This is a genomic window from Rhodococcus sp. NPDC059179 (genome assembly GCF_042754885.1).
Lineage (GTDB): Bacteria > Actinomycetota > Actinomycetes > Mycobacteriales > Mycobacteriaceae > Rhodococcus_G.
Genome location: NZ_JBHZBV010000020.1, coordinates 1 through 47,921 on the forward strand (window position 1 = coordinate 1; position 47,921 = coordinate 47,921).

The window sequence follows — 47,921 nt, forward strand, 5'->3', positions numbered from 1 at the left end:
CCCACGCCGACGGCATGCACGTCACCGACGCCACCGGCGTCGATGCCACCCACTACCCCCTCGCCATCGCCGCCTCCGCCGACACCCGACTCCACATGAAGTTCGAGTACGTTCCCGAGATCTTCGGACGCGCCGAGGTGGAGTCGATCGCCCGCCGTCTTGCGCTCGTGCTCGGTGCCATCGCCGCGAATCCCGATGTCCCACTGGCGCATCTGCCCCTGCTCTCCGAATCCGAGTACTCAGAACTCGCTCCGGTCACCGCGGGACCAGGCGGCGCGGTCCGCACCCTGTCGCAGATCCTCACCGGTACCGCCGCCGCACACCCCGACACCACCGCCGTGATCGACGGGGACCGCACCATCAGCTACCGCGAACTCGACCAACGCTCCAACCAACTCGCCCGCGCCCTGATCGAACGCGGCGCAGCACCGGAAACGTTCACCGCGCTCGCCATCCCCCGCTCCACCGAATCCATCCTCGCGCTCTGGGCCATCACCAAGACCGGAGCCGCCTTCGTCCCCATCGACCCCGCCTACCCCACCGACCGCATCGAACACATGCTCAACGACTCCGGCGCCACCCTCGGCCTCACCCTTGCAAACCACCGCGGCGGCCTCTACGACGCCATACCGTGGCTGGTCCTCGACGACAGCGGATCCGGGGATGATGCTTCCGGCTATTCGCCTGCGCCCCTGGCCGACGACGAACTGCTCGCACCGATTTCCCCGGACAATGCCGCGTACGTGATCTACACGTCCGGCTCCACCGGCGCGCCGAAGGGTGTGGTGGTGTCGCATCGAGGTTTGGCCGACCTCGCGGCCGATCAGCGCGAACGCTTCGCTGCCACAACGGCATCGAGGGTGCTGCACTTCTCGTCACCGAGCTTCGACGGGTCTGTGTTCGAGTACCTCCAGGCGTTCGGGGTAGGCGCGACGATGGTGATCGCCGCGCCGACGGTCTTCGGCGGGGCAGAACTGGCCGAGGTGATCAGAACCGAGCAGGTCACGCACGCCTTCATCACCACCGCCGCCCTCGCGACCCTCGACCCGGCGGGACTCGAGGAGATGCAGGACGTGGTGTTCGGCGGCGAAGTGTGCCCCCCGGAGGTGGTGAAGCGGTGGGCGCCGGGCAGGCGGCTGTCCAACGCGTACGGTCCTACCGAGACCACAGTCATGTCCAACATCTGCGACCCGATGACCGCCGGGGAACCGATCACGATCGGCGGCCCGATCCGCGGCCTCGCCGAAGTCGTCCTCGACTCCCGCCTGCAGCCCGTCCCGGTGGGCGCCGCCGGTGAGCTCTACATCGCGGGCGCCGGCCTCGCCCGCGGATACCATCGCAAACCTGCGCTGACCGCGACCCGATTCGTCGCCGACCCCTTCGGCCCGCCCGGCGAGCGGATGTACCGCACCGGGGACCTCGTCCGCTGGAGCGTGCACCCAGACACGGGCACCCACACACTCGAGTACCTGGGCCGCAGCGACTTCCAGGTCAAGATCCGCGGTTTCCGCATCGAACCGGGCGAGATCGACGCCGCCCTTACAAGCAACCCCGACGTCGCGTTTGCCGCCACCGTCGCCCGCACCGCGCCCTCCGGCGACACCGTGTTGGTCTCCTACGTGCGCGCGGCGGCGGGATCGACCGTCGATCCCCGCGAGCTGACCGGCCGGCTCGCCGCGCACCTGCCCGCCCACATGATCCCCGCCGCCATCGTGCCGATCACCGAGATCCCGCTGACGCGGTCGGGGAAGCTCGATCGCAGCGCGCTGCCACCCCCGCGGCTCGGCACCGGCATCGGCCAATCCCGCACCGCCGCAACACCCGTCCAGGAGACCATTGCCGACGCGTTCGCCTCCGTGCTCGGGGTCGACCGTCTCGCCGTGGACACCGACTTCTTCGACGCGGGCGGCAACTCCCTCACCGCGACCCGCGCGGTCGCCCGCCTCAACGCCGCCCTGCACACCGACATCGGTGTCCGGGTCCTCTTCGAGGCGCCCACCCCACGCCACCTTGCCGCGCGGCTCGCGCTCGCGGGCCTCGGCCACCCGCGGCGACCCGACCTCACCGCCACCGACCGCCCCGAACGGCTTCCGCTCTCCCCCGCCCAACAGCGGATGTTGTTCCTCAACCAGTACGACACCGCGTCGCCCGCCTACAACATTCCGCTTGCCGTCCGGCTGACCGGCGCGCTCGACACGGTGGCGCTCCTGACCGCCGTCGCCGACGTGGTGCGGCGTCACGAATCACTGCGCACCCGGTTCTCGATCCGGGACGGCGAACCGACGCAGGTCATCCTCGCGTCCACAGAGGCCGATCTCGACATCGCCACCGTGTCGATCCCCGAGGACGAGGTGCCGCAGCGGATCGCCCACTTCGCCGCGAGCGGATTCGACGTGACCACCGAACTGCCGGTCCGCGCCCGCCTGTTCGAACTCGCTCCCGACGACCACATCCTCGCCGTCGTGGTCCACCACATCAGCGCCGACGGCTTCTCCATCGCCCCCCTCGTCCGGGACGTCATCGCCGCCTACACCGCGCACATCCGGGGCCACCCTCCCGACTGGCCACCGCTGCCCGTCCAGTACGCCGATTACACGCTCTGGCAACGCAAGACCCTCGGCGACGTCCACGACGCGGGCAGTCCGATCTCCGCCCAACTCGGTTACTGGACCCGCACGCTCGCGGGCCTGCCCGAACTGCTGCCGCTGCCTGCCGACAGGCCGCGCCCCGCCCAGCGGTCTCGTCGCGGCGGCCACGTCGGTTTCCGCATCGACGCCGACCTGCACCGTGCGCTTCGATCGACCGCCCGACGCGGCAGCGCCACGGTCTTCATGACGATCCACGCGGCCCTCGTCGTGCTGCTGGCGCGGCTGACCGGCACCGACGACATCGCCGTCGGCACCCCCACCGCCGGCCGCACCGATCCCGCTCTCGACGACCTGGTCGGCATGTTCGTCGGCACCCTCGTGTTGCGCACGAAGGTCGACCTGGCAGAGCCGTTCACCGGCCTTCTCGCCCGCACCCGCGAGGCCGACCTCGACGCGTTCACCCACGCGGACGTCCCGTTCGAGCGGCTGGTCGAGTTGCTGGCCCCCGCCCGCTCCACGGCACACTCCCCGCTGTTCCAGGTATCGCTCGAGTTCAACGGCCCGGCGTCACCGGACACCGTGAGCACCCTCCTCGAACTGCCCGGACTCGAGGCCACCGCCGTCGCCGTCGAGTTCGACGGCGCGAAGGTCGACCTGGAGGCGGTCCTGTCCGAGGAGTTCGATGCCGATGGCCGCGCAGCGGGGATCGCTGCGGGCTTCACCTTCGCCACCGATCTGTTCGACCCCACCACGGTGGCCGGTTTCGCGGAGCGGTTCGTCCGGATCCTCGAATCCATCACCGCCGATCCAGAGCTGCCGGTCGGTGACATCGAGATCGCCGACGACCGCGGGCCCGAGGTGGGCGCCCCGGGAGCGAGCCCCCGGTTGTGGCCGCAGTTGCTGTCGTCCGCGGCGCGGACCGACGGCGATGCGGTCGCGGTGTCCTCCGCGGGCCGCGAGATCACCTACCGCGACCTCGACGAACGCTCCAACCGGCTCGCCCGGGCCTTGATCGAGCGCGGCGCCGGACCGGAAACCTTTGTCGCGCTGGCACTCCCCCGGTCGATCGAGTATGTCCTCGCCATGTGGGCGGTCACCAAGGCAGGCGCCGCCTTCGTGCCGGTCGATCCCACCCATCCGGCCACCCGGATCACCCACATGCTCCGCGATTCCGGCTCGACGGTGGGGGTCACGCTGTCCGCGTATCGCGCCCGGTTGCCCGGCATCACGACGTGGCTGGCCATCGACGATTCCGGCGTCGACAGGATCGCGGGTTCGTATTCCGCGGCCGCCCTATCCGATTCGGACCGCACCGCGCCGCTGCGCCTCGACCACCCCGCCTACCTGATCTACACATCCGGATCGACCGGGACGCCGAAGGGTGTCGTGCTCACCCACCGCGGCCTGGCGAATCTCGCCGAGCAGGAGCGGGAACACCTCAGCGTGACCTCCGACGCGCGGGTGTCACACCTCGCGTCGCCGAGCTTCGACGCCTCGGTCTTCGAACTGATGATGGCGTTCGGGGCCGCCGCGCGGGTCGTGATCGTCCCGCCGACGACGTACGGGGGCCACGCGCTGGCCGAGCTCCTCGATTCCGAGCGGGTCACGCACACCTTCATCACGCCCACCGCGCTGGCCTCCATCGATCGGGGCGGGCTCGACAGCGTGCGGGTGCTGACCGTCGCCGGTGAGCCGTGCCCTTCGGAACTCCTCAGCCGGTGGGCGCCGGGGCGCCGCATGTTCAACGCCTACGGCCCCACCGAGACCACGATCATGTCCCACGTCAGCGAGCCGCTGGCGGCGGACGGTCCGGCGTCGATCGGCCGTCCCACCCGCGGATTCACGGCGACGGTCCTCGACGGCCGCCTGCATCCCGTACCGACGGGCACCAGCGGGGAGCTGTACCTGGCCGGGCCCGGACTCGCCCGCGGCTACCACGGGCGAGCGGCCCTGACCGCCCAATACTTCGTGGCGAACCCGTTCGGAGGCCCGGGCGAGAGAATGTACCGAACCGGTGATCTGGTCCGATCGCTGCCCGATCACACGCTAGAGCACCTCGGCCGCAGCGACTTCCAGATCAAGATCCGCGGCTTCCGCGTCGAGCCCGGCGAGATCGATGCCGCCCTCACTGCCCACCCCGACGTCGCGTTCGCGGCCACGCTCGCGCGGCCGGGTCCCGCAGGCGACGCGGTGCTCGTCGGTTACGTGTTGCCCACCGCCGGGACCGCGCTCGACACCGGCCCGCTCACCGAACATCTGGGCCGGCTGCTTCCGGCCCACATGATCCCCAGCGCCATCGTGGCGCTCGACTCGATCCCACTCACGCCGGCAGGCAAACTGGACCGCGCCGCCCTACCGGAGCCCGAGTTCGGCTCGCGCACTCCCGAATTCCGCGCGGCGGGCACGCCCGCCGAACACACCGCCGTCGACGCCTTCGCCGGTGTTCTCGGCATCGGCCCGGTCGGCATGGACGACAATTTCTTCGCACTCGGCGGAACGTCCCTCACCGCGATACGAGTCGTGTCGGAGGTGGGCGACCGCCTCGGACGGGCGATCCCGCTGCAGGCGCTGTTCCTGGCCCCGACTCCGGCGGGACTCGCCGAGTACATCGAGGGAGCACCCGCGACGCCCGTCGAGGATTTCCTCCAGGCGGTCATCCCGCTGCGACTCGACGGCACGCTCCCCGCGCTGTTCTGCATCCATGCCGGAATCGGTCTGGCGTGGGCGTACGCCGGACTGCCGCGCCACCTCAACCCACACCGGCCGGTCTACGGCCTCCAGCTGCCGAGCATCAGCGGCGGCGCTGTCTTCGACACGATCGAGCAGTTGGCGCACCGCTACGTCCTGGAGATCCGGGCCGCGCAGCCGGACGGCCCCTACCATCTCCTCGGCTGGTCACTGGGCGGGTTGATCGCGCACGCCATCGCCACCGAACTGGCCTCGGACGGCGATCGGGTCGCGACGCTCGCGCTCATGGACAGCCAGCTCCCGAGCCCGGATGACCCTTCGGCGGAGGAGCTTTCGGTCCCGCAGTTGCTGCGTGGCCTCGGCGTCGAGGTGCAGGCCGGCGACGGTGGCGGGGCCATGTCCTACTCGCGCGCGGCCGAGTTGCTCAGCCGCGCGTACGGACTCGACACCGGCCTCACGCCCGACCAACTGCGGCAGATCAACAAGGGATACGCGAACTCGACCCGGATCTCGCGCCGGTACGCCCCACGGGTCTTCGACGGAGACATGCTCTTCTTCACCGCCACGGAGTCGACGGACGGCGGAGCCGCTCTCCAAGCCGGGGCATGGCGGCCCACGGTCACCGGGCGGGTCCGTGAACACCGGGTGGCCTGCGGGCACAACGAGATGACACTGCCGGTGCCACTCGCGGAAATCGGTGCGGTTCTCGAGCGCTACCTCGACGACGGGTAGAGCCGCTCGAGGGTTTCACAGATTTCCCGAATGCTGGGGCGCAGGTAGAGCTCCCGCATCGGCAGCACCGGCAGACCGAGCCTGCGCATCATGCTGTCGGCCTTGATCGCGCACAGCGAGTTTCCGCCGAGCTCGAACAGGTTGTCCTCCAGGGCGACCGGCACACCCAGCAGTGACTCCCAGATGTCGGTCAGCGTCTCGGCGATCGAATCCCCTGTGCCCGAGCCCTGCCCGGAGGTGGGCGCACTCGGCAGGGGCCGCAGGCTCGGTGGCGGCGGCAACCGGGCGGTATCCAGCTTCCCGTTGATCGTCAACGGGAGGGATTCGAGCACCGTGACCGTCCGGGGCAGCATGTAGTCCGGAAGAAACGTGGCGGCACGAGCCCTGACGGATGATGCGGTGCCGGAGGCGCTGTCGTCGCCCGCGAGCACCACATACGCGTCGATGCCCGGGCCTGCCGGAGTGTCGGCCGGTTCGTCGGAGATCACGGCGGCCGCAGCGACCGCGGGATCGCGCAGCAGGACGGCACGCACCTCGTCGAGTTCGATACGGAACCCGCGGATCTGCACCTGGTTGTCCAGCCGGCCGAGATGCTCGAGTGTCCCGTCGCGCCGCAGTCGACCCCGATCGCCGGTTCGGTACATCCTGCGGTTGCCGCGGGCCGGAACGCAGACGAAACGCTGGTCGGTCAGGTCCGGCCGATTCAGGTAACCGAGCGCCACCCCCGCACCACCTACGTAGATCTCGCCGACCAGCCCACTGGGGAGGCGGCGGCCTCGCGCGTCCAGCACGTCGACCAGCCAGCCCCGCAGCGGATGCCCCACCGACCTGGCACCGGCAATGACCAGCCGCCGCGTGACCGTCTGGGCGGTGACGTGAACGGTCGTCTCGGTGGTGCCGTACATGTTCACCAACCTGCACCGCGACTCCGGATACCTGTCCAGCCAGGGTAGGAGCGTTCGGGTGTCCAAGGACTCACCGCCGAACACGACCAGGCGGAGCGCATCGAGCCGGTCGAGGTCCTGATCGGCAGCCGCGAGTTGGGTGAACGCCGTCGGGGTCTGGCTCAGCACGCTCACCCCCTGCTCGGCCAACAGCGTGTGAAACTCCACCGGTGAGCGGGATATCCAGTAGGGCACCACGATCAGACGTCCACCCGTTAGCAGCGCACCCCAGATCTCCCACACCGAGAAGTCGAATGCGGACGAATGAAACAGTGACCAGGCGTCATCCGGGCCCAGGTCGAACTCGGCGACAGCCGCGTCCAGCAGCGCGTGCACGTTCCGATGCGGGACCACCACGCCTTTCGGTCGCCCCGTCGATCCCGAGGTGTAGATGACGTAAGCGGCGGCGTCCGCATCGGATTCGGCCTTCGCCTCGGGCGTCCCCGCGGCCGCACACTCCTCCAGCTCCGCCGTCGACACCGCCCGTTTCCCCGTGCCCCACTCGATGTCACGGAGCCCCGTGACGACCAGCCGGACCCCGGCGTCGCCTGCCGTATAGACGAGTCGATCGGCCGGGTGCCGGACGTCCATCGGGACGAATGCCGCGCCCGCCTCGAGCACCGCCAGCATGGTCACGATCAACTCGACGGACCGGTCCAGGCAGATCCCGATGCGATCGCCTGGCGCGACACCACACGCACGGAGCCCCCTCGCGAGCCGCGCGGACTGCTCGTCGAGCTCCGCATAGGTGAGCTGACGGTGGCCGAGGACCACCGCCGTCGCGTGCGGCCGTTCGCAGGCCCGCTCGCGAAACAGGTCGTCGATGCGTCGTGGATTGCCCTGGAGACCTGCGGCCGCATCTGGCTGCATGTCATGGTTCGACTGCGCGGAGTAGTCCAGATCGGCGTGCCGCACCGTCGGGTCCGACCGGCGCAGCCGCTCCACCGCCATCGCCACATGACGCCCGAACTGCCTCGCCCCGCACGTGTCGACCGCATCGAGCCGGTGGCGGATCCGGAGCGCCGCCTCGCCGACCTCGTCGATCACGGGGATGAACGTGAGCGGGAACGGCGGAGACTGGCACGGCACATAGTGCGACGCAGAGACATTCGCGACGTCGAGAACACCCACTGCGACCTCACCGACTCCGTCGCGCCGGGATGCGGCACCGGAGGCGAGGGCGCACCGCCGGTCAGGGTGTTGCAGCGCACTGGCCGACTGTTGCAGAACATCCTGCAGCACAGCGGAATCCGAAGCGTCAATGGCCAGGATGGCGCACTGTTCGTAGCCGCCGAGAGCCTGAGCCGAACGGCCGGGATCCATACTCCAGACCGCCACTGGAACCGTCTCGAGGCCCTCGTACCTGCCCATGACCAGACCCGCAGCCACTGCGACCATCGTGGTGACGTCTCCGCCCCCCGCGCCGAGCGGCACGTCCACCGACCCGCCGCGAGGCGGCCCGGACGAGCCACCGACTGCCCACTCGAAGCCGGTCACGCCGCCCGGCGCCGAGCCCGGCGGCCGCACCTCCGGCACCCTGCGGTCCCCATGCCCGGACAGCGCAGGCGCCGAGAGTGCTCGAGCCACCAGTGATCGAGCCACCAGTGATCGGGGCTCGACCTTGCCCAGAAGGACCTCGGCCACGGCGGCCAGCGACGGGGGATCCAGGTCTCGACGGTCCGCCACCAGCACGAGGTCGGTCACGTCGTCCGAGTACTCGAGCAGAAGCACACGCAGTAGCGGACCCCCGCTGCCCATCGGTCGGTTCAGCTCCCTGTCGAGGTGTCGGCGCGCATCGGCACTCGTCGAAGCGGAGTCCACCCGTTCGATCCACAGTTGCGGATGCGCGGCCGTCGTTCCCCACCATCCATCGCAGGCCTCGTCCAGTGCCCTTTCGAGCTCCGCAGGCTCGATCCCCACCGTCATGCGCACCGACACCGCGTGGCCGTACGCCGCACGCGCCAGCCCAGCCCGACCCCAATGGGATTGGTGCATGGCCCGATTTTACCATCTGCGCTGGTCGAGAAGGGTTTTCAGTGGGCCGAGAAACCGCCGTCCACCGTCATCACCGTGCCCGTGACGTGCCGTGATTCGTCAGACCCGAGCCAGAGCGCCGCCGACGCGACGTCCTCGGGTTCGACGAGCGCGTTGTTCGGCTGCGCCTGCACGAAGATCGACTCGTGTTCGTCCACCCGGATGCCGAGCGAACGGGCGATCTCGGACAGCATCCGGCCCTCGAATTCCGGGCTGTCGCGCACGGAGCCCGGGCACAGGGCGTTCACCCGGACCCGGCTCGGCGCGTAGTCAAGCGCTGCGGCCTTGGTCAGCCCGATGAGACCGTGCTTGGCCGCGACGTAGCCGGCAAAACGGCTGTAGCCGACGATTCCCGCGGTCGAGGCGATATTGATGATGCTGCCGCTGCGCTGGGACATCATGATGCGTCCCGTCGCCCGAATCGTCCGCCATGCCCCGGACAGATCGATATCGATCATCAGCTGCCACTCGTCCTCGTCGATCTCGTGCACGAGTTTTCCCGACGGGGCGGCGATCCCGGCGTTGTTCACCACGACATCGAGGTGACCGAACCGCTCGTGCGCCGCCCCGATCGCGGCCGTGACCTCGCCGAGTTCGCGCACGTCGACCGCTCGAGTCAACACCGAGACGCCGCTGTCGCGGCACAGCTCGGCGGTGTAGTCGAGCTGGCTCACGGAGCCGAGCGGATAGGGAACCTCCGGCAGGTCCCGCGAGATGTCGATCAGCATCAGGTCCGCGCCCTCGGCGGCAAAGGCGACCGCGCAGGCTCGTCCGATTCCCCTTGCCGCCCCGGTGATGACGGCGGTCCTGTCCGCCAGCCGCCCGGTCATCGATGATCGGGTCCGTCGAGGCGAGTCGCGATGAGCCGCAACAGCGCGTGTGGGTGGTCGGTCAGGTACATGTGACCGCCGTCGAGTTCCAGAACCGAGGTGTCGGCGGTGGTGGCCTCGCGCCATTCCCCGGACTGCCTGGCACTGACCAGCCGATCGTCACGGCCGCGCAGAGCCGTGATCGGAACGCTCAGCGGACCACGCCGCGGTGGCCGGTAGTTCTCGTGCATCTCGACGTCGGCGCGTAGGACCGGGAGCAGCAGCTCGCGCAGCTCGGGGTGGTCCAACGCCGGGTGCGAGTATCCGGCCAGCTCGTTGACCTGGGCGACGAACTGGTCGTCGTCGAGCATCGACGCCCGGATCTCACGGACCGTCGACGGCCCGGGCGACCCGCTGACGAACAGCCGCGACAGCGTCACCCCGCCCTCGTCCCCGAGCCGGTGGGCCAGCTCGAAGGCCAGGATCGCGCCGAGGCTGTGCCCGAACAGCGCGACCCTCTCCGCGTCCCGGCCGACGCGCAGCAGGCCCGGAAGCAGGTCATCCACCGCCGCCTCGACGGTGGTCAGGGGCGGCTCGACGAAGCGCTCCTCGCGACCGGGCAGCTGCACGGGCACGATCGTCAGGCCCGTCGGTGCCACCGTCCGCCAGCCCCGGAAGAACGACGCGCCGGAACCGGCGTACGGGAGGCAGATCAGTACGGTGCCGTCCATGGGGCGCGTCTCCGATCCGGCTCGATGAGATAGCCCGACCATTCGACCCTAGGCGTCCGACACACCACGTGCGTGCGAAACCGCCCGTGACATGCGGCGGCCCTGCGCTCACAATGAGGAAAGAACAATCCGACGGCATGCCGGAACCGCGCGGTGCGCCACAGCAGCCAGCAGGAGGAACACCATGACCAGGAACTCACTCCGTTCGGCGCTGGTAGCCGCGGCCACGGTGCCGGTGATCGCGTTCGGCCCGGCGATCGCCGCCGCCGGTCCGGCATCGCCGGTCCCCGCCCCCGTCTCGCCCGCGATGCTCAATCCACAGCAGGGCCCATTGGGTGCCGCACTGACCTGCGCGCCCTTGGCCGTGATTCCGTTCGCCGGGGCCATCGCCATCATGTGTTGGGCCTGAGGCGGCCGCTACCCTCGCTTGCGCGCGACCGTCACCGCCCAGGTCGCGTCGGCTCGCCAGGGGCGCAGGTCCCAGGTCGCGAAACGCTGTTCAAGTATCAGGCCGGCCGCCTCCAGGTCCGCGTCGAACTCCCGGACCGAGTACCGATAGTCGGTCGCGAATCCGGTGACGAGCACACCACCGTCGACCAGGTGCGCGGCAAGACGTTGCAGCACAAGCCGTTCCGTTCCGGGCTCGAGGAAGATCAGCACATTCCCCGCCGCGACGATCGCGTCGAACGCCTCGCCCGGCAGGTCCAGTTCGGCCAGATCCGCGCGGTGGACGGTGAGTTCCGGATGTGCCCGGGCGGCCTCCACCAACACCGGATCCAGGTCAACCGCCGTCACCAGGTGCCCGCGCCGGGCCAATTCGATGCCGACACGCCCGGTGCCGCAACCGGCGTCGAGCACCCTCGAACCCGGCGAGATGACGGCGTCGAGCATCCTGGCCTCACCGTGCAGATCCACACCCTCCGCGGCCAACTCGTCGAAATGCCGAATATAGGCGCGCGACTGTTCCTCGTTACGTTCGTTCTCCCACCGCGTCACACCGTTCAGACTATGTTCAGATGCCCCGTCAGTCCCAGCGAAACTCTTTCGCGCCGCGTACGCTCTGTGAGGTCTCCGAGGGCCGGATCATGCGGCCCCCGTGCGGATCAAGCACTACAAGCGCTTCACCGACGATCACCTCTGAAAGGGGAACAAACGTGGCGGACACCTTGCAGGCCGGTTCGAGCCTCACGGCCGGACAGTCGATCACCTCCAACAACGGCGCGTACGCGCTGACGCTGCAGGACGACGGCAACCTCGTGCTCAGTGAGGGCGGGAACGCGGTCTGGGCCAGCAAGACCAACGGCAAGAGCGCGGTCAAGGCCGACCTGCAGGACGACGGCAACTTCGTGCTGTACACCGAGGGCAACGACGCCGTGTGGGCCTCCCAGACCTCCGGCAACTCCGGCGTCAAGCTGGTCGTTCAGGACGACCGCAACGCGGTCCTGTACGCAGGCGACAAGGCCGTCTGGTCGACCGGCACCGCCGTCGAGGCCCCTGCCGCCCCCGAGCCCGAGGCCGCCCCGGTCGTCGAGGCTCCCCCGGCTCCCCCGGCGCCGCCGGCCCCGCGCACCCACACCGTCGCGCCCGGCGACACCCTCTGGGACCTCGCCACGCACTTCTACGGCGACGGCAACCAGTTCCAGAAGATCGCCGATGCCAACGGCATCCCGAACCCGGACGCCATCAACGTCGGCCAGGTTCTGACCATCCCCGCGTAGTACACCCGCACTGACCGACACGGCGGTCCCGGATTCATTTCCGGGGCCGCCGTGTCGTTTTCGGCCCTCCCCCGACCTCCCCAATGTCACATTCATTTCGCTGAGCTGAACCACTGTGACATTGGGGAGGTCGGCAGCGCCCGTAGGATCGGCGGCACCGACGAACCCTGTAACGCATGTCTCGAGAGGGAGTTCACCGTGGTGAGATGGCTGATCGTGGCTGGGGTGTGGATGGCCGGACTGGCGGCGCTGGCGCTCGCCCTCGGCGTGGGATCCGGCTGGTGGATTCCCGCGGTGATCCTGCTCGCGCTCGCCTGCGTCGGCACCCGGGATCTCCTCCAACGGCGCCACAGCATCCTGCGCAACTACCCCATCCTCGGCCACGCCCGGTTCATCCTGGAGAAGGTCCGGCCCGAGATCCAGCAGTACTTCATCGAATCATCCACCGACGGAACGCCGTTCGATCGAGAGACGCGCGACCTCGTGTACGAGCGGGCCAAGGGCACCAAGGACGACGAGCCCTTCGGTACCGAACGGGACGTGCACGCACCCGGATACGAGTTCATGGCGCATTCGCTGCGGGCCCGGCACGCACCCGAGCCGACGCCGACGGTTCGGCTCGGCGGCCCGGACTGCACGCAGCCCTACGACATCGCGCTGCTCAACGTGTCCGCCATGAGCTTCGGCTCGCTGTCCGCCAACGCCGTCGAGGCGATGAACGCGGGCGCCGCACGCGGCGGATTCGCGCACGACACCGGCGAGGGCGGGATCAGCCCCTACCACCGCAAGCACGGCGGCGACCTGATCTGGGAGATCGGCTCCGGATACTTCGGATGCCGCACCGCGGAAGGTCATTTCGACCCGGAGGGTTTCGCCACGAAGGCCGTCGACCCCCAGGTCAAGGCGATCTCGATCAAGCTCTCCCAGGGCGCCAAGCCGGGCCTCGGCGGGGTGCTACCGGGCGCGAAGGTCAGCCAGGAGATCGCCGAGACGCGCGGTGTCCCGGTCGGCGTGACGGTGGTCTCGCCACCCGCGCACAGCGCCTTCGACACGCCCACCGGTCTCATCGAGTTCGTCGCCACCCTGCGCGCCCTCTCCGGTGGAAAGCCGGTCGGGTTCAAGCTCTGCATCGGTTCGCGGGCCGAGTTCCTCGGGATCTGCAAGGCCATGCTGGAAACATCGATCACGCCGGACTTCATCATCGTGGACGGATCTGAGGGCGGAACCGGCGCGGCCCCGGTCGAATTCGAGGACCACATGGGCATGCCACTGACCGAGGGCCTGATGCTCGTGCACAACGCGCTGACGGGTGCCGGCCTGCGGGACCGGATCAGGATCGGCGCCTCCGGCAAGATCGCCAGCGGCAGTGACATCGTCAAGCGCATCATCCAGGGCGCCGATTTCACCATGGCGGCCCGCGCGATGATGTTCGCGGTCGGCTGCATCCAGGCCCAGGCCTGCCACACCAACCACTGCCCGGTCGGCGTCGCGACACAGGACCGCGCCCGCTCCAAGTCGATCGACGTGCCGGACAAGTCGGCGCGGGTCTATCGGTTCCAGAAGTCGACGGTGGCCAGCGCGAAGCAGCTCGTCGCCTCGATGGGCCTGGACAGCTTCGCCGAGCTGCGGCCGTCTATGCTGAACCGGCGCGTCGACGCCTTCACCACGAAAACCTATGCGGACCTTTACGAATGGCTGCAACGAGGCGAGCTGCTCGAGGACCCGCCCGCGAGCTGGCGCAGCGACTGGATCGACGCGGACGCCACCAGGTTCTGACACCCCGGCCGCGCCCCGCGGTCAGCCGAAGTTCCGGTCGATCCAGTCGATGGTCTGCATGCCGAACAGGTCGGTGCCCCACCCGTACGGGTCGGAGAACAGCCGGTTGACGTCGCAGTCGCTCGGCGCGTAGGTGACGTCGGTTCCGCCTGCCCGGTAGCGGGCCGCGAGGTCGCGTGAATCCTGCGCGGGCACAAGGGACATGGGAGAGTCGTCCCTGCCGCACGAGGCGATCAGCACCTTGGACTTCGGCGCCTGGTTGCCGAGCCGGTTGTCGTCGTAGACGTGCTGGAACTCGGGAATGTCGGCCGGGCTCTGACCATTCGTGAACAGCAGCCTGAGCGGGACGTACGGGGCCAGGAAGTAGGCGGGCGTTTGGCACTGCACGCGGAACTCGTCGGCCAGCGCCCTGCCCGCCGGGTTGAGTTTGTCGTTGATCCGCATCTCCGGGTACCAGGGCTCGAGTCCGAGCAGGGTCGCGAAGGCGAACCCCGAGCCGACCGAGCCGTCGGCGGTCCGCATGAAGTTGCGCTGATCGATGACCATGCCTTCGAGGACAGTGGATTTGACGTTCAGCTCGGGCGCGTACTGGGCCTGCATCTCCGCGGCCGAGGCCGCCCCGACACCGCCGCCCGCGACGCCGAACAGCGCGATGGGGGCATGGGGGGCCAGTCCCGTGCCACCGCCCGAGGTTGCCGCTCGCAGCGCGTCGAGCTGCGCGTGACCGGCGAACTTGGCCGCGAAGACGCCGTGCGGATCGGGGTCTGCGTCGTTACCGACGTCGGAGATCACGACGGCATAGCCCTTGCCGAACATCAGCGCCAGCGGTCCGAGTGCGGACCACGACGCGCCGTCGATGGGATCGCCGCCGGTCCACTGGGTGCTCGGGTGGCAGTAGGCGCCGACGCTGTCGTTGGCCTCCTGGTACCCGATGACCTTCTTCTCCGACGCGGGAACGCCGTCGACCGGGATCATCACGAAGCCCGTGCTGATCGTCGGGGTCTGGCCGTCGTTCCCCGTCGTGACATACATGATCTTGTAGGCCTCGATGTTCGCCGGCTTGAAGCCGGTGAACATGACGTCGACGCGCTTGGCCTTGAGCAGGGTGCCGGGCTTCTCGGCGCCGGTGAGCGTCGGCTCCGCGTAGAAGGGATCGTTCGGCGCGAGCGCGGCGAGGATCTCGTCACGGGTGCCGAACTCCCCGCCCGCGAACGCGCCATCGACGAAGTCGTTGAGCACCTCGCCCTGCAGCGAGGGGGTGTCCGTCACGGGCACCGGAGGGGCATCCTGCGCCGCGGCGACCCCCGGCGACAGAACCGCCAGGACCACCACCAGGGACAGGGCGGCCCAGAGCGGGGAGCGGCGCGCCCCGGCGACTCGCGGGCGATGGTGGCGTGGATCGATCGCCATCAGGACACCGTCACTTTCGTGTTCTGGAGGGCCGATTGCAGGATCTGCGGGATGTTCATCAGTGGCCGATGGCTCTCGATCTGGACCGCGTAGGGGGTACGGAGCTCGGCTTCGAGCCGCGGCCAGTCATTCTCGACCGTCGCCTTGTATTTGGGCAGCAACTGGGTGGTGATGTAGTCTCACCGCTGGTCGTAGACCGACCAGTTCCAGTCCGGCAGCGGCGTCGTCAGCGTCGCGGTCCGGCCGTCGGGCAGGGTAGTGGCGATCTCGATGGGGTGAAACGAGCGGGGCGGCAGCACACCTGCGACCGACGGCGACCCGGCGAGCGTGGACGCGTAGGTGACGGCCTCGCCGACGTCACCCCGGTAGGCCCGCACGGTGTCCCACTGCTCCCGGATGATCACGCCCTGCTCGCGATGCAGCAGCGCCGCGTTGCCGCGGGCAATCCGGTCTTGATTCTTCGACGCGATGTCGCGCCACGCGTCCATGATGTCCTGACCGAACAGCCCGGCCCGCGCCATCTCCTCGAGTGCGGGCAGGCCCTCGGTGACGTACGCGCGATGCATCGGCATCAGGTCGGAGAAGATGTTCTTCTGCATCACCAGGATCATGCCCAGGATGTAGTGCAGGTCGTCGCCGGTGACCGTGCCGCCCGCACCGGCGAGCGCGCGCAGCCCCTGCGGGAGCCGGTCCACGATCTGCGGTCCCGCCACCGCGGCGGCCCTCGCGACGATCGCACGCGAAGTCTGCTGCAGCTGCGGGAAGTCGTAGATGTTCGTGATCAGCGCGAAATCGATGAGCCCGCCGCCGAAATCTGCGCCGACCTGACCTCCCATGCCCGCCCACTGGAGTTCGCGGTGGGCTAGCTGGAGGTCCTCGTAGTACCGGTACGACCGGATCAGGTTCTCCCGGTTCGCCTCCACCCCCGCGCGTGGATCCCAGCGAGCCAGGTCGATGCCCGCTTCGGTGGTGACGTCGGCGAGCCAGTACTGGTAGAGCAAGGCCGCGTACGAGGTCGGCGCCGCCCCGGAGGCCCTGGCCTGCTCGAGCAGTCTCGCGAGGGTGCCGCGATCGGTCGGCAGCGCCGGGTTCACCCCGCCTGGGCCGTGCGCGGCGTCGCGGTTGACCAGCGGCAGATTCAGGACCGCGTCCGCCTCGGACGCGCTGGCAACCGATGCAGGCGTCGGCCAGCCGAGTCCCGACAATGCGAGACCGAGCACCGCCGCAACCAGCGCGGTCAGGCATCTCCTCCCGACGGCGGTCCGCGACGACGTGCGTGTGATTCCGGCTCTCATGGCTTTCCGGGGGCTCGGGGCATACCGCGAAGTATGTTTCTCCGAGACTAGAACATCGGACCGGGATCGATGTCCGATTTCCGGCATGTCATCGGCGCGCCGAGTGTGCAGCTGCCGGGGCATCGCCCGAGTGGCGCATGCAGTTTGTGCACGCTCGGCGGACGGACCCTACGGTGATGTCCGATTCCCGCTAGCGTTGCCCCAGGCTCACTGCCAGAGTGGTGGTGTGACCGCACCCCATCTGGACTTCGACCGCTGCTACCGCGCCGTGTCCTCCCGCGACGCCCGCTTCGACGGGCAGTTCATCACGGCCGTGCGAACCACCGGGATCTACTGCCGCCCCTCCTGCCCGGCGATCACCCCGAAGCCGGGAAACGTCAGCTTCCTGCCCACCGCCGCCGCGGCCCAGCAGGCCGGGTATCGCGCCTGCCGACGTTGCCTGCCGGACGCCGCGCCCGGGTCGCCGCTATGGAACGTGCGGTCGGACCTGGCCTCCCGCGCCATGCGGCTGATCGCCGACGGCGCGGTCGAGCGCGGCGGGGTGGAGTCGCTGTCGGCGACGCTCGGCTACTCGTCGCGACACCTCACCAGGGCCCTGACCGCGGAGCTCGGCGCCGGCCCGCTCGCCCTGGCCAGGGCGCATCGGGCGCACACCGCCCGGCTGCTGATCCAGACCACCGCCATGACGATGTCGGACATCGCCTTCGCCGCGGGATTCGCGAGCATCCGGCAGTTCAACGACACCGTCCGCGAGGTGTTCGCGGTGACCCCCTCGACGATGCGCGCCGAGGCCGCCAAGCGGGCGGACGCCCCGCAGTCGAAGGGCACGGTGTCGCTGCGACTGCCGTACCGCAAGCCGCTCGACGCCGAGTGGCTGGCGTGGTTCCTGTCCGGGCACGCCGTCGCGGGCATGGAGGTGTGGTCCGACGGCGAGTACCGCAGAACGCTCCGACTCCCCCGTGGCTGCGGGGTGGTCGCCCTGCGCGTGCTGCCCGGGTACGTGCGGGCCGACCTGACGCTGCGGGACATGCGCGACCTCGCGCCTGCCGTGGCCCGGCTGCGGCACCTGCTGGACCTCGATGCCGACCCGGAGGCCGTGGACGCCGCGCTCGCGGCCGACCCCGCACTGGCACCGAGCATCCACGCCGCACCCGGAATTCGAGTGCCCGGCAGCATCGACGCGGGAGAACTCCTCCTCCGCACCATGATCGGGCAGCAGATCTCGCTGGCCGCCGCCCGCACCCAGACCGCCCGCCTGGTCGCCGAACTCGGCGACCTGGTCGACGACCCGCTGCTGACCCGCAGCTTTCCCTCGACGGAGGCGATCGCAACGCGCGGCCGCGAGGTGCTCACCGGGCCCGCCCGCCGGATCGACGCCATCGTCGGGGTGGCCGCGACCCTCGCGGACGGCACCCTGACTCTGCATCCGGGCCGCACCGCCGCAGACCTTCGAGCGGATCTGTTGTCGCACAAAGGCATCGGACCCTGGACGGCCGACTACGTGGCGATGCGCACGCTCGCCGACCCGGACATCCTGCTGAGTACGGACCTGGTGGTCCGCCAGGGCGCCGAGGCCGTCGGCGCCGACCTGTCCGGCGGCGGACGCTGGGCACCATGGCGCTCCTACGCCTCGATGCACCTGTGGCGCAGCGCGCTTGCCGCGCGTGGCGCCTTCACTCCCCCATCTGACACCGACCCGGAGGACAGCCGATGACCGCCCGATACGCCACCACCCAGACCCCGATCGGCCCGTTCACCACCATCGTCGACGCGGACGGCGCGGTGCTCGCGTCCGGCTGGACGGCCGAACCCGAGGAGCTGCGGGCGCTCGTGCACCCGAACCTGCGCCCCACCTCGCTGAGCCGGGCTGGAGAACTCGGCGCCGTCACCCGCGCCGTCGCCGACTACCACCGGGGCGACCTGACCGGCATCGATTCGATTGTCGTCGCACAACACTCGGGTGAGTTCCTGGTGCACGCCTGGGAGGTGCTGAGGACCGTGCCCCCGGGCGGTCCGATCACCTACACCGAATTCGCCGCCCGCTCGGGTCGGCCCGCGGCCGTCCGCGGCGCGGCGTCGGCCTGCGCCCGCAACGCCGCCGCACTGTTCGTCCCGTGCCACCGCGTCCTGCGCACCGACGGGTCGCTCGGCGGGTTCCGGTGGGGGCTGTCTGCCAAGCGCTGGCTGATCTCGCACGAGGAGAACGCACGGTAGATTCGGTCCCAATCCCTGCCAGGAAGGACCGACCGTGAGCGATCAGCCCACCGCGCCACCGACCGAGCCGCGTCCGCGAACCGCCCGAGACCGCGGCGAGATACTCGGCACGGGCGGGCTGTGGCTCGCCAAATGGTCGCTGTGCCTGGTGCTCATCGCCGCAGGCGGGTGGGTGCTGTGGACCATGCTCGGCATCCTTTGGGTCGCGGTGCTACCGGTACTGCTGGCGATCGTGGTCTCCACGGTGCTGTGGCCGCCGACCAGGGCGATGACCTCCCGCGGCGTGCCCGCGGGGGCGGCGGCCGGGATCACCCTCGTGGTGTTCCTCGGCATTCTCGGCGGCATCGTCGCGCTGATCGTGCCTTCGGTCGTCGACCAGGCGCCGGAACTCGCGAACAAGGCCAGCCAGGGCATCACCCAGGTCCAGAACTGGTTCAAGGGCCCGCCGGTCAATCTGGCGGACGATCAGATCGACCACGCCGTGCAGGCGGTGATCAGCAAGCTGCAGTCCAGTGCCCAGGCCATCGCGTCGGGCGTCTTCAGCGGGGTCAGCGCGGCCGGTTCGGCGCTCGTGACGCTCACCCTGGTGCTGGTGCTCTCGTTCTTCTTCATCAAGGACGGGCCGCGGTTCCTGCCGTGGCTGCACAGCGTCAGCGGCGGCAAGGCCGGACGCCACTTCGAGGCGGTGTCCGTCCGGATCTGGGACACCCTGGGCGGCTTCATCCGCACCCAGGCGCTTGTCAGTTTCGTCGACGCCTTCTTCATCGGTCTCGGCCTGGTCATCCTGGGTGTGCCGCTGGCGGCGGTGCTCGCCGTACTCACCTTCATCGCCGGCTTCATCCCGATCGTCGGCGCGTTCGTCGCGGGTGCCCTCGCGGTGCTGGTCGCGCTCGTCGCGAAGGGCTGGACGACCGCGCTCATCATCCTGATCATCGTGATCGCGGTGCAGCAACTCGAGGGCAACGTCCTGCAACCGGTCCTGCAGAGCCGCACCATGAAGCTGCACGCGGTGATCGTGCTGCTCGCGGTGACCGCGGGCGGCTCGATGTTCGGGATCATCGGCGCGTTCCTCGCCGTCCCGGTCGCCGCCGTGATGGCCGTGGTGATCCGCTACATCGGCGAGCAGGTGGACCAGCGGCTGGAGGATCCGGACGCCGAGGCCCCCGCCGACGCGGAGGCTGACATCGTGGCCACCACCGAGGCCGGCGATCTCGCGACCGCGGACTGACCCGCCCTATCCCGCCACCACTTCCACGCTCGAGCCGGTCCGCCCGCGGATCACGTGCAGCCGGCTCGGGATCCGCTGCCGCATCTCGTCGACGTGGCTGACGATGCCGACCACACGGCCACCCGCGCGGAGCTCGTCGAGGACCCCCATCACCGACTCGAGTGCGTCGGAGTCGAGGGTGCCGAATCCCTCGTCGATGAACATGGTGTCGAGCACCAGCCCGCCCGACTCCGCTGCCACGACGTCGGCGAGGCCGAGCGCCAAGGACAGCGAGGCGAGGAACGATTCGCCGCCGGAGAGGGTCTTCGCCGAGCGCACCACCCCGGTGTAGTCGTCGCGGATGTCGAGGCCGAGCCCGCCGCGCTTGCCACGCGGCCCTGCCCCGTCCGCGTGGACGAACTCGTAACGGCCACCCGACATTCGGCGCAGCCTGGTCGAGGCGGCGATGGCGACCTCCTCGAGCCTGGCGGCGAGCACGTAGGACCGGAGCGACATTTTGCGCGCGTTCTGCCCGCGCCCGGCGATCACGTCCGCCAGCCCGGCCAGTTCCGCGTGCCGCTCCTGCATCGGGGCAAGCGCGGCGACCTCCTTCGCCAGCTGCCCGACCAGTCGCTCGAGGTCCGCCAGCCGCCGGTCGGCCTCGGACGCGACGGCGATCGCCGAGTTCACCACCGCGTTCGCACTCGCCGCGTCTGCCTCGGCGACCGACGGGTCGACGGTGTCGATCCCTGCGACGGCGGCGACCTCCGCCTCCGCCAGCACCGATTCGGCGCGCACCTGTTGGTCCCGCGCCTGCGCCAGCGTGGTCTCGATGGCGGTCACCCTGCGCTCGTCCCTCGTGGCCGCGACCGCCTCGTCCGCGGAATCGAATCCGGCGTCCGACGCCGCCCGGGCGGCCTTCGCGGACAACGCCTCCGCGGCCTCCTGCGCGATACCGACCTGCGCGCGCAGGTCCCGCAGTCGCGACACCGCCGCCGCGAGCGCATCGAGCCGATCGCGCCGCGCCTGCGGGCTCTCGTCCACTCCCGACGCCTCCGCGATCCGCTTCCGGATCGTGTCCAGCTGGTTCACGGCCCCCGCGATCCGCTCGTCGAGGGTGGCGAGCTCTGCCGTTGCCGATCGTGAACGTTCCTGCAGGCCTTCCTCTTCGGCGCGCAGCCCGGAAAGCCGGTCGGCAAGGGCTGGCGCTCGCACGGCCAGTGCATCGGCGTCCGCGTGTGCCAGGGCGGCCGCCGACACCTCGGCCGCGAGCTGGTCGAGGTCGCGGTCGCCGCCGCGCTCGACCAGCACCTCGATGGCCTGATCGATCTTGGCGAGCCGATCGGCCGCGGCGTCGGCCTCCTCCGCCAGGCGATGCTCCGTCACGCGGGCGGCGTCCTCGTCGGCCTTGGTGACGACGGATTCCGACGGCTCGGCCGGGTTCGGATGCTGCGCCGATCCGCACACCACGCACGGCTCGCTGTCGGCGAGCCCGGCCGCGAGCTCGGCCGCCATGCCCGCGAGTCGGCGCTCACGAAGGTCGAGCAGCTCGCCGCGCGCATCCTGGTGGCGCGTCCGCGCGGTCAGCAGCCGGTCCGCGGCCGCCTCCCTGAGCTGTCTCTGCTCCCCGAGCGCGACGGCGGCGCCCTGCGCGTCGACGGCCCTGCCCCGTGCCTCGTCGAGTGCGGTCAGCGCGGCCACCGCCTGCCGCGCGGCCGCGAGGTCATCCTCGGCGGCGCGCAGCAGCTCGGGCAGCGCCGTCCGGCGGACGTCGAGTTCCACTGTGGCCGAGGCGAGTTCGCGCCGCCGCTCGCCGTGCCGGTCCACGGTCTCCTGGAGTGCGTCGGCCACCAGCGATTCCGCGATGAGGTCGTCTAGCCGCGCGACCTCATCGGTCCAGCCTCGGATCGTCGCGGCGATGACGTCGCGGTCCCCGGCGGTCTCGGGCCAGGACAGCCGCGCCAGCAGCTCCCTGCCCTCGTCGAGCTCGCCGATCCCCTTGACCAGGGTCTCCATCAGCTTCAGTTCCCGCGCCGCGGTTTCCGCCGCCGAGGCGGCCTCCGCGCGGATCTCGGCGATCGGCGCGGCCCGCGCAGCCCTGGCGAGTTCCTCTGCGTGCGCTGCCCTTTCGTTCGCGCCCGCGGCGTGGGTGCGCAGTTCGGCTGCGGCCTTGGCCGCGCGCTGCTGCAGGCCCCGGATCCGGGTCACCTCGGTCAGCGCGGCGCCCGCCTGCGCGGCGCTCACCCTGGCCGCGACGAGTTCGGCGGTGGCCGAGTTCCTTGTCTCCTCCGCATCGGCCTGCAACTTGTGCGCCCAGGCCAGCGGGTCGGCGTCGGCGCCCGCCTCGATGCCCGCCGCCGTCGAAACCCGGGCGAGCATCAAGTCCACCGACTTCCGTCCGGACTCCAGCCTCGCCGCGCTCTCCCGCCTGCGCTCGGCGAACCAGTCCTCGACCGTGCCGAACCGGGTGGTGTCGAACAACCGCTCCAACAGGTCGCCCCGCTCGTCGGTGTCCGCGCGCAGGAATCGCGCGAACTCCCCCTGCGGGAGCAGCACCACCTGGAAGAACTGGTCGGCGCTCATGCCGAGCAGGCGGCCGATCTCCTCGCCGATCTCGTCCAGCCGGGCCAGGTTCTGGCCCTGCCCGTCGAGCCAGGCAAGCGTCGCCTTCGCGTTCTCCTTGGTGGTGCCGGTGCCGCGCAGCTTGGCCCGCTCGTACTCGGGGCTGCGGGTCAAGCGGAGCCGTCGGCCGCCGATGGTCGCCTCCAACACCACCTTTGGCACCGAGCCGGTCGCGGCGTGATCCGAGAGCAGACGCTTGCCCTGCTGCCGGGCCCCCGGGACCGTGCCGTACAGGGCGAAGGCCACCGCGTCGAGGATGGTGGTCTTGCCCGCGCCGGTCTGGCCGTGCAGCAGGAAAAGGCCGTCGGCGCCGAGCGCGTCGAAGTCCACGGTCGCGGTGTCGCCGAACGGCCCGAACGCCGACACCTCCAGGCTGTGCAGTCTCACGCGATCTCGTCCAGCGCCGCCGGGTCCGCTCCGTCGGATTCGCGGACAGCGACACTCAGCGCGCGCTCGACCAGTTGCAGTTCGCTCGGCGCAGGCTCGCTGCGCATGTCGGTGAGGAAGCTGGTGGCGATCTCGAGGTCGGTACGGCCGCGGACCCGCTCGCCGTAGTGCAGGTCGGTCGCCCCCTCCGGACGCTGCCACTCCAGGTGCACCATGTGCGGGAACCGGGCCTGCAGCGTCCGCATCGCGTCCTGCGGCCGGACCGGATCGGTGAGCGTCGCCGACACGTAGTTCTCCTGGTCGCAGTCGAATCGCTGGTCCGTCAACAGTTCCTCGACGGTGCCGGTCAGTTGGCTCAGCCCGCGCACCACCGGCAGATCGGCCCGGCGCACATCGGCGAGCCCACCGGAGTCCAGGTCCGCGATCCAGACGGCCTTGCGGTGCGACCGCTCGCCGAACGAGTACGGCAGCGGCGATCCGGAGTAGCGGACCCGGTCGCTGAGGGTCTGCGGCGAGTGCAGGTGCCCGAGCGCCACGTAGTCGACGCCGTCGAAGGCCGCGGCCGACACGGTCTCCACCCCGCCGACCGAGATGGACCGCTCCGACCCGGTGGCCTCGGCGCCGACGACGAAGGCGTGCGCGAGCAGCACCGAGCGCGGCGCCTCGCCCCCGGCCGAGCGGGCGTCGAGGTCCGCTCGGATGCGCGCCATCGCCGCGTCCAGGATCTCCGCGTGCGAGCGAGCCGTTGGCACACCGAGCTCCGCCCGGGTGGTCTCGGGCTCCAGGTACGGAATGCCGTAGAACGCGACCTGCCCGTGCTCGTCCCCGAGCAGCACCGGCCGGTCCACGTCGGAGACCCGGGTCAGCAGGTGCAGTCCGCCCGCCCCGGAGAATGCGGCGCCTGCACCGAGTCGCGCGGGCGAATCGTGGTTGCCGGAGGTCGCGACGATCACCGCGCCCGCCGCCCGGATCGCCTCGAACCCCCTGTTGCACACCGTGACCGCGGCAGCGCTGGGAATCGCCCGGTCGTAGACGTCGCCGGGGACGACCACCACGTCCACCCCGTTCTCCGCGACCAGCGCGGCGACGGCCTCGAGCGCGCGGGCCTGATCGGCGAGCAGGTCCGTCCCGTGGAAGGTGCGCCCGATGTGCCAATCGGAGGTGTGCAGGATTCGCATGCGCCGACCGTAGATGACGGTGCCGACACATTCCGCGCACCCGCTTCCGACCCGAGCGTGTCGGTGTTCTCGTGCATCATCTGCCCCATGGACCCCGTCACCGCACTCGGACTGCTCGTCACGCTCGGCCTCGGCATCGCCGTCGGCTGGCTCTGGCACGCCTCCCGGTCCGGCCAGCACGCGGCGCGGGCGGAGGCTCAGCTCGCGGCGCTGCGGGAGAACGAGAAGACGCTGAGACAGTCGCTGGCCGCGGTCAACGAGGACTCGGCCCGCCGCACGTCGGGCGCGGTCAGCGAACAGGTCTCGCATCTGGTGGGCCCGCTGCACGATGCGGTCGGCGCGCTCGCGCACCAGGTGCAGCAGGTCGAACGCAGCCGGGTACACGCCTACGCCGGGCTGTCCGAACAGGTCGAGGGCATGCGTCGCAGCTCCCAGCTGCTCACCACGCAGACCGGCCAGCTCGTCACCGCGCTGCGCGCCCCGCAGATCCGTGGCCGCTGGGGCGAGATCCAGCTCGAGCGGGTGGTCGAGCTGGCGGGGATGGTCAAGCACTGCGATTTCGACACCCAGGTCAGCGCCGAGGGCGTCCGGCCCGACCTGCTGGTCCGGCTGGCAGGCGGCAAGCAGATCGTGGTCGACGCCAAGGTCCCGCTGGCCGCGTACCTGGACGCCGCGCAGGAGGAGGACCCGCGCGCCAGGGACGGTCACCTCACCCGGCACGCCCGACAGCTGCGCACGCACGTCGACCAGCTGTCCGCCAAGGCGTATTGGGCCTCGTTCGATCCGAGCCCCGAGTTCGTGGTGCTGTTCGTCCCCGGTGACGCGTTCCTCGATGCCGCGCTCACCGCCGACGCCGAGCTGCTCGAGCACGCCTTCGCGAAGAACGTCATCCTGGCCACCCCGACCACCCTCGTCGCCCTGCTCCGCACCATCGCGCACACCTGGCGGCAGGAGACGCTCTCGCGTGAGGCCGCGACGATCCACCGCCTCGGCCGCGAGCTGTACGGCAGGCTCGGGGTGGTCGGCAACCACCTCGACCGGCTCGGTTCGCAGCTCGGCAAGGCCGTCGAGTCGTTCAACCTGACCGCGGCCTCCATGGAGTCGCGGGTCACCGTGACTGCGCGCAAGCTCCACGAGCTGGAGGTCGGGGACGGTGAGGTCGCTGAGGTCGCGCGCATCGACTCCTGGCCGCGGAAGGTCGGGCTCGACGAGAACTTGCCCACCAATGGTCGCGCCAACGAGGCGATCGGATCCTGAACAGCTAGTGTCTAAGGGTGTCTGCAACCCAACGTGCTCGCTCTGGGGTGCCGCTCGAGATGCGGTCTGTGCTCCCAACGGTGCCCGGCGTGCCCGCCGCGGCCGCCGTTCTCATCGCTGTGGCAACCACCTTCGTTGGGTTCGCCCTTGACGCCATCCGTGGCAGCGAACTGACATCCGCGTTCTCCGTCTTCTACTTCCTCGGTTGCGTCGGCGCGGTGCTCGCGGTCCGCGGACGTGGCCTGTTCGCCACGATGGTCCAGCCCCCACTGATCCTGTTCGCGGCCGTGCCGCTGGCATATCAGTTCTTCTCCGCGGGATCCAAGGGCGGGCTGAAGGATCTCATGTTCAACGTGGCGATTCCGCTGGTCAACCGCTTTCCACTGATGCTGGTCACCACCGTCGCCGTGCTCATCATCGGCGGCGTCCGGATCTACCTCGGCCAGCAGGCCGACCGCACCCCTGCCCGCGCGAAGGGCCGGCCAGCGGACCCCGCCGCCGCACGCACCGCCGATCGCCCGGCGACTCGGCCGCAAGCAGCAGCGCGACGGACCGACCAACCGCGCACGGCAGCGGCGCCGCGTACCGTCGCGACCCCGCGCCCGCAGCAGGTGCCTCAGACTCGTCCCGGACACACGGTGTTCCGGGACCCGGCACCGACCCCCGCGCCGCGCCGCCCGGTCCCGCCGCCGCCCGCACCGGGAGGCATGGGCCGCAGGCCGGAACGCGCACCCAGCGCCGCCACCGCACGGGTACAGCCCCCGCGCAGCGTGGTTGACCCGTACAGCAGCCCGGCGCACCCGATCCCGCAGGTGCGGTACCGGGACCGCGAGGACCCGGCGCACGATCAGCGCGGCGGTTACTAGCCCCGGGCGCAGATGCCCTAGGAGCCGGTGTTGCTCGGCTTGCGCAGTTCGCGCGGCAGCGAGAAGACCAGAGTCTCGTTCGCCGTCGTGACCGACTGCACGTCGAGGAATCCGTGCTCGGCGAGCAGTTCGATCACACCGCTGACCAGGATCTCCGGCACCGAGGCGCCCGAGGTCACGCCGACGGTCTCGACGCCGTCGAGCCATGCGATGTCGATCTCGCGGGCGTAGTCCACCAGGTAGCTCGCCCGCGCGCCTGCGCCGAGGGCCACCTCGACCAGGCGTACCGAGTTCGACGAGTTGCGCGATCCGACCACGATCACCAGGTCGCACTCGGGGGCCATCGCCTTCACCGCCACCTGACGGTTCTGGGTGGCGTAGCAGATGTCGTCGCTCGGCGGGTCCTGCAGCAGCGGGAACTTCTCGCGCAGCCGGGCCACCGTCTGCATCGTCTCGTCGACGCTGAGCGTGGTCTGCGACAGCCAGATGACCTTGTTCTCGTCACGCACGGTGACGGCGTCGACCGACTCGGGTCCGTCCACCAGCTGGACGTGGTCCGGGGCCTCGCCTGCGGTGCCCTCGACCTCCTCGTGGCCCTCGTGCCCGATCAGCAGGATGTCGAAGTCGTCGCGCGCGAACCGCTTGGCCTCCTGGTGCACCTTCGTCACCAGCGGGCAGGTCGCGTCGATGGTCTTGAGGTGGCGCTGTGCGGCCGACTCGTGCACGGCCGGGGACACCCCGTGCGCGGAGAACACCAGCAGCGAACCCTCCGGCACCTCATCGGTCTCGTCAACGAAGACGACGCCGCGGTCCGAAAGCGTCTCGACCACGTGCCGGTTGTGCACGATCTCCTTGCGCACGTAGATCGGCGCGCCGTGCTTCTCGAGGGCCCGCTCGACCGTCTCGACGGCGCGGTCCACGCCCGCGCAGTAACCACGCGGTTCGGCGAGCAGGACACGCTTGCCGGATCCGCCCGGAGCAGGGGTGCTGGATCGGGCGATGCCCAGGTTCAGGGGGACTGCGGAAGACATGACACCAGGGTACGGGCACCCGCGATGGGGTGCCCGATCAGGCACACCGAGCGCTCAGCTACCAAAAGGGGCATCCGTCAGGCAGTCTTAGGGCCATGATTCGTCCCCCTTTCGCTGCGCGGGTCGCCGCCGGGATCGCCGTGACGGTTGTCGAAGAGGTGCAAAAGCTGCCGAACACCGCGGTCGCGCTCCCCATGACGACCATCAGCCACATGCTCCAGACGACGATGCGCGTCCAGCAGTCCATGACAGCGCTCGCGATCAAGGGCGACCAGGCCTTCTCGGTGTTCTTCCACGAGGACGAGGAACAGCCGGAGTGGGCGGTGTTCGACGAGGACTCCACGCCCGCGCCGTCCAGCGGTGACGGGGCCGAGGCGAAGCCCGCGAACCAGGGCCGGTTCGCGCTGTACTCGATGCAGCCCGAGTCCGAACCTGACGCGCCGTCGGCGACGCCCGCCACCAAGACCGCCGCGCCCAAGAAGGCGGCCGCGAAGAAGTCGGCAGGCAAGCTCTCGTCGGTGCCTGCCAAGCCCGCAGCCGCGCGGCCCGAGATCGCCGAGTATCTCGACTACGACAACCTGACGCTCGCCCAGCTCCGGGCCCGGCTGCGGACGCTGTCGGTCGAGGAGCTCGACGCACTGTTGGAGTACGAGAACGCCGCAGGCGCCCGCGCACCGTTCCAGACCATGCTCGGAAACCGGATCACCAGCGCCAAGGCCAAGTGAGCTCCGTCCAGCCGAGCCAGGCGGGCGCGCCGACCTCGAACTCGCCCGAACACCCGTGGCCGGTGCGGTCCGTCGCCACCAAGGTCTCGCAATGGATCGACCGGCTCGGCAGCATCTGGGTCGAGGGTCAGATCACCCAGATCAACGTCCGTCCCGGCACCCGCACCGCGTTCCTGGTGCTGCGCGACGCCTCGGTGGACATGTCGCTGTCCGTGACCTGCTCCCCCGCGCTGATCCGCGATTCCCCGGTGCCGCTGACCGAGGGCAGCCGGGTCGTGATGTTCGGCAAGCTGTCCTTCTACACCGGCCGCGGCACGATCTCGCTGCGCGTCACCGAGATCCGGGCGGTCGGGATCGGCGAGCTGCTGGCCCGGATCGAACGGCTGCGTGCGCTGCTCGCGGCGGAGGGCCTGTTCGACCCGAGGCTCAAGCGCCCGCTGCCGTTCCTGCCGCACACCGTCGGCCTGATCACCGGGCGCGCCAGCGCGGCCGAACGCGACGTGCTCAGCGTCGCCGGAAGGCGTTGGCCCGCGGTTCAGTTCGAGATCCGCAACACCGCGGTGCAGGGCCCGACGGCGACCGCGCAGATCGTCGCGGCGCTCACCGAACTCGACGCGAACCCGGCGGTCGAGGTGATCATCCTGGCCCGCGGCGGCGGCAGCGTCGAGGATCTGCTGCCGTTCTCCGACGAGACGCTGTGCCGCGCGATCGTCGCGTGCACCACCCCGGTGGTCAGCGCCATCGGCCACGAGCCGGACAATCCGCTGTGCGATCACGTCGCGGACGTGCGCGCCGCGACGCCGACCGACGCCGCCAAGCGGGTGGTGCCGGACGCCGTCGCCGAGCAGGCGCTGGTCGCCGAGTTCCGGGCCCGCGGCGCGGCCGCGCTGCGGAACTGGGTGGCGCGCGAGGCCAGGTCGCTGGCCGACCTGCGCAGCAGGCCGGTGCTCGCCGACCCGCTGGCCGCCATCGACCGGCGCGCGGAGGAGATCGCCCGGCTGCGCGAGGCGGGCAGGCGCGACGTCACCCGGCTGGTCGCCGGTCAGGCCACCGTCGTCGAACATCTCGGAGCCCGGCTGACCACCCTCGGCCCGGCCGCGACCCTGGCCCGCGGGTACTCCGTGGTGCAGAAGGTGGTGCCCGGGTCGTACCCGGAGGTGCTGCGCTCGGTCGAGGATGCGCCGCCCGGCACCCAGCTTCGGGTGCGGGTCGCCGACGGCGCGGTCATCGCCGCCGTCATGGGTAAGGACAAGTCAGGAGATTCGAAGTGAACGAACCGGTGGCGGAGCTCGGTTACGAGGCTGCCCGCGATCAACTGGCCGAGGTGGTCAAGATGCTCGAGCAGGGTGGCCTCGACCTCGACCACTCCCTCGCGCTGTGGGAGCGCGGCGAGGCGCTGGCCACACGCTGCGAGGAGCACCTGGCCGGGGCCAGGGCGCGGGTGGAAAAGGCCCTCTCGCACGAGGACGAGGGCGGCTCGCAGTAAGTCAGGGTGTCAACGGCTGCGCCGCATCGACTGCCGTGGCGAGCTCGGTGAACTCCTCCGTCGAGCCGCTGCCGGTGACGAGGACCCGGACGTCGCCGAGATCGGTCACCCAGATCGGTTCGCTGCCCTCTTCGTCGTACTCCACCCACTGGTCTCCCGCGATCGGGGCGACGCCCGTCGGGCTGCGCCGATCGCCTGCAACCCAGGGCACCAGCACCTCCTCGGTCGCCTCGCTCTGGCTCAGTTGCAGGTAGCGGCCCTTCGAGGTGATGTAACCGACGGTGGTCACGTCCCCGCCGCCGTCACCGCCCACGACGCCCCGGCTGCCGGAGTTCGGCTGCCAGTCCTCGGGCACGGCTGGGTTGCGGACCGGGAACCCGAGCACGCCCGCGTCGTACTTGAGCGATGCGTCGACGTCGAATTGCGGGACCGGACCGGAGCTCGGGCCGCCAGGGCTGAACGAGCAGCGGCTCGCCACACCCGCGACGATCAGGCACAACAGAACCAGCGGGATGATCGACCACATCATGTCGCGGTTGTTCTGCAGAATCCGGGGTTTCTTTTCGGCCACGCGGCTAGTATCCCAGCCGCGCATCGGCCGAGGTCCGGCGGTTCCCACCGGCGGACAACCCCTTGCCGAAAATCAAATATATGTTGTTAGATTGCGGGCATGCGTTCCAGGCTCAGCACCCGCCCATCGTCACTCCGCGCCGCCGCGATGCGCGGGGTGCTCATCGCGCTCGGGACCGCCGTCGTCGCCGGCACCCCTGCCATAGCCCTCGCACAGCCCGCCGGATACGCCGCGCTGCTCGACATCACGCCCGTGAACGCGAACGCCGAGCAGTCGGGCGGGCTGGACCCGCGGCTGCCTACCGATGTCGCCGCCCTGGACGCCGCGCTCGGCGAGGCCAGGACCGCAGGCGTGCCCGCGCGCCGCTATTCCGCTCTGCTGCACCAATATTGGCTCACCCGCGGCGCGCAGGCCGCGGGCATCGACCTGGCCGCCTGGGACCCGAACACCGGCCTCGCCGCGAACGCCACGCTGGTCGATCGGGTGTATGAAAACTACGGCCGGTACCAACTCGACCGCGCCGAGCTGTACTGGGCAGGCATGGCGGGGATGGCGGGCGCCTCCTTCACCGGCGGATTCTGGGACATCGAGATGGGCCGCACCGCGCTCGGCATCGACGCCGTGCGCGGCCTCGGCGGCGCGGTGGCCGCGGCCACGCGAGGTCTCCCCGAAGCCGCGGCGGCGCTGCTGCCGTCGGACGCCCGCGCGCTGGCCACCGTCGGGCCGACCGTGACGGCACAGGATCTGGACTGGTATCAGAAGCGACTGCTGATCATGCAGAAGCACATCTTCTTCGACATGGTCCCGATGCACGAGGCGTACGTCGCGGGCGGCCGGGCCGCCGTCGACGAACTCGACGCGGCAGGACTGCTCGACGACAACGCGGCGGCCGCGTGGGAGGGCATCTACTCGGGCACCCCCGCCGGCTACGCCGACGCCATGGTCCGGATGGCGGACCGCGAACAGAACCAGGTCGTCGCCGACCAGTGGGACGTCACGTCGGCCGCAGGCGGCGGCGTCGGGCGGGCCCTGACCTACATGACCACCATCGCGGCCAAGCCGTCGGTCCCCGGCTCGACGGCGCCGGGGGTGTTCGCCCCGATGTCGGTCACCGGCGACGTCGACGGCGCGACCTACCGCCTGCGGGCGCCGCTGCCCGACTTCAACTGGGCGGACCGCGGACCGCGCTGGACGTACATCGCAGGCGACATCGCGGTCGCCTATCAGCGCCTGGCCGAGGACCGTCCCGGCGAGGCCAGGGCGCTGCTCTCGCTGCCGTTCCGCCAGTTCGCGGACCGGCAGCGTGCCCTGCACCGCGCCCCCGACCTGCTCCGCGACCTGAGCGCCGGCTGGTCGCTCGAGCGGCAGCCGTAGCCCAGCCTCATCAGCGGCCGACCCGTGATGAGACAATCACGCTCGAGTCGAAGCCGACTCTCCCGACGGAATCTACGGCGACGCCGCACGCGTCGACCACGAGGAGGCACCTCCCATGACCGCCAGCACCCCATCGAGCCGCCGCGAGGCGCCGGACCGCAACCTGGCGATGGAGCTGGTCCGCGTCACCGAGGCGGGCGCGCTTGCCGCGGGCCGCTGGGTAGGTAAGGGCGACAAGGAGGGTGGCGACGGCGCCGCCGTCGACGCCATGCGTCAGCTCGTGAGCAGCGTCTCCATGCGCGGCGTCGTGGTCATCGGCGAGGGCGAGAAGGACGAGGCGCCGATGCTCTACAACGGCGAAGAGGTCGGCAACGGCGACGGCCCGGACTGTGACTTCGCGGTCGACCCCGTCGACGGCACCACGCTGATGTCCAAGGGCATGCCGAACGCGATCTCCGTCCTCGCGGTCGCCGAGCGCGGCGCCATGTTCGACCCGTCCGCCGTGTTCTACATGGAGAAGATCGCCGTCGGCCCCGACGCCGCCGACGTCATCGACATCACCGCGCCGGTGGCCGAGAACATCAAGCGCATCGCGAAGGTCCGCAAGTCCTCGGTCTCCGACGTCACCGTCTGCATCCTGGATCGCCCCCGGCACGCGCAGCTGATCTCCGACGTCCGCGCGACCGGCGCCCGGATCCGGCTGATCTCCGACGGCGACGTCGCGGGCGCCATCGCCGCGGCCCGCCCGGACTCCGGCACCGACATGCTGATCGGCATCGGCGGCACCCCCGAGGGCATCATCGCCGCGGCCGCCATGCGCTGCATGGGTGGCGCGCTGCAGGGCCGACTCGCCCCGACCGACGACGCCGAGCGCCAGAAGGCCATCGACGCGGGCCACGACCTGGATCGGGTGCTGCTGACCGAGGACCTGGTCTCCGGCGAGAACGTCTTCTTCACCGCGACCGGCGTCACCGACGGTGACCTGCTGCGCGGCGTCCGCTACAGCGGCGGCGGCGCACACACCCAGTCGATCGTGATGCGCAGCAAGTCCGGCACCGTCCGGATGATCGACGCGTACCACCGCCTGTCCAAGCTGCGCGAGTACTCCTCGGTCGACTTCGACGGCGACCCGGACGCCCAGTTCCCGATGCCGTAAGGCGCTCCGCGCCTGTGAGTCCTTCTGGTCCCCCTGCGGGCCAGAAAGACTCACAGGCGGCGAAGCCGCTTCGGTGGCAAGCTTCTAGGCATGACTGAGAACAGCGAACCGCAGTTCCGCATCGAGCACGACACCATGGGCGAGGTCCGCGTCCCGATCGACGCCCTGTGGCGCGCTCAGACCCAGCGAGCGGTGGAGAACTTCCCGATCAGCGGGCGCGGCCTCGAGCGCAGCCAGATCCGCGCGATGGGACTGCTCAAGGCCGCCTGCGCGCAGGTGAACAAGGATCTCGGCCTGCTCGACGCCGTCAAGGCCGACGCCATCATCGCCGCAGCCAACGAGATCGCCGAGGGCCGCCACGACGAGCAGTTCCCGATCGACGTGTTCCAGACCGGTTCGGGCACCAGCTCCAACATGAACGCCAACGAGGTCATCGCGTCGATCGCGAAGGCCAACGGCGTCGAGGTGCACCCCAACGATCACGTCAACATGTCGCAGTCCTCGAACGACACCTTCCCGACCGCGACCCACCTGGCGGCGATCGAATCCGCGGTGAAGTCACTGATCCCCGCGCTCGACCACCTGCGGATCGCGCTGTTCGACAAGGCCGCACTGTGGCAGACGGTCGTCAAGTCCGGCCGGACGCACCTCATGGACGCCGTGCCGGTCACCCTCGGGCAGGAGTTCGGCGGCTACGCCCATCAGGTCGAGGCCGGCATCGAACGGATCATGTCCGCCCTCCCCCGCCTCGGCGAGCTGCCGATCGGCGGCACCGCCGTCGGCACCGGGCTCAACGCCCCCGACGGGTTCGGCCCGAAGGTGGTCGCCGAGCTCGTCCGTGCCACCGGGCTCGACGCACTCTCCCCGGCGCGCAACAGCTTTGAGGCTCAGGCCGCCCGTGACGGACTGGTCGAGGCGTCGGGCGCGCTGCGGACCGTCGCGGTGTCGCTGACCAAGATCGCCAACGACATCCGCTGGATGGGCTCGGGCCCGCTGACCGGGCTCGGCGAGATCCAGCTCCCCGACCTGCAGCCCGGTTCCTCGATCATGCCCGGCAAGGTGAATCCCGTTCTGCCGGAGGCGGTGACGCAGGTGGCCGCGCAGGTCGTCGGCAACGACGCTGCCGTCGCATGGGGCGGTGCGGCAGGCGCCTTCGAGCTGAACGTGTACATCCCGATGATGGCCCGCAATCTTCTCGAGTCATTCCGCTTGCTGGCCAACGTCTCTCGGCTGTTCGCCGACAAGTGCGTCTCCGGGCTCGTCGCCAACACCGAGCACCTCAAGACGCTGGCGGAGTCGTCACCGTCGATCGTGACTCCCCTCAACTCCGCGATCGGCTACGAAGAGGCCGCGGCCGTCGCGAAGGAGGCGCTCAAGGAGCGCAAGACCATCCGACAGACGGTGCTCGACCGCGGGCTGATCGGCGAGAACCTGTCCGAGGCGGAACTCGACCGACGCCTCGACGTCCTGGCCATGGCGAAGGTCAAGAAGTAGCAGAACCCGGCGGCGCCTTCCGCGCGCGCACCGTGGCCCACACCATCCGCGCCAGGTACACCGGACTGGGCGGCATCCACCCGAGTTGCTGCGCCATGCCCAGGTCGTCGCGGTCTGCCCAGTGTTCGATCACCCGGCCGTCCTCGATTCGAACCCAATGCGATTGGGCGACAGCAAAACTCCGGCCGGTCGGCGGGAAGGCCTGATCGACGGCGCCGCTCTCGTCGTAGTTCACCAACTGCCCGACGTGACGACCGCTCATGGTCACCCCGATCGCTACGAGGTCACCGTCCGCCACCACATTCCGGACCTCGAAGTTCAAGTCCGCGAAGGCCTGGCGCAGCCACCGCGCGGTCGCGTACCAGGATTCGGGTCCACGGCCGCGGGTGCTCGGTGGATGGGTCTTGCTCTCGTGGTTGACACCGTCCGGATGGATGACGGCACCGAAGTCGTCGCGGCTGCCCGTTGCCACCAGCTCGACGCTCCGCACCGCGATCGACTTCGCGTCCGCCGATGGGTGCGCCACGGCTCAGCCCTCGATCGCGATGACCGCGCCCGGCTGCAGCCAGCGGATCAGCCAGACCAGCGCGCCCTCGCTCACCGCGACGCAGCCCAGGGTGGGCTCGCCGTTGGAGACGTGCAGGAAGAATGCGCCGCCTCCCCCCGGCACCCGTTCCTTGTTGACGCCCATCACCACCGCGTAGCGATACACGGGGATCTCGAGCTGTTCGCTGGCCGACTCGTCGAACGCGCAGGCCCCGGGGGCGCAGACCTGGTGGGTGTTGTAGGTCGCGCTGTCCGGGTCGCCGTCCCACCAGTCGTCCGGCCCGACCTTCCGGTACGGCAGGCCACCGCCCGGGTTCGCGGCGGTGCCGAACGCCGAGTCCAGGCTGAACACGCCCTCGGGGGTCGCGGGCACCCCGTCCGTGGCCGCCTCCGCGAACCCGTCCGCCCCGACCTGCGCGGGCAGGGTCGGGGAGATCCGGTGCCAGCCGAGCGGGGAGCGCTGCCAGGCCTCGAGGGTGGCGCCCGATCCGCCCGATCCGCGAACGGCGATGACCTGCGTGGCGCCGCCGACGTCCCCGTCGAACCAGGGCCCCTGCGCCAGGGCGTGCGGCGCACACAGCAGCGCCAGCACCGTTGCGATGACGGTCGAGATGATCGCGCTCGCCAATTTGCGCACACCACATGGTGTCCCGCGAGTCCCGCGCGGTCAAGCATCTGACCGGGTCGGATTTCGGTATCGTCGCCCCATGACCCGCCCCAGCAACACGGCCGCCATCGAGAAGGCCACCGGCCGCGACTGGTCCGACTGGGTGACCCTTCTCGACGGAGCGGGCGCAAAGAACCTCCCCCACAACGAGATTGCGCGCCTCGTCCACGACGAGTGGGGAACCACCGGATGGTGGGCACAGTCGGTGACGGTGGCGTACGAGCAGCAGATCGGACGACGGATCCCCGGCCAGGACTGCAACGGCGAGTTCTCGGTGTCCGTGAGCAAGACTGTGCCAGGAACCATGGACGAGGCGCTGGAGAAATGGGTGGCCCTGGTCGGCGAGCGCACCGAGTTCTCCGACGTCCCGGTGTTCGGCGAACCGACCGTCAGTGCCACCGAGAAGTGGCGGTACTGGCGCTGCCAGCTCGAGGACGGTACCCGCGTCAGCGTGACGATCCATCAGAAGTCGCCGGACAAGGCCGCGCTCGGCATCGGGCACGAGAAGCTCGAGACACCAGAGGCGGCCCTGCACTGGCGCCCGTTCTGGAAGCAGCTCGTCGCCGAACTCGGCGGCTGACCGACGAGTACGGTCAGGACACCTTCACCGCTGACCCACACGAGCGATTGGATCGACATGAATTCCGTAGACACAGCCGCGGACGTCCAGGTGGTGCGCGAGTTCCTGTCCGCCCTGGCCAGGGCGGACGTCGACGCCGCCGCCGCGCACCTGCATCCCGAGATCGCCTGGCACAACGTCTCGCTGCCGATCCTGCGCGGATACCCCGCCGTGACCCGGGTGTTGCGCATGCTCGCCCGCCCCGGCCTGCGGTTCGACGTGATCATGCACCACATTGCCGGCGAGAACGGCGTGGTCCTCACCGAGCGCACGGACCTGCTCGGCGCGGGCCCGCTCAGCGTCGAGTTCTGGGTGTGCGGCACGTTCGAGCTGCGCGACGGCCAGATCGCGGTGTGGCGGGACTACTTCAGCCTGCGCGACGTCATCCGCGGCGTCGCCGTGGGGCTGGTCCGAGGCGTGCGCGGCCGCCGTGGTGGACGCGGCACCGGCTACCTCAGCGATGCCAAGGCCCTGAACGGCTGAGCCGGTTCCCCTTCAGCCGTAGAAGGACGCCGGGTCCACCCCGGACAGCGGTATCCAGTCCTGCCGCCCCGGCGCGCCTGGACCCTCGGAGCCGGCAACGAGCGAGTCGTCGGACCGCAACCGGACCGCCAACGCCGGCTCCTCGTCGATCAGCTGGACGAGGGCGTAGACGGTCGCCAGATGGTGCAGGCACGGCGCCCTGCGGCCCGCGCAGGTACACGTCGCCGAGCACTCCGCCGGTGGCGCCGCCACCGCGACGCCCGCGCTCTGCAGCTCCGCCACCGCCGCGTCCGGGAGATCGCCCGACGCGGCGCCGCCGACGCGGCCCGCGGCGCCGAGCAACTCCCGCACCCGCTGCCGGGCCGCGGCGTCCCATCGCGGCACCTCGATGGCGACCGCATGGGTGTTCTGCTTCGCGACCACCTCAGCCCTGACCCGACCGGCTGAGACGTCGACCAGCGTCACCGCGCCGCCCCTGGCCAGGCTCCTCGCCTGGGGCAGCTGCGCGTTCGGCGCGGCCGCAGCCGTCGACTCGATCGTGCGCAGCCAGGCTCGCCCCCACGCCGTGGCACCGAACTCCGCGGCCATCATCGGGCACCGACCGCGTCGAGGTCGAGCAGCGAGCGCAGCTCGTCATCCGCCAACTCGGCGAGGGCAGCCTCCGAGTTCCCTGAAATCGACTCCGCCAGCGCACGTTTCGATTCGTGCATCGAGGCGATGTGGTCTTCGATGGTGCCGCCCGTGACCAGGGTGTATACGTTCACCGTTCGGCGCTGGCCGATCCGGTGAGCCCGGTCCGTGGCCTGGTCCTCGACCGCGGGATTCCACCATCGGTCGTAGTGCATGACGTGGCTGGCTCGGGTCAGATTCAGGCCGAACCCCGCCGCGCGCAGGCTGAGGATGAGGACCGGTGCCGCATCCGGACCATCCTGGAAGTCCAGGACCATCCGATCGCGCGACCGTGCGCTCAGGCCACCGTGCAGGAAGGGGATCTCGCCCACCCCGAGCTCCGCCGTGAGGTGCGTCGACAGCAGCTCCCCCATCGCGCGGTACTGGGTGAACACCAGCGCCCGGTCGCCGTCCTCGACTATCTCCGAGAGCATTTCGGCGGCCCGGTCGAACTTCCCCGACCGCCCGGCGAGTCCGCCGCCGTTGCCGAGCAGCTGCTCCGGGTGGTTGCAGACCTGTTTGAGCGTGGTCAGCAGGGCGAGTACGTTGCCGCGCCTGGCGATCCCGCTGCCGAGCCCCGCGTCGAACGCGCGGTCCACCGCATTCCGGTAGAGCCGCGACTGCTCGTCCGACAGGGTGCACGCGATGGTCGAGTACTGCTTGCTCGGCAACTCGGTCGCCACCTCGGCCTTGGTCCGCCGCAGCACGTGCGGGGCGATGAGGGCACTGAGCCTGGCTGCGGCCGTGGCAGATCGGCGGGACTCGATCGGCACCGCGAACCGCTGACGGAACCGCGCCCTGGTGCCCAACAGCTCCGGGTTGGCGGCGCGGAAGATCGACCACAGCTCGTCGAGTCGGTTCTCGACGGGCGTTCCGGTCATGGCGACCCGAATCCGCGCGGACAGCCTCGCCGCCGCCCTGGCCGCGAGCGATTCGGAATTCTTGATCTGCTGCGCCTCGTCGAATATCACCGCATCCCAGGATTTTTCCAGCAACCGGGCGACGTCCGAGCGGAGCACGCTGTAACTGGTCAGCACCACGGTCCCCGGGTTCACGGCAGCGGGGAGCGCCCTCCTGGCGCCGTGGTGGACGATGACCGGGACGTCGGGGGCGAACCGCGCGAGCTCGCGGCGCCAGTTGCCGACCACCGAGGTCGGGCACACCACGAGGTGCGGACCCAGCTCGCTTCGGGTGGCGAGCACGCAGATCGCCTGCAGCGTCTTGCCGAGGCCCATCTCGTCCGCGAGGATGCCGCCGCCGGTGTCGGCGAGCGCGCTGAGCCACGCGACACCGTGAACCTGGTAGGGCCGCAGGGTGGCCCGGATGTGTGCCGCCGCCAGGTCGTCGGTGGTCCGCGCCGCCGAGATGAAGCTGCTCAGCAGCGCGGCCGCGGTGTGGATGGCGGACTCGTCCTCACTCAGAACGGCGTGAGCCGCGGCGGGCATGTGTGCGGCGAGCGTGTCGCGCCGGTCGGCGCGCGCGTACTGGTCGGAACCCGCGAGACGCGCGGCCTCGCACCACGCCCTGACGGAGCTCCCCGCGCCCTCGCCCCGGACCGTCGCACGCAGCGCGGGCAGCACATCCACCAGATCGACCAGTCGCGCGTCGACCGTGCGCGGCGCGACGGCGTCGCCGACGGGAACCGCGAGCCGGCAGCTCGCCGCCCGCCCCTCCGGCAGGCCCAACCGGGCCATCTCGGCCGCCACGTCGCGCGCACCCCACCAGGCCATCGCCCCGAGCTCCGGAATGAAGGTCGCCTGCACCAGACCGGGGTGAACCCAGTCCGTGTCCGTGTCGATCAATTCGCTCTCACCGTGCACGCCCGCCGATGGTACGGACGCCGGGGCGACGCACGCCAGTGACCAGGGCACGAAAAGGCCCTGGTGAGGTGTGTTCATTCCGACATTGACGGCTGCCGATCCGGCGTATCTGTCTACCCATAGAATTCACCGGATCGACTCACCAAATGGCACTGAAGGGGATCCATCGATGGAAAAGCTCCGCAACTACGGCCTGCTCGTCAAGTACCTCGTCACCACCCAGTGGCGCAAGATCCGGGGCACGGGCAACGCCGCTCAGGCACCGGCGCAGGAGCAGGCTCCGCAGCAGTAGCAAGCGAATGGGGAGGCCCGAGCGGGCCTCCCCATCCAGCCACTCAGGCGGTGGGCCCGAACTCCTCGAGCATCTCGGTCACCAGTGCCGCGATCGGCGACCGCTCGCTGCGGGTGAGGGTGATGTGCGCGAACAGCGGGTGCCCCTTGAGCTTCTCGATCACCGCGGCCACACCGTCGTGCCTGCCGACCCGCAGGTTGTCGCGCTGGGCGACGTCATGGGTGAGCACCACCCGCGACCCGGTGCCGAGCCGGGACAGCACGGTGAGCAGGACGTTGCGCTCGAGCGACTGCGCCTCGTCCACGATCACGAATGAATCGTGCAACGACCGACCGCGAATGTGCGTGAGCGGCAACACCTCCAGCATGCCGCGATTGATCACCTCGTCCATCACCTCGGGGCTCGCCAGGCCGTCGAGGGTATCGAAGACGGCCTGGGCCCACGGCCCCATCTTCTCGCTCTCGCTGCCGGGCAGGTAGCCGAGCTCCTGGCCGCCGACCGCGTACAGCGGCCGGAACACGACCACCTTCCGGTGCGTGCGACGCTCGAGGACCGCCTCCAGGCCTGCGGTCAGCGCGAGCGCCGACTTGCCGGTGCCGGCCTTGCCGCCGAGCGAGATGATGCCGATGCTCTCGTCCAGCAGCAGGTCGAGGGCGATCCGCTGTTCCGCCGAGCGGCCGTGCAGGCCGAACGCCTCCCGTTCGCCCCTGACCAGCTGCACCCGCTTGTCCGGTGTCACCCGGCCCAGCGCGCTCGAGCTGCCGCCGACCAGCCGGATACCGGTGTGGCAGGGAAGTTCTCGTGCCTCATCGAGATCGACCACGCCCTCCGAGAACATCTCGTCGATCCGCGTCGAGGCGACCTCGAGTTCGGTCATCCCCGTCCATCCCGACGGGACCACGTCGTGCGCGTGGTACTCGTCGGCAGGCAGGCCCACCGCACCCGCCTTGACCCGCAGCGGGATGTCCTTGCTGACCAGGACCACATCCTTGCCCTCCGCGGCAAGGTTGAGGGCACAGGCCAGAATCCTGGAATCGTTTGAGTCGGTTCGGAATCCGATGGGGAGGACGGCCGGATCGGTGTGGTTCAGCTCCACCTGAAGGGTGCCGTCGTCGGAGCCGATCGGGACGGGCTGATCCAGCCGTCCATGCTCGATCCGCAGGTCGTCCAGCATCCGAAGTGCTTCGCGGGCAAACCATCCCAGCTCGTGATGGTGGCGCTTGCCTTCCAGTTCCCCGATCACAACCAGGGGTAGCACCACCTCGTGCTCCGCGAAGCGGGTGACGGCCCACGGATCCGAGAGCAGAACCGAGGTGTCGAGGACATAGGTGCGCACTACGCCATTGGAAACTGGGCGTTCAGGGACGGAGCGTGCTGCGGTCACGGTGGCTCCTCGACCTGCGCGGCACCCGCGCAAGCGGTGTTCGCTGGGCCGTTCGGTCCGCGCGGGACTCAAGTCCCACAGGGGCCGGGCACCGGCCCCTTCGCCCTGAACTCGTCAGTCACGATTCGAACCTCCCGGACGGACGACTTCCGCGTCGCCCGTTGCCCGAACGCTACGTCCGCGACCGCCGCGGGCGTGTGATCAACACGGTGAACGTTCCGTAAACGTCGAATCCCGGTCGACGTCGTGCGCCCGGCACCGGAGACATCCACCAACTCAAACGGCCCGCACCTTCACAGGTGCGGGCCGTCGGAAGTTCGAGAATCAGACGTTCTTGGAGAGCAGGCCCCAGTCCTCGAGACCCTCGTACAGCGGCAGGTCCAGCGCCAGCTTCGACACCCGGGCGCGCAGCGCCGCGAAGTCGGCGTCCGAGCCCTGCGCGAGCGCGGTCCCGATGATGTCGGCGACCTCGGTGAACTCGGCGTCGCCGAACCCGCGGGTCGCCAGCGCGGCGGTGCCGATGCGCAGGCCGGAGGTGACCATCGGCGGGCGCGGGTCGAAGGGCACCGCGTTGCGGTTGACGGTGATGCCGACCTCGTGCAGCAGATCCTCGCCCTGCTGTCCGTCGAGCGCCGAGTTGCGCAGGTCCACCAGGACCAGGTGCACGTCGGTACCGCCGGTGAGCACGGAGATGCCCTTGTCCGCGACGTCAGCGCCCGTGAGGCGCTCGGCCAGGATCCGGGCGCCGGACAGGGTGCGGGCCTGACGGTCCTTGAACTCCTCGGTGCCCGCGATCTTCAGCGAGACGGCCTTCGCGGCGATCGCATGCATGAGCGGCCCGCCCTGCTGGCCGGGGAACACCGCGGAGTTGATCTTCTTGGCCCACTCCTGCTTGGCCAGGATCAGGCCGGAGCGCGGGCCGCCGAGGGTCTTGTGCACGGTGGTGGACACGACGTCCGCGTACGGCACCGGCGACGGGTGCAGGCCGGCCGCGACGAGCCCCGCGAAGTGCGCCATGTCGACCCACAGGTAGGCGCCGACCTCGTCCGCGATGGACCGGAACTCGGCGAAGTCCTCGTGCCGCGGGTACGCGGACCAGCCGGCGACGATCACCTTCGGCTTCTCGGCCACCGCGATCTTGCGGACCTCGTCCATGTCGATGCGGTGGTCTTCCTTGCTGACCCCGTAGGACGCGACGTCGTAGAGCTTGCCGGAGAAGTTGAGCTTCATGCCGTGCGTCAGGTGACCGCCGTGCGCCAGGTCCAGGCCGAGCAGCTTCTCGCCCGGGTTCATCAGCGCCATCAGCACGGCGGCGTTCGCCTGCGCGCCGGAGTGCGGCTGGACGTTCGCGAACTCGGCGCCGAACAGCTCCTTGGCGCGGTTGCGGGCCAGGTCCTCGATGACGTCGACGTGCTCGCAGCCGCCGTAGTAGCGGCGGCCCGGGTAGCCCTCGGCGTACTTGTTGGTCAGCACGCTGCCCTGGGCCTGCAGCACCGCGCGCGGCACGAAGTTCTCGGACGCGATCATCTCGAGGGTGTCGCGCTGACGGGCCAGCTCGCCGTTCATCGCGGCCGCGACCTCGGGATCGAGTTCGGCGAGCGAGGCGTTGTTGACGTCGGTGCTGGGCACAGCGGTCATCGAGGAATCTCCAAGCGGGAGCAACGGCAGGGGCAGGCTTCAGTCTAGAACCAGGTCAGTGGCCTCCGACCACGGGTGCCCGGCAACGAGACCTGCGTCGCATCCCGGCGATCGGGAACTCCGGCCACCGCGGGGACCCGCCGCGGCTAGCGTCCGATCCCGATCGCTCACGCCGGCCGCAGGGAGACCACGATGAATCTTGACGACCTTCTCGCCGAACGCGCCGTCACCCGCGCGCTGATTCGGATCGCGCGGGCGATGGACGATCGGGACTGGGCGGGCCTCGACGAGTTGGTCCTGCCCGAGGTGACGGCCGACCTCGGCACCGGTGAGCTGACCGGCCGGGCGGAGATGGTCACGAGCATCCGCTCCTTCCTCGACGAGTGCGGTCCGACCCAGCACCTGCTCGGCAACGTGCTGGTCGAGGTCACCGGCGACACCGCGACCAGCCGGGCCTACGTCGCCGACATGCACGTCGGCGCAGGCGAACGGTCCCACCTCACGTTCCAAACCCTCGGCGACTATCACGACCGGTGGGTCCGGCGCGGAGATGCGTGGCTGCTCGGTCGGCGGGTGAAGGTCAACCGCGCGCACATCGGGTCGTTCGAGGCGCTCGGTCCCGGACCCGCGGGCTGGTCGCCGCGCGCCTGAGTCGAACGCAGGCGTCAGCGCAGCGCAGACGGGATCAGCGGCTCGTCCAACAGCCGCCGGAACAGCTCGGAACGCTCGGCGTCGTCGCGTCCCCGATCGAGCCACGAGCCGAGCAGCCGGTAGCCCTCGACGTAGGTGCTGATGTAGGCGCGCCACAGCGGATCGGACAGGAAGCGCAGCGTCTGCCGGGCCCGCTCCGGCGTGGACAGCGTCCACCGCTGCAGGAACGCGGCGACGTCGTCGTGGCTGCGGCCGCGGTCGTGCAGGAGCAGGGCCGCGTCCTGCCGGACCCCGAGCAGCGATGCCGACGCGTCCGCGAGCCGCTCGGCGCGCTCGCCGTCGAAGCGCAGGCCCAGGTCGGCGTAGATCTCCTGCGCCCACACCCCCCAGCCGGCGCCGACGATCGAGCCGAGCGCGTGGTCCGCCAGGCCCTCGGCCATCAGGCACTGCGGGGTGTTGACCAGGAACAGTGTCTGTTCGGCCTGCCCCGCACCGACCAGGCCCGCCTCCTTGCGGCAGTGCTCGGTGTGGTGGCCCGGATACGACTCGTGCGCGATCAGGTGGGGCAGGTTCGCCATGTGCTGCTTGAGGTCTGAGTTGATCGCGACCTTCGACCGGTAGTCGCCGAGGTAGTAGTTGAAACCGGACCACGGCTTGTCGCCGACCACCTCGTACTCGACCCGCTCGGTCTCGGGCAGCGCGTACTCGGCTCGCACCCGGTCGCGCAGCGCGCTGGAGAAGGCCTCGACGCATTCCGCCAGGCGCTCCGGCGGGATCTCGTCGGCGGCCCGGTGCGCGTGCAGCCGCTCGGCCAGCGTCTGGCTTCCCGGCAGCACCTCGTCCATCGCGCGGTGCGCCGCCCGGTACCCGTCCTCCGCGCCCGGCTCGATCCGCACGTCGAAGTAGGCCTGCACCTCGTCGACGAAGCCGATCTGCTCGCCCGCGAACTTGCGCCCGGAGCACTCCAGCGCGCGCAGGTGCACGTCGAGGAACGCGGCCCGTTCGTCGGGCAGGCCGGCGGCGGCGACCTCGGTGCGCAGCTCCGCGGCGCGGCGCGCGAGCAGGCGCGGATCCGGCGGCGGCGCGTTCTCCACCTGCCTGCGCAACGCCTGGTCGCCGGTGAAGGCGTCGACGAAACCCTCCTCGAGCCGGTCGAAACCGAGTCCGAGCAGCAGGTATTCGCGGACGAGTGCGACGGGGTCCATGGTGGTCCACCCTAGCCACCGGCGGGTTGCCCGACCCGCCGCCGTCGGCCGCAGTGGTGTCGAGCACAATTCGACCATGCAGAGCGAGATCCAGGTGCGCGCATGGCACGAGTGAGCGAGAGCAGCCCCTACGTCGAGTTCGACCGCAAGCAATGGCGAACCCTGCGTAAGTCGACACCGCTCGTGCTCACCGAGGAGGAACTCCTCGGCCTGCGCGGCCTCGGGGAACAGATCGACCTCGACGAGGTCGCCGAGGTCTACCTGCCGCTGTCCCGACTCATCCACCTCCAGGTCGCAGCCCGGCAGCGACTGTTCGCCGCCACCGCGACCTTCCTCGGCGAGAAGCACCCGGATCGGCAGGTGCCCTTCGTGATCGGCGTGGCTGGCAGCGTCGCGGTGGGCAAGTCCACCACCGCCCGTGTGCTGCAGGCATTGCTCGCCCGCTGGGACCACCACCCGCGGGTCGACCTGGTCACCACCGACGGATTCCTCTACTCGACGGCCGAGCTGACGCGCAGGGGCATCATGCACCGCAAGGGTTTTCCCGAGAGCTACGACCGCCGCAAGCTGCTCCGCTTCGTCACCGAGGTCAAGTCCGGCGCGGAGGAGGTGGCGGCACCGGTCTACTCGCACGTCTCATACGACGTTCTGCCCGGCCAGTACCACCTGGTGCGCCAGCCGGACATCCTGATCATCGAGGGCCTCAACGTCCTGCAGACCGGTCCGCGGCTGATGGTCTCGGACCTGTTCGACTTCTCCATCTACGTCGACGCGCGGATCGAGGACATCGAGCGCTGGTACATCAAGCGGTTCCTGGCGCTGCGCAAGACGTCGTTCGCCGAACCGACGTCGCACTTCCACCACTACTCCGGGCTGTCCGACGAGCACGCCACCCTCGCCGCGGACGACATCTGGAATTCGATCAACCGGCCGAACCTGGTCGAGAACATCCTGCCGACCCGCCCGCGCGCCACGCTGGTGCTGCGCAAGGACGCCGACCACTCCATCAACCGGCTGCGCCTGCGCAAGCTGTGACGCGGCTGCGCCGCCCGTGCGCGGTTGACGGGTCCATGGACCCGTCAACCGCGCACGGGTGCGAAGCGCCCTATGCCCCGAACCGGCGATGGCGGGCCGCGTAGTCACGCAGCGCGCGAAGGAAGTCGACGTGCCGGAACTCCGGCCAGTACGCCTCGGTGAACCAGATCTCCGAGTACGCGCTCTGCCACAGCAGGAAGCCGGACAGCCGCTGCTCGCCCGAGGTGCGGATCACCAGGTCCGGATCCGGCTGCCCGGAGGTGTAGAGGTGTCCGTCGATGCCCTCGACGGACATCGCCCCGACCAGCTCGTCGCCGGAGAGCCCCTCGTGCAGCTTCTCGCGCAGCAGCGACTGGACGGCGTCGGCGATCTCCTGCCGTCCGCCGTACCCGACGGCGACGTTCACGTGCGTTCCGGTGCGCCCCGCGGTGCGTTCGGCGGCCTCGCGCAGTCGGCGGGCCTGGTCGTCCGGCAGCAGGTCGAGGGTGCCGACGATCTTGACGCTCCAGTTCTGCCCCGGGCCCGAGATCTCTTCCACCACATCGGTGATGATCTCGAGGAGGGTGTCGAGCTCCTCCGGTTCGCGGCGCAGGTTCTCGGTGGAGAGCAGATAGATGGTGGCCATCTCGATGCCGGCCTGATCGCACCAGCCGAGCAGCTCGGCGATCTTCAGGGCACCCATCCGGTGACCGTGGCTGACGTCGGTGAAGCCGTTCTCGCGGGCCCAACGACGGTTGCCATCGCACATCACCGCGACGTGCCGCGGGTGCTGGAGCCCCTCGAGCCGACGGCGCAGGCGTCGCTCGTAGATGCTGTACAGCAGGTTCGGGACCTTCACCTGGACATCACCACGAGAGCCCACATTACGCGGCTCACGCGCGGCCCCGACCGCCGCCGCTGTAATAGACGTCTCACCCCGTTTCCGGTCGTTCCGGTGGCCGCTACAGTGGCCACCGACGCCCGAACCTACGCAACCGTAGGTTCACGACGACGGGGAGCGACAATGTCCGAACTCGACCTCGCGGCACCGCCGACGAAGCCGCGGATGCGGGGCTGGATCCACCTGTGGGCGTTCGTCGTCGCGGTGATCGCCTGCTCCGTGCTCGTCGCCGTCGCAGCGCAGGAGTCCGCCCGGGCCGCCGTCGCGACCGCGGTCTACTCCGCGACAGTGTGCGGGGTGTTCGGCGTGAGCGCCATGTACCACCGGGTGCACTGGTCGACCGTGCGCAGCCGGATCTGGATGAAGCGCGCCGACCACTCGATGATCTTCCTGTTCATCGCGGGCAGCTACACGCCGTTCGCATTGCTCGCGCTGCCGCCCGCGACCGGCCGGACGTTGCTGGCCGTGGTGTGGGCTGGCGCGCTCGCCGGGGTGGCGCTGAAGATGCTGTGGCCCACCGCCCCGCGTTGGCTCGGGGTCCCGCTGTACCTGATCCTCGGCTGGGCGATCGTGCCCGTGGCAGGAGAGCTGGTCGACCAGGTCGGCTGGCTGCCACTGATCCTGCTCGCGGTCGGCGGGGTGCTCTACAGCGTCGGGGCGATCCTCTACGCCACCAAGTGGCCGAACCCCTGGCCCGCGACGTTCGGGCACCACGAGTTCTTTCACGCGGGCACGGTGATCGCGGCGCTGTGCCACTACGTCGCGGTGTGGCTCGTAGTCCTCCGGTGACTATCCGAAGTTATTTGAATAGATAAGAAACGGAATCGAGAAAAGCGGCACCTCGGCCGCGAATTGGCCTGCACTCGAACGGCTCGACCGAGCACACGGCCCTGTCGTGAAATTCCCCTGCTCCGGGCCATTTCTCACCCCGGAACACGCGTCACCTGCAGGTTTCACGGCGGCGGATTCCATGCCGTGACGAGCGCTCAAAATGCGCCGATTTTCATTTCAATTTCGACAACGGTTACGTAACGAGCGGTCCGTAACCCGATTACCGCCCCGAAACAGGATGGAATGCTCCGATGCCGAGCGATAACTTTCGCGCCCATCCGGTCTGCGAACAACGAGTCGCTCCCCATCCGAAAGGGATTTGTATGCGAATGCTTCAAACCACGGGCCGGGTCGCGATCGCCGGCGGATTCGTCATGGGAGCACTGCTCGGCACGGCTGGCACCTCGAATGCCGCGCCTAACACCTTCTACGGATGCGCGGATCTCATGGTCGGCTTCGTCACGCTGATCACGTACGAGGACCCGCCCACGTGTCCGGTCGGCACCGATCCGGTCAGCTGGAACCTCGCCGGACCGCAGGGTGACCCCGGAGCACCCGGCGCACCCGGAGCACAGGGACCGCAGGGTGACCCCGGAGCACCCGGCGCACCCGGCGCACAGGGCGACCCGGGCGCACCCGGCGCACAGGGACCGCAGGGCGACCCCGGAGCACCCGGCGCACAGGGCCCCGAAGGACCAGAAGGCCCCGAGGGCCCTCCCGGCCAGGGAAGCCTGGAGATGGTCTTCGGATCTCTGATGCCGTAACGAGGATCGCCGATCCCGGGTAGCCCGGGAATGCCGTGCGCCGCGGGCCCCCCCCACCCCCGCCCCCCCGGCCCGAACCCCCCCGCGCAACCCCCCCCGCCCCCCCCCCCCCCGCCGCCAACGGGGCCCGCCCGGGGCCAACCA

At 70.2% G+C, this 47,921-nt stretch carries 39 protein-coding genes and 1 pseudogene; 22 read left to right on the top strand and 18 right to left on the bottom strand.

From position 1 onward, the window contains the following. Positions 1-6,008, top strand: a 6,008-nt coding sequence (locus ACFXMV_RS22670) for an amino acid adenylation domain-containing protein (protein WP_378614361.1), incomplete at its 5' end; no start/stop codon positions are given. Here the strand turns inward: ACFXMV_RS22670 and ACFXMV_RS22675 are convergent. Genes ACFXMV_RS22675 through ACFXMV_RS22685 form a run of 3 tightly spaced genes read right to left on the bottom strand, consistent with a single transcriptional unit; the run spans position 5,990 to position 10,526 of the window. Further along, positions 5,990-8,947 carry an amino acid adenylation domain-containing protein gene (locus ACFXMV_RS22675; protein ID WP_378499735.1) on the bottom strand — a complete coding sequence of 986 codons (2,958 nt, stop codon included), beginning with the start codon at positions 8,945-8,947 and terminating at the stop codon, positions 5,990-5,992. The genes ACFXMV_RS22670 and ACFXMV_RS22675 overlap by 19 nt on opposite strands. A 38-nt stretch (positions 8,948-8,985) precedes the next feature. Continuing rightward, positions 8,986-9,816: an SDR family oxidoreductase gene (locus ACFXMV_RS22680; protein ID WP_378499736.1), complete on the bottom strand. Its 831-nt coding sequence runs from the start codon at positions 9,814-9,816 to the stop codon at positions 8,986-8,988. After that, positions 9,813-10,526, bottom strand: coding sequence for a thioesterase II family protein (locus ACFXMV_RS22685; RefSeq protein ID WP_378499737.1), 714 nt, complete (start codon positions 10,524-10,526; stop codon positions 9,813-9,815). The genes ACFXMV_RS22680 and ACFXMV_RS22685 overlap by 4 nt, the downstream gene beginning before the upstream one ends. Before the next feature lie 184 nt (positions 10,527-10,710). Between ACFXMV_RS22685 and ACFXMV_RS22690 the strand changes: the two genes are divergently transcribed. Beyond that, entirely contained in the window at positions 10,711-10,935 is a 225-nt protein-coding gene (locus tag ACFXMV_RS22690) for a hypothetical protein (protein ID WP_378499738.1), read from the top strand. An 8-nt stretch (positions 10,936-10,943) separates the two neighbouring features. On the opposite strand, the gene ACFXMV_RS22695 is transcribed toward ACFXMV_RS22690, so the two are convergent. Further along, complete coding sequence (locus tag ACFXMV_RS22695; protein WP_378499739.1) at positions 10,944-11,522, bottom strand: class I SAM-dependent methyltransferase; 579 nt, start codon at positions 11,520-11,522, stop codon at positions 10,944-10,946. Between the two features lie 158 nt (positions 11,523-11,680). On the opposite strand from ACFXMV_RS22695, the gene ACFXMV_RS22700 reads away from it, so the two are divergent. Together ACFXMV_RS22700 and ACFXMV_RS22705 are read left to right on the top strand one after the other, a co-directional pair. Then, complete coding sequence (locus tag ACFXMV_RS22700; protein ID WP_378499740.1) at positions 11,681-12,244, top strand: LysM peptidoglycan-binding domain-containing protein; 564 nt, start codon at positions 11,681-11,683, stop codon at positions 12,242-12,244. Between the two features lie 198 nt (positions 12,245-12,442). After that, positions 12,443-14,020: an FMN-binding glutamate synthase family protein gene (locus ACFXMV_RS22705; protein WP_378503325.1), complete on the top strand. Its 1,578-nt coding sequence runs from the start codon at positions 12,443-12,445 to the stop codon at positions 14,018-14,020. Positions 14,021-14,041: 21 nt separating this feature from the next. Here ACFXMV_RS22705 and ACFXMV_RS22710 read toward each other — a convergent pair whose 3' ends face one another. Then, on the bottom strand, positions 14,042-15,430 hold the full coding sequence (locus ACFXMV_RS22710; RefSeq protein ID WP_378500657.1) for a lipase family protein: 1,389 nt from the start codon (positions 15,428-15,430) through the stop codon (positions 14,042-14,044). Beyond that, positions 15,430-16,725, bottom strand: a pseudogene (locus ACFXMV_RS22715) (hypothetical protein). Before ACFXMV_RS22715 ends, ACFXMV_RS22710 begins: the two are co-directional and overlap by 1 nt. 226 nt (positions 16,726-16,951) lie before the next feature. Here ACFXMV_RS22715 and ACFXMV_RS22720 point away from each other — a divergent pair. From ACFXMV_RS22720 to ACFXMV_RS22730, 3 genes are read left to right on the top strand one after another with little or no spacing between them, the layout of a single operon-like run. After that, positions 16,952-18,439, top strand: coding sequence for a DNA-3-methyladenine glycosylase 2 family protein (locus ACFXMV_RS22720; protein ID WP_378500656.1), 1,488 nt, complete (start codon positions 16,952-16,954; stop codon positions 18,437-18,439). Beyond that, positions 18,436-18,939, top strand: a complete 504-nt coding sequence (locus ACFXMV_RS22725; protein ID WP_378500655.1) for a methylated-DNA--[protein]-cysteine S-methyltransferase — start codon at positions 18,436-18,438, stop codon at positions 18,937-18,939. The genes ACFXMV_RS22720 and ACFXMV_RS22725 overlap by 4 nt, the downstream gene beginning before the upstream one ends. 34 nt (positions 18,940-18,973) lie before the next feature. Next, positions 18,974-20,167 carry an AI-2E family transporter gene (locus ACFXMV_RS22730; RefSeq protein ID WP_378500654.1) on the top strand — a complete coding sequence of 398 codons (1,194 nt, stop codon included), beginning with the start codon at positions 18,974-18,976 and terminating at the stop codon, positions 20,165-20,167. A gap of 6 nt (positions 20,168-20,173) precedes the next feature. Here ACFXMV_RS22730 and ACFXMV_RS22735 read toward each other — a convergent pair whose 3' ends face one another. Both ACFXMV_RS22735 and ACFXMV_RS22740 read right to left on the bottom strand, forming a co-directional pair. Next, positions 20,174-23,155: an AAA family ATPase gene (locus ACFXMV_RS22735; protein WP_378503324.1), complete on the bottom strand. Its 2,982-nt coding sequence runs from the start codon at positions 23,153-23,155 to the stop codon at positions 20,174-20,176. Continuing rightward, positions 23,152-24,333 (bottom strand): exonuclease SbcCD subunit D, encoded by a 1,182-nt coding sequence (locus tag ACFXMV_RS22740; protein ID WP_378498523.1) that lies wholly within the window; start codon positions 24,331-24,333, stop codon positions 23,152-23,154. The genes ACFXMV_RS22735 and ACFXMV_RS22740 overlap by 4 nt, the downstream gene beginning before the upstream one ends. A gap of 87 nt (positions 24,334-24,420) precedes the next feature. Between ACFXMV_RS22740 and ACFXMV_RS22745 the strand changes: the two genes are divergently transcribed. Both ACFXMV_RS22745 and ACFXMV_RS22750 read left to right on the top strand, forming a co-directional pair. Further along, the gene (locus ACFXMV_RS22745; RefSeq protein ID WP_378498524.1) at positions 24,421-25,590 is read left to right on the top strand and encodes a DNA recombination protein RmuC; all 1,170 of its coding nucleotides are present in this window, start codon (positions 24,421-24,423) and stop codon (positions 25,588-25,590) included. A gap of 17 nt (positions 25,591-25,607) precedes the next feature. Continuing rightward, positions 25,608-26,456, top strand: coding sequence for a DUF6542 domain-containing protein (locus ACFXMV_RS22750; protein ID WP_378498525.1), 849 nt, complete (start codon positions 25,608-25,610; stop codon positions 26,454-26,456). Between the two features lie 17 nt (positions 26,457-26,473). On the opposite strand, the gene ACFXMV_RS22755 is transcribed toward ACFXMV_RS22750, so the two are convergent. Further along, the gene (locus ACFXMV_RS22755; RefSeq protein ID WP_378498526.1) at positions 26,474-27,487 is read right to left on the bottom strand and encodes a 4-hydroxy-3-methylbut-2-enyl diphosphate reductase; all 1,014 of its coding nucleotides are present in this window, start codon (positions 27,485-27,487) and stop codon (positions 26,474-26,476) included. A gap of 95 nt (positions 27,488-27,582) precedes the next feature. Here ACFXMV_RS22755 and ACFXMV_RS22760 point away from each other — a divergent pair, with 95 nt between their 5' ends. From ACFXMV_RS22760 to ACFXMV_RS22770, 3 genes are read left to right on the top strand one after another with little or no spacing between them, the layout of a single operon-like run. After that, positions 27,583-28,212 carry a lipid droplet-associated protein gene (locus ACFXMV_RS22760; RefSeq protein WP_378498527.1) on the top strand — a complete coding sequence of 210 codons (630 nt, stop codon included), beginning with the start codon at positions 27,583-27,585 and terminating at the stop codon, positions 28,210-28,212. Then, on the top strand, positions 28,209-29,483 hold the full coding sequence (gene xseA, locus ACFXMV_RS22765) for an exodeoxyribonuclease VII large subunit (protein ID WP_378498528.1): 1,275 nt from the start codon (positions 28,209-28,211) through the stop codon (positions 29,481-29,483). The genes ACFXMV_RS22760 and xseA overlap by 4 nt, the downstream gene beginning before the upstream one ends. Then, positions 29,480-29,698 carry an exodeoxyribonuclease VII small subunit gene (locus ACFXMV_RS22770; protein WP_378498529.1) on the top strand — a complete coding sequence of 73 codons (219 nt, stop codon included), beginning with the start codon at positions 29,480-29,482 and terminating at the stop codon, positions 29,696-29,698. The genes xseA and ACFXMV_RS22770 overlap by 4 nt, the downstream gene beginning before the upstream one ends. 1 nt (position 29,699) lies before the next feature. Here the strand turns inward: ACFXMV_RS22770 and ACFXMV_RS22775 are convergent, their stop codons facing one another. Beyond that, on the bottom strand, positions 29,700-30,269 hold the full coding sequence (locus tag ACFXMV_RS22775; RefSeq protein WP_378498530.1) for a DUF4245 domain-containing protein: 570 nt from the start codon (positions 30,267-30,269) through the stop codon (positions 29,700-29,702). A 99-nt stretch (positions 30,270-30,368) separates the two neighbouring features. On the opposite strand from ACFXMV_RS22775, the gene ACFXMV_RS22780 reads away from it, so the two are divergent. The 3 genes from ACFXMV_RS22780 to ACFXMV_RS22790 all read left to right on the top strand — a co-directional run bounded on the left by ACFXMV_RS22780 (position 30,369) and on the right by ACFXMV_RS22790 (position 34,293). Further along, positions 30,369-31,643, top strand: coding sequence for a hypothetical protein (locus tag ACFXMV_RS22780; RefSeq protein WP_378498531.1), 1,275 nt, complete (start codon positions 30,369-30,371; stop codon positions 31,641-31,643). Between the two features lie 115 nt (positions 31,644-31,758). Beyond that, complete coding sequence (gene glpX / locus ACFXMV_RS22785; RefSeq protein WP_027501030.1) at positions 31,759-32,799, top strand: class II fructose-bisphosphatase; 1,041 nt, start codon at positions 31,759-31,761, stop codon at positions 32,797-32,799. 90 nt (positions 32,800-32,889) lie between these two features. Then, complete coding sequence (locus ACFXMV_RS22790; RefSeq protein WP_378498532.1) at positions 32,890-34,293, top strand: class II fumarate hydratase; 1,404 nt, start codon at positions 32,890-32,892, stop codon at positions 34,291-34,293. Here the strand turns inward: ACFXMV_RS22790 and ACFXMV_RS22795 are convergent. Further along, complete coding sequence (locus tag ACFXMV_RS22795; RefSeq protein WP_378498533.1) at positions 34,283-34,819, bottom strand: ester cyclase; 537 nt, start codon at positions 34,817-34,819, stop codon at positions 34,283-34,285. The two genes, ACFXMV_RS22790 and ACFXMV_RS22795, sit on opposite strands and share 11 nt — an antisense overlap. Before the next feature lie 3 nt (positions 34,820-34,822). After that, the gene (locus ACFXMV_RS22800) at positions 34,823-35,476 is read right to left on the bottom strand and encodes a L,D-transpeptidase family protein (RefSeq protein ID WP_378503323.1); all 654 of its coding nucleotides are present in this window, start codon (positions 35,474-35,476) and stop codon (positions 34,823-34,825) included. Between the two features lie 70 nt (positions 35,477-35,546). On the opposite strand from ACFXMV_RS22800, the gene ACFXMV_RS22805 reads away from it, so the two are divergent. Both ACFXMV_RS22805 and ACFXMV_RS22810 read left to right on the top strand, forming a co-directional pair. Next, complete coding sequence (locus ACFXMV_RS22805; RefSeq protein WP_378498534.1) at positions 35,547-36,086, top strand: hypothetical protein; 540 nt, start codon at positions 35,547-35,549, stop codon at positions 36,084-36,086. Positions 36,087-36,143: 57 nt separating this feature from the next. After that, the gene (locus tag ACFXMV_RS22810; protein WP_378498535.1) at positions 36,144-36,608 is read left to right on the top strand and encodes a limonene-1,2-epoxide hydrolase family protein; all 465 of its coding nucleotides are present in this window, start codon (positions 36,144-36,146) and stop codon (positions 36,606-36,608) included. 12 nt (positions 36,609-36,620) lie between these two features. Here the strand turns inward: ACFXMV_RS22810 and ACFXMV_RS22815 are convergent, their stop codons facing one another. Both ACFXMV_RS22815 and ACFXMV_RS22820 read right to left on the bottom strand, forming a co-directional pair. Further along, a complete protein-coding gene (locus ACFXMV_RS22815; RefSeq protein ID WP_378498536.1) occupies positions 36,621-37,199 on the bottom strand; it encodes a hypothetical protein in 579 nt (192 codons plus the stop codon). Then, on the bottom strand, positions 37,196-39,097 hold the full coding sequence (locus ACFXMV_RS22820) for a DEAD/DEAH box helicase (protein ID WP_378498537.1): 1,902 nt from the start codon (positions 39,095-39,097) through the stop codon (positions 37,196-37,198). The genes ACFXMV_RS22815 and ACFXMV_RS22820 overlap by 4 nt, the downstream gene beginning before the upstream one ends. A 169-nt stretch (positions 39,098-39,266) precedes the next feature. On the opposite strand from ACFXMV_RS22820, the gene ACFXMV_RS22825 reads away from it, so the two are divergent. Then, complete coding sequence (locus ACFXMV_RS22825; RefSeq protein WP_378498538.1) at positions 39,267-39,389, top strand: hypothetical protein; 123 nt, start codon at positions 39,267-39,269, stop codon at positions 39,387-39,389. Between the two features lie 43 nt (positions 39,390-39,432). On the opposite strand, the gene ACFXMV_RS22830 is transcribed toward ACFXMV_RS22825, so the two are convergent. Continuing rightward, on the bottom strand, positions 39,433-40,773 hold the full coding sequence (locus ACFXMV_RS22830) for a PhoH family protein (RefSeq protein WP_378498539.1): 1,341 nt from the start codon (positions 40,771-40,773) through the stop codon (positions 39,433-39,435). A gap of 324 nt (positions 40,774-41,097) precedes the next feature. Then, a complete protein-coding gene (gene glyA / locus ACFXMV_RS22835) occupies positions 41,098-42,411 on the bottom strand; it encodes a serine hydroxymethyltransferase (protein ID WP_378501467.1) in 1,314 nt (437 codons plus the stop codon). Between the two features lie 192 nt (positions 42,412-42,603). On the opposite strand from glyA, the gene ACFXMV_RS22840 reads away from it, so the two are divergent. Next, positions 42,604-43,062, top strand: a complete 459-nt coding sequence (locus ACFXMV_RS22840) for a nuclear transport factor 2 family protein (protein WP_378501466.1) — start codon at positions 42,604-42,606, stop codon at positions 43,060-43,062. Positions 43,063-43,076: 14 nt separating this feature from the next. Here the strand turns inward: ACFXMV_RS22840 and ACFXMV_RS22845 are convergent, their stop codons facing one another. Continuing rightward, the gene (locus tag ACFXMV_RS22845; protein ID WP_378501465.1) at positions 43,077-44,267 is read right to left on the bottom strand and encodes a DUF885 domain-containing protein; all 1,191 of its coding nucleotides are present in this window, start codon (positions 44,265-44,267) and stop codon (positions 43,077-43,079) included. A gap of 102 nt (positions 44,268-44,369) precedes the next feature. Here ACFXMV_RS22845 and coaA point away from each other — a divergent pair, with 102 nt between their 5' ends. Further along, on the top strand, positions 44,370-45,302 hold the full coding sequence (coaA, locus tag ACFXMV_RS22850; protein ID WP_378501464.1) for a type I pantothenate kinase: 933 nt from the start codon (positions 44,370-44,372) through the stop codon (positions 45,300-45,302). Positions 45,303-45,372: 70 nt separating this feature from the next. On the opposite strand, the gene ACFXMV_RS22855 is transcribed toward coaA, so the two are convergent. Then, positions 45,373-46,098, bottom strand: coding sequence for an isoprenyl transferase (locus ACFXMV_RS22855; protein ID WP_378614364.1), 726 nt, complete (start codon positions 46,096-46,098; stop codon positions 45,373-45,375). Positions 46,099-46,305: 207 nt separating this feature from the next. Here ACFXMV_RS22855 and ACFXMV_RS22860 point away from each other — a divergent pair, with 207 nt between their 5' ends. Both ACFXMV_RS22860 and ACFXMV_RS22865 read left to right on the top strand, forming a co-directional pair. Beyond that, a complete protein-coding gene (locus ACFXMV_RS22860) occupies positions 46,306-46,971 on the top strand; it encodes a hemolysin III family protein (protein ID WP_378502147.1) in 666 nt (221 codons plus the stop codon). Positions 46,972-47,342: 371 nt separating this feature from the next. Then, a complete protein-coding gene (locus tag ACFXMV_RS22865) occupies positions 47,343-47,777 on the top strand; it encodes a collagen-like protein (protein WP_378502146.1) in 435 nt (144 codons plus the stop codon). Positions 47,778-47,921: the final 144 nt, after the last annotated feature.

Bases quoted from the DNA above. Each gene is read 5' to 3' on its own strand.
- ACFXMV_RS22760 (WP_378498527.1), top strand. From the start codon at position 27,583: ATGATTCGTCCCCCTTTCGCTGCGCGGGTCGCCGCCGGGATCGCCGTG.
- ACFXMV_RS22725 (WP_378500655.1), top strand. From the start codon at position 18,436: ATGACCGCCCGATACGCCACCACCCAGACCCCGATCGGCCCGTTCACC.
- ACFXMV_RS22845 (WP_378501465.1), bottom strand. From the start codon at position 44,267: ATGGACCCCGTCGCACTCGTCCGCGAATACCTGCTGCTCGGACTCGGT.
- ACFXMV_RS22840 (WP_378501466.1), top strand. From the start codon at position 42,604: ATGAATCTTGACGACCTTCTCGCCGAACGCGCCGTCACCCGCGCGCTG.
- ACFXMV_RS22805 (WP_378498534.1), top strand. From the start codon at position 35,547: ATGACCCGCCCCAGCAACACGGCCGCCATCGAGAAGGCCACCGGCCGC.
- ACFXMV_RS22810 (WP_378498535.1), top strand. From the start codon at position 36,144: ATGAATTCCGTAGACACAGCCGCGGACGTCCAGGTGGTGCGCGAGTTC.
- ACFXMV_RS22815 (WP_378498536.1), bottom strand. From the start codon at position 37,199: ATGATGGCCGCGGAGTTCGGTGCCACGGCGTGGGGGCGAGCCTGGCTG.
- ACFXMV_RS22680 (WP_378499736.1), bottom strand. From the start codon at position 9,816: ATGACCGGGCGGCTGGCGGACAGGACCGCCGTCATCACCGGGGCGGCA.
- glyA (WP_378501467.1), bottom strand. From the start codon at position 42,411: ATGACCGCTGTGCCCAGCACCGACGTCAACAACGCCTCGCTCGCCGAA.
- ACFXMV_RS22745 (WP_378498524.1), top strand. From the start codon at position 24,421: ATGGACCCCGTCACCGCACTCGGACTGCTCGTCACGCTCGGCCTCGGC.
- ACFXMV_RS22790 (WP_378498532.1), top strand. From the start codon at position 32,890: ATGACTGAGAACAGCGAACCGCAGTTCCGCATCGAGCACGACACCATG.
- ACFXMV_RS22865 (WP_378502146.1), top strand. From the start codon at position 47,343: ATGCTTCAAACCACGGGCCGGGTCGCGATCGCCGGCGGATTCGTCATG.
- ACFXMV_RS22675 (WP_378499735.1), bottom strand. From the start codon at position 8,947: ATGCACCAATCCCATTGGGGTCGGGCTGGGCTGGCGCGTGCGGCGTAC.
- ACFXMV_RS22690 (WP_378499738.1), top strand. From the start codon at position 10,711: ATGACCAGGAACTCACTCCGTTCGGCGCTGGTAGCCGCGGCCACGGTG.
- glpX (WP_027501030.1), top strand. From the start codon at position 31,759: ATGACCGCCAGCACCCCATCGAGCCGCCGCGAGGCGCCGGACCGCAAC.
- ACFXMV_RS22780 (WP_378498531.1), top strand. From the start codon at position 30,369: ATGCGTTCCAGGCTCAGCACCCGCCCATCGTCACTCCGCGCCGCCGCG.
- coaA (WP_378501464.1), top strand. From the start codon at position 44,370: ATGGCACGAGTGAGCGAGAGCAGCCCCTACGTCGAGTTCGACCGCAAG.
- ACFXMV_RS22825 (WP_378498538.1), top strand. From the start codon at position 39,267: ATGGAAAAGCTCCGCAACTACGGCCTGCTCGTCAAGTACCTCGTCACC.
- ACFXMV_RS22740 (WP_378498523.1), bottom strand. From the start codon at position 24,333: ATGCGAATCCTGCACACCTCCGATTGGCACATCGGGCGCACCTTCCAC.
- ACFXMV_RS22755 (WP_378498526.1), bottom strand. From the start codon at position 27,487: ATGTCTTCCGCAGTCCCCCTGAACCTGGGCATCGCCCGATCCAGCACC.
- ACFXMV_RS22685 (WP_378499737.1), bottom strand. From the start codon at position 10,526: ATGGACGGCACCGTACTGATCTGCCTCCCGTACGCCGGTTCCGGCGCG.
- ACFXMV_RS22860 (WP_378502147.1), top strand. From the start codon at position 46,306: ATGTCCGAACTCGACCTCGCGGCACCGCCGACGAAGCCGCGGATGCGG.
- ACFXMV_RS22710 (WP_378500657.1), bottom strand. From the start codon at position 15,430: ATGGCGATCGATCCACGCCACCATCGCCCGCGAGTCGCCGGGGCGCGC.